General features: G+C 72.1%; 58 protein-coding genes (2 of these 58 running past the window's edge). 35 read left to right on the top strand and 23 right to left on the bottom strand.

Translation table 11 applies throughout. The annotated features are described in order from the left end of the window. Positions 1 to 313 carry the 5' portion of a pyridoxamine 5'-phosphate oxidase family protein gene (locus ABT147_RS10425; protein WP_351404033.1) on the bottom strand. It extends 155 nt beyond the left edge of the window, so the window shows 313 of its 468 coding nt (coding positions 1-313); it begins with the start codon at positions 311 to 313; its stop codon lies off the left edge, out of view. Positions 314 to 420: 107 nt separating this feature from the next. On the opposite strand from ABT147_RS10425, the gene ABT147_RS10420 reads away from it, so the two are divergent. Continuing rightward, entirely contained in the window at positions 421 to 1,083 is a 663-nt protein-coding gene (locus ABT147_RS10420; protein ID WP_351404031.1) for a cysteine hydrolase family protein, read from the top strand. Positions 1,084 to 1,089: 6 nt separating this feature from the next. Here the strand turns inward: ABT147_RS10420 and ABT147_RS10415 are convergent, their stop codons facing one another. Continuing rightward, positions 1,090 to 1,596, bottom strand: coding sequence for a Rieske (2Fe-2S) protein (locus tag ABT147_RS10415; protein WP_351404029.1), 507 nt, complete (start codon positions 1,594 to 1,596; stop codon positions 1,090 to 1,092). A gap of 531 nt (positions 1,597 to 2,127) precedes the next feature. On the opposite strand from ABT147_RS10415, the gene ABT147_RS10410 reads away from it, so the two are divergent. The 7 genes from ABT147_RS10410 to ABT147_RS10380 all read left to right on the top strand — a co-directional run bounded on the left by ABT147_RS10410 (position 2,128) and on the right by ABT147_RS10380 (position 8,317). Continuing rightward, entirely contained in the window at positions 2,128 to 2,901 is a 774-nt protein-coding gene (locus ABT147_RS10410; protein WP_351404027.1) for a HipA family kinase, read from the top strand. After that, a complete protein-coding gene (locus ABT147_RS10405; protein ID WP_351404025.1) occupies positions 2,898 to 3,308 on the top strand; it encodes a DUF3037 domain-containing protein in 411 nt (136 codons plus the stop codon). Before ABT147_RS10410 ends, ABT147_RS10405 begins: the two co-directional genes overlap by 4 nt. Before the next feature lie 179 nt (positions 3,309 to 3,487). Next, a complete protein-coding gene (gene fabG / locus ABT147_RS10400; protein ID WP_351404023.1) occupies positions 3,488 to 4,249 on the top strand; it encodes a 3-oxoacyl-ACP reductase FabG in 762 nt (253 codons plus the stop codon). 12 nt (positions 4,250 to 4,261) lie between these two features. After that, positions 4,262 to 5,029 (top strand): SDR family oxidoreductase, encoded by a 768-nt coding sequence (locus ABT147_RS10395; RefSeq protein ID WP_351404021.1) that lies wholly within the window; start codon positions 4,262 to 4,264, stop codon positions 5,027 to 5,029. A 188-nt stretch (positions 5,030 to 5,217) separates the two neighbouring features. Next, positions 5,218 to 6,798, top strand: coding sequence for an ABC transporter substrate-binding protein (locus ABT147_RS10390; RefSeq protein WP_351404019.1), 1,581 nt, complete (start codon positions 5,218 to 5,220; stop codon positions 6,796 to 6,798). 144 nt (positions 6,799 to 6,942) lie between these two features. Beyond that, entirely contained in the window at positions 6,943 to 7,626 is a 684-nt protein-coding gene (locus tag ABT147_RS10385; protein ID WP_351404017.1) for a uracil-DNA glycosylase, read from the top strand. 157 nt (positions 7,627 to 7,783) lie between these two features. Continuing rightward, entirely contained in the window at positions 7,784 to 8,317 is a 534-nt protein-coding gene (locus tag ABT147_RS10380; protein WP_351404015.1) for a hypothetical protein, read from the top strand. A gap of 25 nt (positions 8,318 to 8,342) precedes the next feature. On the opposite strand, the gene ABT147_RS10375 is transcribed toward ABT147_RS10380, so the two are convergent. Both ABT147_RS10375 and ABT147_RS10370 read right to left on the bottom strand, forming a co-directional pair. Continuing rightward, entirely contained in the window at positions 8,343 to 8,855 is a 513-nt protein-coding gene (locus tag ABT147_RS10375) for a hypothetical protein (RefSeq protein WP_351404013.1), read from the bottom strand. Between the two features lie 226 nt (positions 8,856 to 9,081). Further along, the gene (locus ABT147_RS10370) at positions 9,082 to 9,591 is read right to left on the bottom strand and encodes a DinB family protein (RefSeq protein ID WP_351404011.1); all 510 of its coding nucleotides are present in this window, start codon (positions 9,589 to 9,591) and stop codon (positions 9,082 to 9,084) included. Between the two features lie 73 nt (positions 9,592 to 9,664). Between ABT147_RS10370 and ABT147_RS10365 the strand changes: the two genes are divergently transcribed. Further along, on the top strand, positions 9,665 to 10,573 hold the full coding sequence (locus ABT147_RS10365) for a Gfo/Idh/MocA family protein (RefSeq protein ID WP_351404009.1): 909 nt from the start codon (positions 9,665 to 9,667) through the stop codon (positions 10,571 to 10,573). Here the strand turns inward: ABT147_RS10365 and lnt are convergent. Continuing rightward, positions 10,519 to 12,093, bottom strand: coding sequence for an apolipoprotein N-acyltransferase (gene lnt / locus ABT147_RS10360; protein WP_351404007.1), 1,575 nt, complete (start codon positions 12,091 to 12,093; stop codon positions 10,519 to 10,521). The genes ABT147_RS10365 and lnt overlap by 55 nt on opposite strands. 90 nt (positions 12,094 to 12,183) lie before the next feature. Then, positions 12,184 to 12,678, bottom strand: coding sequence for a nuclear transport factor 2 family protein (locus ABT147_RS10355; protein ID WP_351404005.1), 495 nt, complete (start codon positions 12,676 to 12,678; stop codon positions 12,184 to 12,186). A gap of 107 nt (positions 12,679 to 12,785) precedes the next feature. Here ABT147_RS10355 and ABT147_RS10350 point away from each other — a divergent pair, with 107 nt between their 5' ends. Beyond that, complete coding sequence (locus ABT147_RS10350; protein WP_351404003.1) at positions 12,786 to 13,403, top strand: DUF4291 domain-containing protein; 618 nt, start codon at positions 12,786 to 12,788, stop codon at positions 13,401 to 13,403. An 8-nt stretch (positions 13,404 to 13,411) separates the two neighbouring features. Here ABT147_RS10350 and ABT147_RS10345 read toward each other — a convergent pair whose 3' ends face one another. Both ABT147_RS10345 and ABT147_RS10340 read right to left on the bottom strand, forming a co-directional pair. Continuing rightward, positions 13,412 to 14,659 carry a serine hydrolase domain-containing protein gene (locus ABT147_RS10345; RefSeq protein WP_351404001.1) on the bottom strand — a complete coding sequence of 416 codons (1,248 nt, stop codon included), beginning with the start codon at positions 14,657 to 14,659 and terminating at the stop codon, positions 13,412 to 13,414. 135 nt (positions 14,660 to 14,794) lie between these two features. Next, positions 14,795 to 15,766: an expansin EXLX1 family cellulose-binding protein gene (locus ABT147_RS10340; RefSeq protein WP_351403999.1), complete on the bottom strand. Its 972-nt coding sequence runs from the start codon at positions 15,764 to 15,766 to the stop codon at positions 14,795 to 14,797. 215 nt (positions 15,767 to 15,981) lie between these two features. Between ABT147_RS10340 and ABT147_RS10335 the strand changes: the two genes are divergently transcribed. Further along, positions 15,982 to 16,722 (top strand): glucose 1-dehydrogenase, encoded by a 741-nt coding sequence (locus tag ABT147_RS10335; RefSeq protein WP_351403997.1) that lies wholly within the window; start codon positions 15,982 to 15,984, stop codon positions 16,720 to 16,722. Positions 16,723 to 16,902: 180 nt separating this feature from the next. On the opposite strand, the gene ABT147_RS10330 is transcribed toward ABT147_RS10335, so the two are convergent. Together ABT147_RS10330 and ABT147_RS10325 are read right to left on the bottom strand one after the other, a co-directional pair. After that, positions 16,903 to 17,082: a hypothetical protein gene (locus ABT147_RS10330; RefSeq protein WP_351403995.1), complete on the bottom strand. Its 180-nt coding sequence runs from the start codon at positions 17,080 to 17,082 to the stop codon at positions 16,903 to 16,905. A 116-nt stretch (positions 17,083 to 17,198) separates the two neighbouring features. Further along, entirely contained in the window at positions 17,199 to 18,074 is an 876-nt protein-coding gene (locus tag ABT147_RS10325; RefSeq protein WP_351403993.1) for an undecaprenyl-diphosphate phosphatase, read from the bottom strand. A 357-nt stretch (positions 18,075 to 18,431) separates the two neighbouring features. Here ABT147_RS10325 and ABT147_RS10320 point away from each other — a divergent pair, with 357 nt between their 5' ends. Genes ABT147_RS10320 through ABT147_RS10310 form a run of 3 tightly spaced genes read left to right on the top strand, consistent with a single transcriptional unit; the run spans position 18,432 to position 21,306 of the window. Then, positions 18,432 to 19,667: a Gfo/Idh/MocA family protein gene (locus tag ABT147_RS10320; RefSeq protein ID WP_351403991.1), complete on the top strand. Its 1,236-nt coding sequence runs from the start codon at positions 18,432 to 18,434 to the stop codon at positions 19,665 to 19,667. Then, positions 19,664 to 20,599 (top strand): DUF6807 domain-containing protein, encoded by a 936-nt coding sequence (locus tag ABT147_RS10315; RefSeq protein WP_351403989.1) that lies wholly within the window; start codon positions 19,664 to 19,666, stop codon positions 20,597 to 20,599. Before ABT147_RS10320 ends, ABT147_RS10315 begins: the two co-directional genes overlap by 4 nt. After that, on the top strand, positions 20,593 to 21,306 hold the full coding sequence (locus tag ABT147_RS10310; protein WP_351403987.1) for a cupin domain-containing protein: 714 nt from the start codon (positions 20,593 to 20,595) through the stop codon (positions 21,304 to 21,306). Before ABT147_RS10315 ends, ABT147_RS10310 begins: the two co-directional genes overlap by 7 nt. 122 nt (positions 21,307 to 21,428) lie before the next feature. Here ABT147_RS10310 and ABT147_RS10305 read toward each other — a convergent pair whose 3' ends face one another. Together ABT147_RS10305 and ABT147_RS10300 are read right to left on the bottom strand one after the other, a co-directional pair. After that, complete coding sequence (locus ABT147_RS10305; protein WP_351403985.1) at positions 21,429 to 21,899, bottom strand: winged helix-turn-helix transcriptional regulator; 471 nt, start codon at positions 21,897 to 21,899, stop codon at positions 21,429 to 21,431. A 63-nt stretch (positions 21,900 to 21,962) separates the two neighbouring features. Then, positions 21,963 to 22,775 carry a TVP38/TMEM64 family protein gene (locus tag ABT147_RS10300; protein ID WP_351403983.1) on the bottom strand — a complete coding sequence of 271 codons (813 nt, stop codon included), beginning with the start codon at positions 22,773 to 22,775 and terminating at the stop codon, positions 21,963 to 21,965. Between the two features lie 515 nt (positions 22,776 to 23,290). Between ABT147_RS10300 and tuf the strand changes: the two genes are divergently transcribed. Both tuf and ABT147_RS10290 read left to right on the top strand, forming a co-directional pair. Then, complete coding sequence (gene tuf, locus ABT147_RS10295; protein ID WP_351403981.1) at positions 23,291 to 24,460, top strand: elongation factor Tu; 1,170 nt, start codon at positions 23,291 to 23,293, stop codon at positions 24,458 to 24,460. Positions 24,461 to 24,584: 124 nt separating this feature from the next. Beyond that, entirely contained in the window at positions 24,585 to 25,430 is an 846-nt protein-coding gene (locus ABT147_RS10290) for a spermidine synthase (RefSeq protein WP_351403979.1), read from the top strand. Here ABT147_RS10290 and ABT147_RS10285 read toward each other — a convergent pair. Both ABT147_RS10285 and ABT147_RS10280 read right to left on the bottom strand, forming a co-directional pair. Continuing rightward, positions 25,392 to 26,681 carry an MFS transporter gene (locus ABT147_RS10285; RefSeq protein WP_351403977.1) on the bottom strand — a complete coding sequence of 430 codons (1,290 nt, stop codon included), beginning with the start codon at positions 26,679 to 26,681 and terminating at the stop codon, positions 25,392 to 25,394. The two genes, ABT147_RS10290 and ABT147_RS10285, sit on opposite strands and share 39 nt — an antisense overlap. Positions 26,682 to 26,971: 290 nt before the next feature. Next, complete coding sequence (locus ABT147_RS10280) at positions 26,972 to 28,030, bottom strand: DUF8017 domain-containing protein (protein ID WP_351403975.1); 1,059 nt, start codon at positions 28,028 to 28,030, stop codon at positions 26,972 to 26,974. A gap of 225 nt (positions 28,031 to 28,255) precedes the next feature. On the opposite strand from ABT147_RS10280, the gene ABT147_RS10275 reads away from it, so the two are divergent. From ABT147_RS10275 to ABT147_RS10265, 3 genes are all read left to right on the top strand, one after another. Further along, entirely contained in the window at positions 28,256 to 28,708 is a 453-nt protein-coding gene (locus tag ABT147_RS10275; RefSeq protein ID WP_351403973.1) for a DUF4442 domain-containing protein, read from the top strand. 183 nt (positions 28,709 to 28,891) lie between these two features. Next, positions 28,892 to 30,523 (top strand): carboxylesterase/lipase family protein, encoded by a 1,632-nt coding sequence (locus ABT147_RS10270; protein ID WP_351403971.1) that lies wholly within the window; start codon positions 28,892 to 28,894, stop codon positions 30,521 to 30,523. A 117-nt stretch (positions 30,524 to 30,640) separates the two neighbouring features. Next, on the top strand, positions 30,641 to 31,291 hold the full coding sequence (locus tag ABT147_RS10265; RefSeq protein ID WP_351403969.1) for a DedA family protein: 651 nt from the start codon (positions 30,641 to 30,643) through the stop codon (positions 31,289 to 31,291). Positions 31,292 to 31,351: 60 nt separating this feature from the next. Here ABT147_RS10265 and ABT147_RS10260 read toward each other — a convergent pair whose 3' ends face one another. Then, entirely contained in the window at positions 31,352 to 31,894 is a 543-nt protein-coding gene (locus ABT147_RS10260) for a gamma carbonic anhydrase family protein (RefSeq protein WP_351403967.1), read from the bottom strand. Positions 31,895 to 31,990: 96 nt separating this feature from the next. On the opposite strand from ABT147_RS10260, the gene ABT147_RS10255 reads away from it, so the two are divergent. The 3 genes from ABT147_RS10255 to ABT147_RS10245 all read left to right on the top strand — a co-directional run bounded on the left by ABT147_RS10255 (position 31,991) and on the right by ABT147_RS10245 (position 34,116). Then, entirely contained in the window at positions 31,991 to 32,770 is a 780-nt protein-coding gene (locus ABT147_RS10255; RefSeq protein WP_351403965.1) for an acyltransferase, read from the top strand. A 169-nt stretch (positions 32,771 to 32,939) separates the two neighbouring features. After that, on the top strand, positions 32,940 to 33,515 hold the full coding sequence (locus ABT147_RS10250) for a helix-turn-helix domain-containing protein (protein ID WP_351403963.1): 576 nt from the start codon (positions 32,940 to 32,942) through the stop codon (positions 33,513 to 33,515). Positions 33,516 to 33,558: 43 nt separating this feature from the next. Next, positions 33,559 to 34,116: a YbaK/EbsC family protein gene (locus ABT147_RS10245; RefSeq protein WP_351403961.1), complete on the top strand. Its 558-nt coding sequence runs from the start codon at positions 33,559 to 33,561 to the stop codon at positions 34,114 to 34,116. 141 nt (positions 34,117 to 34,257) lie between these two features. On the opposite strand, the gene ABT147_RS10240 is transcribed toward ABT147_RS10245, so the two are convergent. Then, positions 34,258 to 34,818, bottom strand: coding sequence for an NAD(P)H-dependent oxidoreductase (locus ABT147_RS10240; RefSeq protein WP_351403959.1), 561 nt, complete (start codon positions 34,816 to 34,818; stop codon positions 34,258 to 34,260). A gap of 149 nt (positions 34,819 to 34,967) precedes the next feature. On the opposite strand from ABT147_RS10240, the gene ABT147_RS10235 reads away from it, so the two are divergent. The 3 genes from ABT147_RS10235 to ABT147_RS10225 all read left to right on the top strand — a co-directional run bounded on the left by ABT147_RS10235 (position 34,968) and on the right by ABT147_RS10225 (position 38,234). Continuing rightward, the gene (locus ABT147_RS10235) at positions 34,968 to 35,624 is read left to right on the top strand and encodes a TetR/AcrR family transcriptional regulator (protein WP_351403957.1); all 657 of its coding nucleotides are present in this window, start codon (positions 34,968 to 34,970) and stop codon (positions 35,622 to 35,624) included. Positions 35,625 to 35,796: 172 nt separating this feature from the next. Then, complete coding sequence (locus ABT147_RS10230; RefSeq protein WP_351403955.1) at positions 35,797 to 36,699, top strand: AAA family ATPase; 903 nt, start codon at positions 35,797 to 35,799, stop codon at positions 36,697 to 36,699. Continuing rightward, a complete protein-coding gene (locus tag ABT147_RS10225; protein WP_351403953.1) occupies positions 36,696 to 38,234 on the top strand; it encodes a VWA domain-containing protein in 1,539 nt (512 codons plus the stop codon). The genes ABT147_RS10230 and ABT147_RS10225 overlap by 4 nt, the downstream gene beginning before the upstream one ends. A gap of 33 nt (positions 38,235 to 38,267) precedes the next feature. Here ABT147_RS10225 and ABT147_RS10220 read toward each other — a convergent pair whose 3' ends face one another. Beyond that, entirely contained in the window at positions 38,268 to 38,636 is a 369-nt protein-coding gene (locus ABT147_RS10220; RefSeq protein WP_351403951.1) for a VOC family protein, read from the bottom strand. 77 nt (positions 38,637 to 38,713) lie between these two features. On the opposite strand from ABT147_RS10220, the gene ABT147_RS10215 reads away from it, so the two are divergent. Continuing rightward, positions 38,714 to 39,724 carry a universal stress protein gene (locus tag ABT147_RS10215; protein WP_351403949.1) on the top strand — a complete coding sequence of 337 codons (1,011 nt, stop codon included), beginning with the start codon at positions 38,714 to 38,716 and terminating at the stop codon, positions 39,722 to 39,724. Positions 39,725 to 40,030: 306 nt separating this feature from the next. Here the strand turns inward: ABT147_RS10215 and ABT147_RS10210 are convergent, their stop codons facing one another. Beyond that, positions 40,031 to 40,447: a CoA-binding protein gene (locus ABT147_RS10210; RefSeq protein WP_351403947.1), complete on the bottom strand. Its 417-nt coding sequence runs from the start codon at positions 40,445 to 40,447 to the stop codon at positions 40,031 to 40,033. A 278-nt stretch (positions 40,448 to 40,725) separates the two neighbouring features. On the opposite strand from ABT147_RS10210, the gene ABT147_RS10205 reads away from it, so the two are divergent. The 5 genes from ABT147_RS10205 (at position 40,726) to ABT147_RS10185 (ending at position 45,166) form a co-directional block, all read left to right on the top strand. Next, positions 40,726 to 41,517: a hypothetical protein gene (locus tag ABT147_RS10205; RefSeq protein ID WP_351403945.1), complete on the top strand. Its 792-nt coding sequence runs from the start codon at positions 40,726 to 40,728 to the stop codon at positions 41,515 to 41,517. Continuing rightward, positions 41,514 to 42,059, top strand: a complete 546-nt coding sequence (locus tag ABT147_RS10200) for a SixA phosphatase family protein (RefSeq protein ID WP_351403943.1) — start codon at positions 41,514 to 41,516, stop codon at positions 42,057 to 42,059. The genes ABT147_RS10205 and ABT147_RS10200 overlap by 4 nt, the downstream gene beginning before the upstream one ends. A gap of 61 nt (positions 42,060 to 42,120) precedes the next feature. Further along, positions 42,121 to 42,747 (top strand): YigZ family protein, encoded by a 627-nt coding sequence (locus tag ABT147_RS10195; RefSeq protein ID WP_351403941.1) that lies wholly within the window; start codon positions 42,121 to 42,123, stop codon positions 42,745 to 42,747. Between the two features lie 71 nt (positions 42,748 to 42,818). Next, positions 42,819 to 43,931, top strand: coding sequence for a polyprenyl synthetase family protein (locus ABT147_RS10190; protein ID WP_351403939.1), 1,113 nt, complete (start codon positions 42,819 to 42,821; stop codon positions 43,929 to 43,931). A 164-nt stretch (positions 43,932 to 44,095) separates the two neighbouring features. Next, a complete protein-coding gene (locus ABT147_RS10185) occupies positions 44,096 to 45,166 on the top strand; it encodes a polyprenyl synthetase family protein (protein ID WP_351403937.1) in 1,071 nt (356 codons plus the stop codon). On the opposite strand, the gene ABT147_RS10180 is transcribed toward ABT147_RS10185, so the two are convergent. From ABT147_RS10180 to ABT147_RS10165, 4 genes are all read right to left on the bottom strand, one after another. Next, positions 45,117 to 46,499 (bottom strand): wax ester/triacylglycerol synthase domain-containing protein, encoded by a 1,383-nt coding sequence (locus tag ABT147_RS10180; protein WP_351403935.1) that lies wholly within the window; start codon positions 46,497 to 46,499, stop codon positions 45,117 to 45,119. The genes ABT147_RS10185 and ABT147_RS10180 overlap by 50 nt on opposite strands. After that, the gene (locus ABT147_RS10175) at positions 46,496 to 47,176 is read right to left on the bottom strand and encodes a phosphatase PAP2 family protein (protein WP_351403933.1); all 681 of its coding nucleotides are present in this window, start codon (positions 47,174 to 47,176) and stop codon (positions 46,496 to 46,498) included. The genes ABT147_RS10180 and ABT147_RS10175 overlap by 4 nt, the downstream gene beginning before the upstream one ends. Positions 47,177 to 47,253: 77 nt before the next feature. Continuing rightward, entirely contained in the window at positions 47,254 to 48,066 is an 813-nt protein-coding gene (locus ABT147_RS10170) for an ABC transporter permease (protein WP_351403931.1), read from the bottom strand. Further along, positions 48,063 to 48,722, bottom strand: a complete 660-nt coding sequence (locus ABT147_RS10165; protein ID WP_351403929.1) for an ABC transporter ATP-binding protein — start codon at positions 48,720 to 48,722, stop codon at positions 48,063 to 48,065. The genes ABT147_RS10170 and ABT147_RS10165 overlap by 4 nt, the downstream gene beginning before the upstream one ends. A 220-nt stretch (positions 48,723 to 48,942) precedes the next feature. Here ABT147_RS10165 and ABT147_RS10160 point away from each other — a divergent pair, with 220 nt between their 5' ends. Both ABT147_RS10160 and ABT147_RS10155 read left to right on the top strand, forming a co-directional pair. Then, entirely contained in the window at positions 48,943 to 50,106 is a 1,164-nt protein-coding gene (locus ABT147_RS10160) for an exonuclease SbcCD subunit D (RefSeq protein WP_351403927.1), read from the top strand. Beyond that, the gene (locus ABT147_RS10155) at positions 50,103 to 53,093 is read left to right on the top strand and encodes an AAA family ATPase (RefSeq protein WP_351403925.1); all 2,991 of its coding nucleotides are present in this window, start codon (positions 50,103 to 50,105) and stop codon (positions 53,091 to 53,093) included. The genes ABT147_RS10160 and ABT147_RS10155 overlap by 4 nt, the downstream gene beginning before the upstream one ends. A gap of 40 nt (positions 53,094 to 53,133) precedes the next feature. On the opposite strand, the gene ABT147_RS10150 is transcribed toward ABT147_RS10155, so the two are convergent. Beyond that, on the bottom strand, positions 53,134 to 53,589 hold the full coding sequence (locus ABT147_RS10150) for an Lrp/AsnC family transcriptional regulator (protein ID WP_351403923.1): 456 nt from the start codon (positions 53,587 to 53,589) through the stop codon (positions 53,134 to 53,136). A 131-nt stretch (positions 53,590 to 53,720) separates the two neighbouring features. Between ABT147_RS10150 and ABT147_RS10145 the strand changes: the two genes are divergently transcribed. Together ABT147_RS10145 and ABT147_RS10140 are read left to right on the top strand one after the other, a co-directional pair. Next, positions 53,721 to 54,206 carry a rhodanese-like domain-containing protein gene (locus tag ABT147_RS10145; protein WP_351403921.1) on the top strand — a complete coding sequence of 162 codons (486 nt, stop codon included), beginning with the start codon at positions 53,721 to 53,723 and terminating at the stop codon, positions 54,204 to 54,206. Positions 54,207 to 54,295: 89 nt separating this feature from the next. After that, on the top strand, positions 54,296 to 54,410 hold the start of the coding sequence (locus ABT147_RS10140; protein ID WP_351403919.1) for an immunity 21 family protein. Its footprint extends 413 nt past the window's final position; only the first 115 of its 528 coding nucleotides appear in the window; the start codon lies at positions 54,296 to 54,298; the stop codon falls past the right edge of the window.

Below are 54,410 nucleotides of genomic sequence, written 5' to 3'. Positions count from 1 at the left end.
CCGTGCGCGGTGTCTCGCCGACGAACTCGACGGCGCCGGACAGCTCGACACCGCGCAGCTCGCCGTACTCCTCGCCCGCGTCGACGACGACGGCGCAGCGCGGATCGCGGCGCAGCGCGGACCAGCGCCTGCTGCGGGTGATCGAGTAGAGCCAGAGCGAGGTGCCGTCCCAGACGAACCAGAGCGGGCTGATGTGCGGGGCCCCGTCGGGCGAGACCGTCGCGACCCGGCAGGTGCGCTGAGCGCTCAGGAACGCGTCGAGTTCGGCGGGCTCCATCATGATCTTCCGGCCCCGGCGCTGAGTGACGGTCATGGAATCCCCTCCGCTGACGTGGCGTCAGAAGAGCATCGGCCGTCTTCCGTCCATGTGCAAGGGGCGTTACGCTCGCCCGCCCGATCGCCGGCGACAAGGGGAACGTCATGCCGTCGTACGCGAGTGAGTCGAAGCGGCAGCGGGAGCTGAGCGGGCTCCTCGATCCCGCCACCACCGTCCTGCTCACCGTCGAGTGCCAGCGGGGTGTCGTCGGACCGGACGGCGCGCTGCCCGAACTCGCCCGCGAGGCCCGTGCCTCGGGAGCGCTCGCCAACGTGGCCCGGCTCGTCGCAGCGGCCCACGGAAGCGGGACGCAGGTCCTGCACGCCGTCGCCGAGCGACGGCCGGACGGGCGGGGCGCCAACCACAACGCCCGCCTCTTCCGCGCCGCCGAACGGTTGCCCGTACGGCAGTTGACGGGCACCGCCGCCGTACGCGTCGCACCGCCCATCGAGGTCGCCGAGGAGGACCTGATCGTACGGCGGCTGCACGGGCTGTCCCCGCTGGCGGGCACCGACGTGGACGCCCTGCTGCGCAATCTCGGGTGCCGCACCCTGGTCGTCACCGGTGTCTCGGCCAACGTCGCCGTGCCGAACGCGGTGTTCGACGCGGTGAACCTCGGCTACACCGTCGTCGTGCCCGGGGACGCCATCGCGGGGGTGCCTGCCGACTACACCCCCGCGATGATCCGCCACACGCTCGCGTTGGTCGCCACGGTCGCGACCACGGACGAGGTGGTGGCTTGTCTGGGGCGGGGTGGGGATACCTGACGAACGTCAGGCCAGCACGATCGACTCCCCGGACACCTTGACCTCCTTGGCCGGCAGCGGCTTCGTCGCCGGGCCGCTCTTCACACTGCCGTCGGCGATCGAGAAGTTGCTGTTGTGACAGGGGCAGTTGATCACGCCGTCGGCGATCGTCTTCACGGCGCACCCCGAGTGGGTGCACACGGAGGAGAACGCCTTGTAGGTGCCCGCCTGCGGCTGGGTGACGACGACGCCCTCACTGTCGAAGATCTTGCCGCCGCCCTCGGGGATGTCCGAGGTCTTGGCGAGCTCGGTGCCGCCCGCGCCGGCGTCGCCCCCCGTGCTGCCGCTGCTCGCCTCCGCGGTCGAGTCGCCGCTCGCGCCGCCGTCGGCGCCGGAACCGGGCGAGACCGACTCCGAGGAGTCGTCCCCCGACCCGCACGCGGTCAGCGCGACGGCGAGTCCCGCCACGCCGGCCGCCGTCATGACGGTGCGACGGCCGGGAATCGAGGAGGGCTTGATCGTTTCGCTGGTCATGCTGTCGGTTCCTTCCGAGGTGGCTCTGCACTTGCGCCCATGGATACGGCGAGCCCGTGCTTGAACGTTCAGACAGGGTGCACATCTTGGCCTGTCCGGGATCACGATGGCGTCAAAAGCAGCTGTCCGAAAGCTGTCAGTCTGCGGCGCGGGCGAGCCCTGCGGAAGGATCGGCATTCTCTGTGTGAGGTTTCCATGCAACGCAAAGGGGGATTCGGGCATGAAATGCTGAACACCCCCATGGGTGCGAAAAATGTCAGGTGTACTCCCAGACCCAGTAGCCTTTCGCGAGGCTGTCCGAGCCGTCGACGTAATTGCAGAAATGGAAGATGTTGGTTCTGTCCGCCCAGGCCCAGGCGCCGTCGGAGCACTCGGTTGCATGCTGAAAGGCCCTTCGCGATGGCCGCTCTTCTGCAGACGATCGCGATGCGTCCGTGATCACCCTTGGTTACTATGCTCACTTCATGCCGGAGGCCGGCAAGGGCGCACCGCCAAGGACGGCGAGGCTGAAGAGATGGATGGCCTGGGAGAGTGCTGAAAGAAGTTGCGGCGACCCGGTATATCGCGCCGCTGCGGGAGGGCGGCTCGTTGCCCGGTCTCGTCGAGGCCGACGACCGCGGGACGTACGTCCTGAAGTTCACCGGTGCCGGGCAGGGCCGCAAGACGCTCGTCGCGGAGGTCGTCTGCGGTGAGCTGGCCCGACGGCTCGGGCTGCGCGTGCCTCGTCTGGTGACCGTCGACCTCGATCCCGTGCTGGGGCTCGGCGAGCCCGACGAGCGGGTGCAGGAGCTGATCAAGTCCAGCGGCGGCACCAATCTGGGCATGGACTTCCTGACCCGCGCCCTCGGCTTCGACCCGCTCGCCTTCGAGGTGAGCCCCGAGGAGGCCGGCCGGATCGTCTGGTTCGACGCGCTGATCAACAACGTGGACCGCTCCTGGCGCAACCCGAACCTGCTGATGCGGCACGGCGAGCTGTGGCTCATCGACCACGGCGCCACCATGATCTGGCACCACCACTGGCCCGGCGCCCGCGCCTCCGCCGCCAAGCCGTACGCCGCCGCCGACCACGCCCTCGCGCGCTTCGGCCCCGATGTCGCCGCAGCCGCCGTGGACCTCGCGCCGCTGGTCACCGAGGACCTGCTCGCCGAGGTGACCGCCGAGATCCCGGACGTCTGGCTGGCGGACGAGCCCGGTTTCGAGACGCCGGACGCGCTCCGGCGGGCGTACGCGGAGCCGCTGCTCGCGCGCGCCGCCGACATTCACGAACGTATCGAGGGGATCGAGCACATCGAGGGGACCAAGTGAACGACCGCTTCCTGGGGACCGGGGCTTCCGGGCAGGACGTCTACGAGTACGCGCTGCTGCGGATCGTGCCCCGGATCGAGCGCGGCGAGTGCTTCAACGCGGGCGTCCTCGTGTACAGCCGGTCCCGGGCCCTCGTGGCGGCCCGTACGCATCTCAACGAGGCCAAGCTGCTGGCGCTGGACCCCGGGGCGGACGTGGCGGGCGTGCGCGCCGCGCTGCGCGCCGTGGAGGGTGTGTGCGCCGGGGGAGAGGCGGCCGGGCAGGCCGCCCTGGACGACGCCGGACGGCGGTTCCGGTGGCTCGTCGCGCCCCGTTCCACGGTCGTGCAGGCGGGGCCCGTGCACACTGGGCTCACCGCGGATCCGGCGGCGGAGGCCGAGCGGCTGCTCGCTCTGCTGGTGAAGTGAGAGATCGGCGGAAGGGCGTCGGCCGACGGCCCGAGGGCCGACGTAAGGGATCACACCTGGTGGAACGTTGACACCGGGTGCCAGGACTTCTAGCGTCACGTGTGCTGAAGGTACTAAGCGGTCGCTCACCACCTGGGGAGTGCCGTAGGAGCCGCATCCAAGGGCGAGGAGAACCAGCAATGTCCACCACTGAGCAGCGTGTCGCCGTGGTCACCGGTGGCGCGCGCGGCATCGGCGCCGCGACCGCCGTACGACTGGCCGCCGAGGGCCGTGCCGTCGCGGTGATCGACCTCGACGAGGCCGCGTGCAAGGACACCGTGGAGAAGATCACGGCGGCGGGCGGGAAGGCGCTCGCGGTCGGCTGCGACGTCTCAGACGAGACTCAGGTCGAGGCCGCCGTCACCCGGATCGCCGAGGAGCTGGGCGCCCCGACGATCCTCGTGAACAACGCGGGCGTGCTCCGCGACAACCTGCTGTTCAAGATGGGCGCGTCCGACTGGGACACGGTCATGAACGTGCATCTGCGCGGTGCCTTCCTGATGGCCAAGGCCGTCCAGAAGTACATGGTCGAGGCCAAGTTCGGCCGGATCGTGAACCTGTCCTCGTCCTCCGCGCTCGGCAACCGGGGCCAGGCCAACTACTCCGCCGCCAAGGCCGGACTGCAGGGCTTCACCAAGACCCTCGCCATCGAGCTCGGCAAGTTCGGCGTCACCGCGAACGCCGTCGCGCCCGGGTTCATCGTCACCGACATGACCGCGGCGACCGCCGCCCGCGTGGGCATGGGCTTCGAGGAGTTCCAGGCCGCGGCCGCCACCCAGATCCCGGTCCAGCGCGTGGGCCGGCCGGAGGACATCGCCGGCGCGATCGCCTACTTCACGGGCGAGGACGCCGGATTCGTCTCCGGCCAGGTGCTGTACGTCGCCGGCGGACCGCTCAACTAAGGGATCGGGAACATGACTTCGGTGGAACTCCCCGAGCTTTCGGGCAAGGTCGCCCTCATCACCGGCGCCAGTCGCGGCATCGGCTACGGCATCGCCGAGGCCCTCGTCGCGCGCGGCGACCGGGTGTGCGTCACGGGCCGTAACGAGGACGCCCTCAAGGAGGCTGTCGAGCAGCTCGGCGCCGACCGCGTCATCGGTGTCGCGGGCAAGGCCCACGACGAGGCCCACCAGGCCCACGCCGTCGAGCGCACGATGGAGGCCTTCGGACGCGTCGACTTCCTCGTCAACAACGCCGGGACGAACCCGGTGTTCGGCCCGATCGCCGACCTCGACCTGAACGTGGCCCGCAAGGTGTTCGAGACGAACGTCGTCTCGGCCCTCGGCTTCGCCCAGCGGACCTGGCACGCCTGGCAGAAGGACAACGGCGGCGCGATCGTCAACATCGCCTCCGTCGCCGGGGTCTCCGCGTCGCCGTTCATCGGCGCGTACGGCATCAGCAAGGCCGCCATGATCAATCTGACCGTGCAGCTGGCGCACGAGTACGCGCCGAAGGTGCGGGTCAACGCGATCGCGCCCGCCGTGGTGAAGACCAAGTTCGCCCAGGCCCTGTACGAGGGCCGGGAGGCCGAGGCCGCCGCGTCCTACCCGCTCGGCCGGCTCGGTGTGCCCTCCGACATCGGTGGCGCCGCCGCGTTCCTCACCTCCGGGCAGTCCGACTGGATCACCGGCCAGACCCTCGTCGTCGACGGCGGCATCTTCCTCAACGCCGGGGTGGGCTGACAGAGTACGGCGGGTGCCGGTACGAGCTTCACCGAAGATCTCCGGCGCCCGTCCGCACCCCTCACAGGGGCTCGACAACGCCGTCACAAGCGGACTGATCAAGGGCTCTTCCCACCGGGCGGGAGCGGCTCGGGGGGCCTGCGGTATCGTTCGCCCACTCTTGGTACGGCATTTCGAGGAGCATGCACGTGTTCAACCGGAACCGATACTTGCCGCCACTCGCGGTGATCGCGTCCATATCCATGGTGACCGGGTGTGGTGTGTTCTCCTCGGACGCCTCCGACGACGCGGACCCCATCGTGGTGGGCACCACCAGTACGCCGAGCACCCTGGACCCGGCCGCGGCCTGGGACAGCTCCTGGGAGCTGATGCGCAATGTCTTCCAGCCCCTGCTGGGTTACTCGCCCGGCGGATCCGATCCCGAGCCGGACGCGGCAGAGAGCTGCGAGTTCACGGACAGCTCCAGCAAGGTGTACAGCTGCACGCTGCGTGAGGGACTGAAGTTCTCGAACGGCCACGCGCTGGACGCGAAGGCCGTCAAGTACTCGTTCGACCGGATCAAGAAGATCAACGTCAACGGCGGTCCGGCGGGTCTGCTGACCACCCTCTCCCGGGTGCAGGTGAAGGGCGACCGCGAGGTCGTCTTCCACCTCAGCCAGCCCGACGCGACCTTCCCGCTGGTGCTCACCACGCCGGCCATGTCGATCGTGGACCCCGCGGACTATCCCGCCGACAAGCTCCGCGAGGGCACGGAGATCACCGGATCCGGGCCGTACGACCTCGCCTCCTACGACGAGGGCAAGACCGCCGAGCTGGTCGGGAACGAGAACTACAAGGGCCTCGCGGACCGCAAGAACTCCGCCATCACCATCGAGTACTTCCAGCAGTCCGACGAGATGGTCAACGCCCTCAAGAACAAGGACATCTCGGTCATCTACCGGGGCCTCGGCGCCTCGGACATCGTGGACATCCAGACCAACCACGATGAGAACGGCCTCCAGATCGTGGAGAACCCCACCACCGAGATCAGCTACCTGGTGTTCAACCCCAAGGACCCCTGGGCGAAGAACCCCGCGGTCCGCAAGGCGGTCGCCCAGGTCCTCGACCGCCCGGCGCTCGCCCACAACATCTACAAGGACACCGTCGAGCCGCTGTACTCCATGATCCCCAGCGGTCTGGTGGGCCACACGACGGGCTTCTTCGACGACTACGGCAACCCCAGCGCGACCAAGGCGAAGTCCATCCTCACCGAGGCGGGCATCAACGAAACGGTTCCTCTCACGCTCTGGTACACCACGGACCGTTACGGCTCCCAGACCAAGCCGGCCTTCGAGGAGCTGAAGCGGCAGCTGGAGGCGTCGGGGCTGTTCGAGGTCAAGCTGAAGAGCCGCCCGTGGAAGACCTACTCGGAGGGCTACCGGAAGGGCGAGTACCCCGTCTTCGGACGTGGCTGGAACCCCGACTTCAACGACGCCGACAACTTCATCGCCCCGTTCGTGGGCGAGCAGAACGCGCTCGGCACCCCGTACAAGTCCCCCGAGATCACGGACAAGCTCCTGCCGGAGTCGCGCGCCGAGAGCGACCGCGGCGCCGTGACCGAGGAGTTCGAGGAGGCCCAGCAGATCCTCGTGGACGACGCGCGGCTGATCCCGCTGTGGCAGGGCAAGTCCTACACGGCCGCGAACGAGGAGATCGCCGGCCTGGAGAACGTGATCGACCCGGCGACCATGATGATCATGTGGAACCTGTCCTGGAAGACCAGCTGGTAGTCACGCCGGCAGTTCCGGTCGCCCGCCCCGATTGTCAGTGGGCGCCTGTAGGTTCTGTGCTCTGACGACGGCCGCGCCTCGCGCGGCCGTCCATGGCCGCGTTGTCCGCGGCCGTGAAGTGAGCGCACACCGGAGGAAGTTGACGTGACCGACATCGCCATGCTGCCCGAGTCCTGGCGCGGGGTCCTGGGGGAAGAGCTTCAGCAGCCCTACTTCAAGGAACTCACCGAGTTCGTCGAGGAGGAGCGCGCGGCCGGTCCCGTCTACCCTCCCCGTGACCAGGTCTTCGCCGCGCTCGACGCCACACCGTACGAGAGCGTGAAGGTCCTGATCCTCGGGCAGGACCCGTACCACGGCGAGGGCCAGGGCCACGGTCTGTGCTTCTCCGTGCGGCCGGGCGTGAAGACCCCGCCCTCCCTGCGGAACATCTACAAGGAGATGCAGGCCGAGCTGGGCACCCCGATCCCGGACAACGGCTATCTGCTGCCCTGGGCCCAGCAGGGCGTGCTGCTGCTCAACGCGGTGCTCACGGTCCGCTCCGGCGAGGCCAACTCGCACAAGGGCAGAGGCTGGGAGAAGTTCACCGACGCCGTGATCCGCGCCGTCGTCGACCGGCCCGACCCGGCGGTCTTCGTGCTGTGGGGCAACTACGCGCAGAAGAAGCTCCCGCTGATCGACGAGGAGCGCCACGCGGTGGTGAAGGGCGCGCACCCCTCGCCGCTGTCGGCCAAGAAGTTCTTCGGCTCCCAGCCGTTCACACAGATCAACGAGGCCGTCGCCCGGCAGGGCCACGAGGCGATCGACTGGACGATCCCGAACCTCGGCTGATCCGCCGCCGCCCGTCCACCCTCACCCGCCTGTCCGCCCGTACGGCCGCCGGGGCACCCCCGCGGCCGTACGGAGCGGCCTGACCGGGATTGCCGGTGCCTGCCGTTAGCGTCGGGAGCGACAAGTGGGTCAGGGGGCGACGAGTGCGGAGGACACGGTGGTGGAGCGACAGGAGCAGGTGGCACCGGACGCCATGATGACCCGGATCGGGCAGGCGGTCATGCTGCACCACGGGGGTGACCGCGAGGAGGCCCGGGACCGTCTCCTGAAGCTCTGGGCGGAGATCGGCGAGGACGGCACCCCGCTCCACCGCTGCACCCTGGCGCACTACATGGCCGACACCCAGGACGACCCGGACAGCGAACTGGCCTGGGATCTCCGGGCGTTGTCGGCGGCCGACGAGCTGTCCGACGGCCGGCCGGCGGAGCACCCCAGGGAGCACCACGACGAGCTCGCGGTGCGCGCCTTCTACCCCTCGCTCCACCTCAACCTCGCCACCGACTACGCCAAGCTGGGCCGCCACGACGCGGCCCGCAGTCATCTGCGGCTGGCCCGGGGCGCGCTGGCCCTACTGGAGGACGACGGCCACGGCGCCGGCGTCCGCGCCGCCCTGGCCCGCCTGGAGGCCCGGCTCGACGAGACGGGTCCCGCCGGCGGGGAGACACCGGGACCGCCGCGACAGCGGCCCTAGGTCCCCCATCCCGGACGTCCGGTCCTCAACGGCCGTAGACGTCCTTGCAGATGGCCGCCTGCGGGGTGTCCTTGCCCCAGCCGCCGTATCTGTGGCCGAGGGCGCACACGTCGGAGTTCTTCGGCGGCTGCGTCGGGACGGTTCCGGGGAGGGGCGGGATCTCGACGTGGGGCCGGGACTCGGGGGGTGGGCCGTGCCGTTCGGGGCGCGCCCGGTGCTCGTTCCGGGGCGGCGGCGCCGACGGTGGTGGGGGCGCGGCGGGCGTGGGGGTGGCGGCGGCGGGGGTCGGTGCGGTGGGCTTCGGCTTCGTGGGCGCACGCGGGGTGGGTTCCCGAGGCGGGCCGATCAGCTCCAGGGCCTCCCGCGCGGGGGCCTGCACGATCTGGGTGGCGGTGGTGCCGTCGGGGCGGGGCTCGGACGGCCGGGACGGTACGGATGATGCCTCGGGCGGGGGCGGGTGGTGCGCGGTCACGCAGCCGGTGAGGGCCGAGACGGCCACGGTGACCAGGAGCGTTGCGGTGGTGGTCGGTCGATGCACGCGCGCAACTCTGCTGTGTCCGGGCGGCTTTGGGGAGGGGGGAGGCGGATGATGCCCCCACATGGGTGACGCCCGGGACCGCCGACGACGCCGCTCGCCCCTCACCCCCTCGCCGTCCAGAGCCCTCGGCTCACCCCTCGCCGTCCACGGCCCCCGGCTCGCTCCCGCCGTCCACCGGCCTCGGCTCGCTCCCGCCGTACGCGCTATCGCGGGATCCCGGCTCCGCTCAGCACCCGGTGGCCCCGTCGATCCGCTCCCGGATCAGGTCCGCGTGCCCGTTGTGCCGGGCGTACTCCTCGATCATGTGGGTGTAGATCCACCGCAGGCTCGGCTGCTCGCCCCGCCCGTGTGCGGCCCTGCCGATGTCGTCCAGGGCGAAGCCCTCCGCGTGGCGCCGGGCGATCGTGATCTCCTCCTGCCAGGTGCCGTACGCCTCCTCCCAGGTGTCCGCCTCCGTCAGATGGAACTCCCCGTCCGGGTCCTCCTCGCTGAAGTAGATCGGCCCCTGGTCGTCGTCCACCAGCACCTTGCGGAACCAGATGCGTTCGACCTCCGCCATGTGCCGTACGAGCCCCAGCAGGGACAGCTCCGAGGGCGGTACGGAGGCGGTCCTCAGCCGGGCGTCGTCCAGGCCCTCGCACTTGATCGCGAGGGTCGCACGGTGGTGGTCGAGCCAGCCTTCGAGCATGGTCCGTTCGTCGGCGGTGACGGAGGGTTCGGTGCGTGGGATGGTCATGCCGGTCATCCTGGCAGCCCCCGTATGCTGCCGACGAGGCATTTCGACGGCACACCGTGGACGGGAGACCCCTGTGAAGGTCGGCTGCATCGGGCTCGGCGACATCGCGCAGAAGGCGTATCTGCCGGTGCTCGGCACCAGGCCGGGCCTCGAACTCCATCTGCAGACGCGGACGCCCGACACCCTCACCCGTGTCGCCGACAGCCTGCACCTCCCGCCCGGGCAGCGGCACACCGATCTGGACGCGCTGCTCGCCGAGGGCCTCGACGCGGCCTTCGTGCACGCGCCCACCGGGGCCCACCCCGAGATCGTGGAGCGGCTGCTGAGGGCCGGCGTGCCGACATACGTCGACAAGCCGCTCGCGTACGAACTCGCCGACTCGGAACGGCTCGTACGGCTCGCGGAGGAGCGCAACGTCGGGCTCGCCGTGGGCTTCAACCGCCGGTACGCGCCCGGGTACGCGCAGTGCGCCGACCATCCGCGCGAGCTGATCCTCATGCAGAAGAACCGCATCGGTCTGCCCGAACTGCCGCGCACGATGATCCTGGACGACTTCATCCATGTCGTCGACACCCTGCGGTTCCTGGTGCCGGGGGAGATCGAGGACGTCACCGTGCGCGCCCGGACCGAGGGCGGGCTGCTGCACCATGTCGTGCTGCAGCTCTCCGGGGCCGGGTTCACCGCGCTCGGCGTCATGAACCGGCTCAGCGGCTCGGCCGAGGAGATCCTCGAGGTCTCGGGGCAGGACACCAAGCGGCAGGTCGTGAACCTCGCCGAGGTCGTCGACCACAAGGGGCAGCCGTCCATAAGGAGGCGCGGCGACTGGGTGCCGGTGGCCCGGCAGCGCGGCATCGAACAGGCCGTCCTCGCCTTCCTCGACGCCGTGCGCGCGGGCAAGGTGCTCGACGCCCGGGACGCGCTGGCGACTCACGAGCTGTGCGAGCGGGTGGTGCGGGAGGTGGAGGGCCGGTCCGCCGGCTGAGCCCCGGGCGGCGGAGGACCCGTCCGCCGCCTGAGCCGTACGGCCCGTACGCCCTCGTAGGCGCCCCACCCGAGAAGCACCAGCAGCGCCGTGTGCACCGGCCAGTCGCCGAAGCGGACGTACCACGTCGTACCGCCCGCCAGCGGCACGTCGTACACCGCCGACGTGCTCTCGTCCGTGCCCAGCCGGGAACCGACGCGCTCGCCGTCCGGGCCGTACACCGCCGAGACGCCGGTGAGCGTCGCGTGGGCCATCGGACGGCCGGTCTCGGCGGCCCGCAGCGCGGCCAGCGAGGCGTGCTGCTCCGGGGCCCAGCTCTGCTGGAACGTCGAGGTCGCCGACTGCGCGAGCAGCAACTCGGCGCCGTCCCGCACGAGATGACGGCTCATGTCCGGGAACGCGGACTCGAAGCAGACCATGGGACCGATCCGCAGCCCCTTCCCCGAGTCGAACACCACCTGGGCGGTGCCCTGCCTGCGGTCCTCGCCGGCCGCCTCGCCGACCGAGGTGGCCCAGCCGAGCAGTGAGCGCATCGGGATGTACTCGCCGAAGGGGACGAGCCGCATCTTGTCGTAGCGGTCACCGGTCGGACCGTCGGGGCCGACGAGCACCGAGCTCTTGTAGATGCCGGGGCGGTCGGAGCGGCGGGCGTCGACGTTCACCAGGATGTTCGTGTCGGTCTCACGGGCCAGCGCGGCGATCCGGTCGGAGAGATCGGGGCGCTCGGCGAGGTCGTGACCGACGCTGCTCTCTCCCCACACGATCAGGTCGAGATCCTGCCCTGCGAGCCGTCGGGTGAGCGCCTCCTCCCGGGCGAACCGGTTGTCGGGGCCGTCGGTGACACCGGGCTGTACGACGGCGATCCGCACCTCCGCCCGGACGTCGGGTCGCGGCGACCACAGCCACACCGCCGAGGTGGCGAGGGCCGCCGCGACGAGACCGGCGAGCGCCGGCGCCCGGGACCGGCGTACCGAGACCAGCACGGTGACCGCGACATTGACGGCCACCACCAGGAAGCTGAGCAGCCAGACCCCGCCGACCGAGGCCAGCCGCAGCGCCGGTTCCACCTGCCACTGGCTGGACCCCAGCAGACCCCACGGCCCGCCGAGGCCCTGCCAGGAGCGGACCAGCTCGATCGTCAGCCAGCCCGACGGCACGACCAGCAGCGCGGCGGCGACCCGCCCCGATGAGGGCGTGCCGGCCAGGAACCGGCGCACCAGCCAGGCCCAGGGCGCCCACAGCGCGCCCAGCAGACCGGCGATGACGAAGGTGAACACATGGAGGTTCGGCAGCAGCCAGTGGTGCATGGCCAGCATGAACGCGAATCCGCCGAGCCAGCCGTCGTACACCGCCCGGCGGCCGGTCGGGGCCGCGCGGATCAGCAGCATCCAGGGCACCAGCGCCGCGTACGCGAACCACCACAGGCCCGGCTCCGGGAACGCGAGCACGGGCAGGGCACCGGCCACGACGACGGCCGCCCGCCGCCGCCATGGGGAGGCGGCCAGGTCCGGGGTCCTCATACGGCGCCTCCCTCCCCGGCGATGCGTCTCTCCAGTGTGCGCGCCGGGGACGATCTCCGACAGGGGGCGTGGGCGGGGCGGGTGGTGCGCTCAGGCGGGTGAAGGGCGCTGGGCGGGGGTGAGACCTTCCGGGGCGCGGCGCCATTTCTCCTGGACGACCACCTCGCTCAGGCGCCAGCCGTCGGGGGTCCGGGTCAGGGCGAAGGCGTAACGGCCGCCGCAGACGAAGTCGGGGGCGGTGGATCCGCCGTCGGGTCCGGCGAAGCGCATCGGGTTGATGTAGTCGGCCTGGACCTGGGCGGTGTCGCCGGTGTCCTGCTCCAGGTACCCGAAGCGCACCCGCCGGTTGACGATCAGGTGCTGGCGCATCGGGAAGAGCTCCATGCTCCGGGCCAGCCACCCGGCGACCTGCGTGGCGTCCCCCTCGATACCGCCGGCCGAGCGGTAGTCCGCGCGGCCCGCGGGTGCGAACAGATTCCGGTACGCCGTCCAGTCGCCGTCGTCCACCGCCACCGCGTACTCGGTGATCAGGCCGTCGACGGCGAGTCGGTCCATCACGGTCGCGAGCTCCACGCGCTGCGTCATCGGCTCAGTCTTGGGGCAGGGGACACGCCACGCCAAGGGGCGTGCAGGCAGACGGGGACATTACTTATTCGGTGGCGCCGGGGGCGGCCGTGATCGAACCTGGCCCGGTGAGTGAGAGTGAACGCAGACCGGCGACCGAGCCCAAGTTCCGTATCCGTGCCCGCCACACCGCCGACACGGTCACCGTCTACCAGGCGTACCGCCCGGAGACAGGCGGCCCGGCCGCCCGGCACGGCCGCTTTCCGGCCGCGTGGAAGCGGGACCGGATGACCTGGATCAAGCCGTCCTTCCTGTGGATGATGTACCGCTGCGGCTGGGCTCTGAAGGAGGGCCAGGAGACGGTCCTGGCCGTCGAGATCGGCCGCGACGGCTTCGAGTGGGCGCTGCGCAACTCCTGCCTCTCGCACTACGTCCCCGAGCTGTACGAGGACCAGGCCGCGTGGAAGCGGGAGTTGCGCAGGTCGCCCGCGCGGGTGCAGTGGGACCCGGAGCGCGACCTGCGGTTCACCCCGCTGCCGTACCGCTCGCTCCAGTTGGGCCTGTCGGGCGAGGCGGCGGCCCGGTACGCGGACGAGTGGATCGTCGGCATCGAGGACGTGACCCCGCTGGCCAGGGAGGTCCATGGCCTCGTACGGGCGGGCGACCGGGAGGCGGCCACCGCGCTGCTGCCCGAGGAACGGCCGTACCCCGTCGCGGACGACATGCCGACGCATGTGCGCGGCTGAGCTCCCGGTCAGCCCGGGTGCCGGCCGAGCAGGACGCAGACCGCGTTCTCCTCGATCGTGCGGAGCTTCTCCAGGAGGTCGGGGTCGAGCGTCCGGTTCACCTGGGTGGTGAGGGAGAAGGTGAGGGACTTCCGGCCGTCGGGGGTCGCGGCGATCAGCTGGGTGTAGCCGGGGAAGTTCCCGGTGTGCCCCAGCACCACCCCGCAGCGGGTGTCGTAGCGGAAGATGGCGAGTCCCGCCGTGTTGCGTCCGGGTCCCGCCGGTTCGGACGCGCCCTCGATCCAGCGGCGCTGCTCCCGCAGAACGGCTCGGGACGTCAGCTCTCCGGCGGCGTAGCCACGGATGAACCGCGTCATGTCACGCGGGGTGGAGACGATCCCGCCCGAGGCCCACACACCGGACGCGCTGAGCGCCTCGCTGACGTCCTCCGGCGGCGCGGGCGGCTCGACGGCGTACCCGTGCATGTACGGCTCCGGCATCTCGTAGCCCAGCGGGAGGCTGGTGTCGCGTAGCCCGAGCGGCCGGTAGACGATCCGGTCCAGCAGTTCCTCGTACGGCCGGCGGGTCACCGCCTCCGCCATCAGGGCGACGGCGATGTTGTCGGAGTTGGAGTACAGGTACCGCGAGCCGGGGCGGAAGCGCAGTGGTTCGTCCGCGACGAAGTCCAGCAGCCGGCGGGGGTCGAAGGTGCGGCGCGGGTCCGCCAGGAGCAGTTCCAGGAACTCCGGGTCCTCGCTGTAGTCGGGCAGTCCGCTGGTGTGGTTCAGCAGCTGCCGGAGGGTGACCGACCGCCAGGCGCGGGGCAGCCGGGGCAGGGTGCGGCCGATGGTGCTGTCGAGGCTGAGGGCGCCCTGCTGCACCAGACGCAGGGCCACGGCGCCGCTGAACGCCTTCGCCGTACTGGCGATCCGCATGTGGTCGGTGGCCTCGATCGGGCGGCCCGTCTCCAGATCGGCGACACCGGCCCGCAGGACGCGTGGTGCGCCGTTCCGTTGCAGGACGACGATCACTCCCGGCGGTCCTCCGGGAGTGGCGACCAGGTCTTCGAGCTGCCGCTGCAGGGCACGCTCGCTGCCGCTGTCGGACCCGGTGCCGGATCCGGTGTCGGCGCCCGCCGCCGGGGCGAGGAGCAGGCCGCCGAGGCAGGAGGCGCCGAGCAGGGCTACGAGGGACAGACGGAGGCGGCGGGGACGAGGGCCGGTACGGGTACGGGTACGCGTACCGGTGTGCGGGCGGGATGCGGGCGTGAGTGACATGAGGGTCCCGGGAGGATCGGCGGGCAGGGGCACCCTCAGCTTTGGCCGGACCACGGGCACGCGCGCGCGAGCTTGCGCTATCCGGCGGATCGGCGGCCCGGGCCGCTCTCGGGCCGTTCTCGGCGGGTGGCGCGCTCAGTGTGCCGTGAACTGCGCCCCGGTCGGCTGTACGACGTCCGGCCGGACCGCGATCCCCTCGACGGTCAGCCGCTCCCCGTAGATGTCGGTGATCCTTAGCGCGCCACCGCACCCGGCGCCCTGCTCGGAGAGGAAGTAGTTGTACTCGGTACGCGGCAGCGGGGTCCAGCCGCCGCCGGCGCGGACCTCCAGCCGGGCCACCGGGTTGCGGTGGCCGATCACCTGGATGCCGCACCAGTACTGGCTGGACCCGGTCTTGTAGCGGATCGAGAGCGGGTCGGACGTGGCGGGGCTCAGCAGGCTCCAGGTGATCGGGATCTGGCCGCGTGAGGGGGCGGCGAGCTTGGCGAAGGCCTGGGCGCTGAGGTCGAGTTGGCCGGGCTTGCAGGGCGAGGGGCACTCGTTGGTGATCCGGACCGTGACGGCGGCGCCGCCCGCCGCGCGGACGCGCACGAAGGCGCCGCAGGCCTTGGAGACCTCGTAGTCGGTGGTGTTCATCGCCGCGGTCATGACGTCGTCGCTCGGGCCGAACGAGCAGGCGCCGCCCCCACCCGTCCCGGCGTCGTAGAAGGTGGCGACCCCGTCGTAGTCGACCCCGGGCCGGATCCGCCCCGCCAGCTGTGCCGAGGCGGAGCCGGCCTGACGGGTGGCGGCGGGCTTCGGCCGGGCCGGCTCGGTGGTCGGGGTCGCCGACGGGGAGGTCTTCGAGGCCGAGGGCGACGGGGACTTCGAGGGCTTCGCGGAGGCCTTCTTCCGCTCCGGTGCCTCGGACGACGGACCGGTGGCCTCGGGGCTGGTCGCGACGGGCGCGGCCCCGACCTTCCCGGTGGCTTCGGTGTCGGTCCCCCGGTCGGGGCCGAAGGCGATGACGAGCGACGCGGTGAGCCCGGCGGCCGCCACGGCGGCGGCGGATATGAGGGCGGTGCGCCGCCTGGGCGGGCGAGGGGAGCGGTGGGAACGGGCTGCCACGGTCAAGTCCTTCGGTTCCAGGCGCGGTTCGGGAGAAAGCGTGATTCGTGTGGGGCTCGTGTGAAAGGAGCTTCCCACTCAACAGTTGCCGCCGGGGCCGGAATGGTTGCCCTCGCCGTGACATGGCGGCCCGGACGCGATCGTAGGATGATCGATCGCCGAGTTGGCGGTGGCCGCACACCGTCCGCGTCACGTTCGCTGTCAGGGAGGTCGGTATGTCACGTCCGGTCACGGTGGTCACGGGTGGGAGCCGGGGGATCGGTGCCGCCACGTGTCTGCGGCTCGCGGCGGACGGGCACGACGTGGTCGTCGGCTACGTGAACGACGGGGCGGCGGCCGAATGGATCGCGACGGGGGCGCGGGCGAACGGGGCGCGCTGTGTCACCGTCAGGGCGGACACCTCGGTGGAGGCCGATGTGGACCGGCTGTTCGAGACGGCGGCGGACCGGCTCGGGCCGGTGACGGGGCTGGTCAACAACGCCGGGGTGACGGGCCCGTTCGGGAGGCTGGCGGACACCGACACGGAGGTGCTGCGCCGGGTGGTGGAGGTCAACCTCCTGGGGGTGCTGCTGTGTTCGCGCCGGGCGGCCAGGGCGATGGCGGCCTCGGGGAGCGGTGCCATCGTGAACGTGTCGTCGGCGGCGGCCACGTTGGGCAGCCCCGGTGAGTACGTCCACTACGCGGCGACCAAGGCCGCGGTCGACACGCTGACGACGGGGCTCGCGAAGGAAATCGGGCCGGACGGCATCCGGGTCAACGCCGTCGCGCCCGGGGTGATCGACACCGAGATCCACGCGCGGATGGGGGACCCGGAACGGGCCGAGCGCATCGCCGCGTCCGTGCCGCTGCGGCGCCCCGGCCGTGCGGACGAGATCGCCTCGGCCATCGCGTGGCTCATGTCACCGGAGGCTTCGTACACGACGGGGGCGGTGTTGAGGGTGTCGGGCGGTCGCTGAATGGCCGGGGGTGTTGGGCTGTTGGCGAGCTGCCGGTGAAACGCCGTGGGGGATTGGGCCGTTGGCGGGCTGACGGCCGTGCGGGCCGCTCGCGCCCACGCGGCGGAGCCGCGAATCGACACAGCCCCGCGCCCCTTCAGGGCGCGGCTTCCGGGCGCGGCTTCGGTAGGCCCGGGGCGATCACGCCGCTTCGATGATGTTTCCGCGTATCGCCGCGGCCCACTCCACCACCAGCAGCTCGTACTCCGCGCGCTCCTGCTCCGACAGCGATCCGCCCGCATGCCGCCACAGCGCTCGGATCTGGTCGTTCAAGTCGGCGGCGGACCGCACGGAACCACGGACAGGGGAATCGGGGGACATGCCGACAAGAGTAGGCGCCGGGACTGACAGCGCGCTACTGGTCGGCTACGGATGCCGTATGTGGTTGGTCACTGAAGGGAGTTGAGGGGGGATCAGGCCGCTGGGGAGGGGCCCGCTCAGCCCGCCGACTCGCCCGCGTGCGGGCTCAGCACACCCATGGACACCAGGATCACGATGACGATGCCGAGCGCGATGCGGTACCAGACGAACGGCATGAAGCTCTTGGTGGAAATGAATTTCATAAACCATGCGATGACTGCATAGCCCACGAAGAAGGCGATGATCGTCGCGAAGATCGTCGGGCCCCAGGAGACGTGTCCGCCCTCCATCGCGTCCTTGAGCTCGTACCCGCCCGAGGCGATCACGGCCGGGATGGCGAGGAGGAAGGAGTAGCGGGCCGCGGCCTCGCGCTTGTAGCCCATGAGGAGGCCGCCGCTGATGGTGGCGCCGGAGCGGGAGACGCCGGGGATGAGGGCCATGGCCTGGCAGAGGCCGAAGATCAGGCCGTCCTTGACGCTGAGCTGTTCCAGGCTCTTGCGCTCCTTGGCGGCGCGGTGCTTGCCGCCGGTCTCGTCGCGGGCGGCGAGACGGTCCGCCACGCCCAGGACGATGCCCATGACGATCAGCATGGTCGCCGTGAGGCGCAGATCACGGAAGGGGCCCTCGATCTGGTCCTTGAGGGTCACACCGAGGACACCGATCGGGATGGAGCCGACGATCACCAGCCAGCCCATCTGGGCGTCGTGGTCGGCGCGCATCTCCTTGTTGAACAGGGAGCGGGACCACGCCGAGATGATGTTGGCGATGTCCTTGCGGAAGTAGATCAGCACGGCGGCCTCGGTGCCGATCTGGGTGATCGCGGTGAAGGCCGCTCCCGGGTCCTCCCAGCCGGAGAAGGCCGCGGTCAGGCGCAGGTGCGCGCTGGAGGAGACGGGGAGGAATTCGGTCAGCCCCTGGACGAGTCCGAGGATGAGGGATTCAAACCAAGACATGAAGTTACGTGGTCCAAGCGCTGATCGTGGAGGGCCGACGGAAGACGTGCCGCGCCGCGGGGCGGGTGATCACAGTGCTGGGGGCAGCCTAGCGCCCCTTGCGGACAGGGCTGTCACGGGGGTTTCGCGGGGCCGGGCGGGGGCCGGGCCGGAGGTGTGCGGGGGACGGGTGGAGCGCGGGCGTTCCGAGGCGTGGAACGGCCGGATCCGTGGTGTTGACCCGTCACTATGTCCGCACATACGTTGCTGACGAGGGAAAGCGCTTGCAGTGGTGAGGGTCGCCGATCCGCCGGAACCCCCGCCACCAGGCGTTGGCCAACGTCCGACGTCACGTTCGATGGAGTGCTGATCACGTCCATGCCCACACCCAGCAACGACCCGAGCCCGACTCCGGACCACCCCCCGGCCCCCCTGACCGGCCGCCGTGTCCGCGCCGCGATCATCGGCATCGGCGCGATCGGCGGCGGCTCGCATCTGCCCGCGCTCGCGCGGCTCGCCGAGGAGGGCGAGACCGAGGTCGTCGCCGCCGTCGACATCGATGCCGACGCGGTGGCGAAGTTCTGCGCCGAGCACGGCATCCCGCACGGCTACACCGATCTGGACCGCATGCTGGCGGAGCAGCGGCCCGATCTGGTCAGCGTCTGCACCCCGCCCACCCTGCACCGCGACCAGACGATCGCCGCGCTGCGCGCCGGCGCCTGGGTGTGGTGCGAGAAGCCGCCCGTGCCGACGCTCGCCGACTTCGACGCCGTCGAGGCGGAGGAGGGCGCGGAGACCGGGGGCCCCTACGCCTCGATCGTCTTCCAGCACCGCTTCGGCTCGGGGGCGCGCCACATCAGGAAGCTGCTCGCCGACCGGAGCCTCGGCCGCCCGCTCGTCGCGCACTGCCAGACCACCTGGTACCGGGACACCGCCTACTACGCCGTGCCCTGGCGCGGACGCTGGGCCACCGAGGGCGGCGGGCCCGCCATGGGCCACGGCATCCACCAGATGGACCTGCTGCTCGATCTGCTCGGCCCGTGGAGCGAGGTCCGGGCGATGGCCGGACGGCTGGTCCACGACGTGGAGACCGAGGACGTCTCGACGGCCCTCGTCCGCTTCGAGAGCGGCGCCCTGGCCACCGTCGTCAACAGCGTCCTCAGCCCCGACGAGGTCAGCCGCATCCGCATCGACTGCGAGCGTGCCACCGTCGAACTGACCCATCTGTACGGCCACTCCAACGCCAACTGGTCCCTCACCCCCGCCCCGGGCACCTCCGACGCGGACGCGGCGGCCTGGAAGGACTTCGGCGAGGACGTGCCCAGCTCGCACCTGGCCCAGCTGCGGGAACTCGTGGCCAGCATGCGCGCCGGTGAACGGCCGCGCAGCAGCGGCGCCGACGGGCGTACGAGCCTGGAGCTGATCGCCGCCCTGTACAAGTCCGCGTTCACCGACGCGACCGTACGGCGCGGGGAGATCGGGCCCGGGGACCCGTACTACACGGCCATGCACGGAGGCGCCCCCGGCTGGGCGCCCGGAACCGCCCAGGTGTCCGCCGGCGCGAGCTCCGGCGGCGCGAGCTCCCCCGGCACGAGTGAGGAGATCACCGCATGACCTTCCACGACGGGCTGCGCGTCGTCCACGCCCACGGCGACCGGATCACGGTCACCGAACCCGCCACGGGCGTCGAGCTGTTGAGCTACGTCTACCGGCCGGAGGCGGCCTGGGAGGCGCCCAAGCCGTATCTGCACCCCGTCCGGACGCTGGCCGGGGACGTCGTCACCGACTTCCGGCCCAACGACCACCGCTGGCACAAGGGACTGCAGCTGACGGCCTCGCACCTGTCGGGCCAGAACCTGTGGGGCGGCAACTCGTATGTGCACGGCGAGGGTTATCTGCCGATCCCGGAGCGGGTCGGCTCGATGGCGCACGCCGGCTTCGACGTCGTCGAGTCGGACGGCGAGCGGGTCGTGATCGCCGAGCGGCTGACCTGGCACCCGTACACCGGGGAGCTGTGGGCCGACGAGGAGCGCCGCATCGAGATCCACGACGTCGACACCGAGTCGGGCTCGTGGGCGCTGACCTGGACGAGCGCGATCACCAACCGCCGGGACGAGCCGCTGCTGTTCGGCAGCCCGACCACCGCCGGACGCGAGATGGCGGGCTACACCGGCCTGTTCTGGCGCGGGCCGCGTGCCTTCCGGGACGGGCGGATCATCGGGCCCGACGCCGAGGGGCCCGCGCTGATGGGCGAGCAGGCGCCCTGGCTGGCCTACTCGGGCGAGCACGACGGCACCGACGGCCACGCCACGCTCGTCTTCGCGCACGCGCCCGAGAACGACCACACGGGCGACCGTGGCGCTCATCCCGCCCACTGGTTCGTCCGCAACGAGCCCTTCGCCGCCGTCGCCCCCTCCTGGGCCTTCTACGAGGAACTGGAACTGGCTCCCGGCGACACGCTCACCCGCCGCTACCGGGTCGTCGTCGCGGACGGTGCCTGGGAGCGGGAGGAGATCGCCAAGTACCTGGAGGCGCACCCGTGGTGAGCGGCTACGAAGGGCTGCCCGGCGGGGTCGCCGTCTCACACCTGTCCGTCTACGACTGGCCCGCCGCGGACGGGGTCTGCGGCGGAACTCCCCATATGCATCTGACCTGTTCGGAGGCGTACGTCGTCACCGGCGGACGCGGGGCCGTGCAGACGCTGACGGCCTCCGGGTACGAGGTCACGCCGCTGGCGCCCGGGACGGTCGCCTGGTTCACGCCCGGCACCATCCACCGGCTGGTCAACGAGGACGAGCTGCGCATCACCGTCCTCATGCAGAACAGCGGGCTCCCGGAAGCGGGCGACGCGGTCCTCACCCTGCCCCCGGAGTACCTGACCGACCCGGAGACGTACGCCGCCGCCACCCGTATCCCGGTGGACGCGCCGGAGGAGGAGCGGGAGCGGGCCGCCCGGGCCCGGCGGGACCTCGCCCTGGAGGGCTACCGGGCCCTGCGGGAGGCCTCCGGCCCCGAGCCGCTCGCCGCGTTCCACCGGGCCGCCGCGGCGCTCGTGCGGCCCCGGCTGGCGGAGTGGCGGGGGCGGTGGGAGCGGGGCGCGTGGGCCGCTGCCGCGGGGACCGGGGAGCAGTTGGAGCGGCTGGAGCGGGGGGACTTGTCGCACTTGGCTGATGCGGTGGTGAGGGCTGAAGGGCCCTCTGCGTACGGGAAGTTCGGGATGTGTGGGCGGTTGGACGTCTACAAGGGGGACTGAGTGGGGGGCGCCGGGCGCCTTTGAGCTCGGGGTGTGCTGTGGTGGCGGCGGGTGCGGGTCGTATGTGGCTTGTCGCGCAGTTCCCCGCGCCCCTGAACGGGGCGCTGCTGTGAGCCCGGGTTTCAGGTTGCCGTCGGGCCTGTCACCGACCAGCCCGGGGTCTGCGGGTGTGGTGTCAGGTCCTCGTGGTGGAGTTCGGTGCCGCAGGTCGCGCAGGTGATCTTCGGGACCAGTTCGTTGCCGCAGATGTGCTCGATCACCATGGGGCGGTCGTCGTCTTCTCGGAGGTGGCGGTCGCCCCAGGCCATGAGGGTCATCAGGATCGGCTCCAGTTCGAGGCCCGCCGGTGTCGGACGGTACTCGAAGCGCTGGGGGCGTTCGCTGTAGGCGTGCTTGTCCAGGACGCCGGCGCCCACCAGGCGCTTGAGGCGGGTGGCGAGGACGTCGCGCGGGGCGCCGATGTTGCGGACCAGCCGGTCGAAGCGGCCGTTGCCGAGGCAGACCTCGCGCAGGATCAGCAGGGAGTACTTCTCGCCGACGATGGCCAGGGTGTCGGCGATGGAACAGGGGCGTGGATCTCCGGAGGCGGGCATGGGCCCAGCCTAGGGGAGGGTTGGGTTTTCCAACTCACTCGTGCGGTGGTGAGTTCGGATTTCCTACTCACCGCAGGCCGGCTCGCCGTCCTTCGGCCGGTCGCGCAGGTGGTGGCGTTTGCGCCAGGCCACCGCCGCGCCGATCAACGCCGGGATCGCGATGCAGGCCATGGCGATCAGGAAGGCCGGGGAGGTCGGGGAGGAGGCCCGGGCGCCGGCGACCGCGTACGCGGCGGTGTTCGGGATGGAGCCGAGGGCGGTGGCGAGGAGGAAGGGGAGATACCCCATGCGGGAGACGGACGCGCAGTAGTTGGCCGCCCAGAAGGGCACTCCCGGGAACAGCCGGGCCGCCAGCATCGAGCGGAACCCGTGGCGGCTGAGCTGGCCGTCCGCCGACTTCAGCCAACGGTGCCGGAGGAGGGGGCGCAGGGCGTCCTGGCCGAGCATACGGCCCAGGCCGAAGGCGATACCGGCCCCGAGGACCGTGCCGGCCAGCGCCGAGACCAGACCCAGCTGGGAGCCGAACAGGGCGCCCGCCGCGATGTTGAGGATCGGCCGGGGCACGAAGGCGACCGTGCACAGCCCGTACGCCACCGCGAACATCACGATCGCCGCGGCACCGCTCAGCTGGGGCGGCCAGCCGTCGGCCAGCAGCCGCTGCGGCTCGAACAGCAGCACGGTCGACACGGCGCCCAGGAGCAGCGTCACGAGCAGCGAGAACCGCGCCCACGGCGAGAGCAGCACTCTGCCCCAGCGGGCGGTGCGTCCCAGCGGTACGACCGGAAGGGCGACGGGTGTGGCGACGGCGAGCTCCGTGGCGGCAGTCCGGGGAAGGACCGTGGCGGTGCCCCCAGAGCGGGTGGTGGCATCGAGCATTCGTCGACGGTAACCGACCCATGTATGTGTCTGCCGTACGGAACGTCTCACGGGGGTCACAGCGAGCGGAACAACAGGCTCGCCGGACACGGTGTGCACGGCGCCCCGACGGGCACCGCGCACCACGCTGCCTGCGCCTTCCGGAACACGCTCCCGGCCTGGGCACCGTTCACCCCGGGCACCCTCTTGTGAAGCATCTCTCTTCGGCCCTCCCTCGGAACCCGCGCGTACCGAAAACCATTCGACGCGGGCCGACTTGTCGACGATGATCGGCGTCATGTTCCGGCACGCCTTCGCTCTCGCCGCATCCGCCACAGGCGCGGATGCCCCGAAGGCTGCCCTTCTGATCGTCGTGGCCGCCGCAGACGGCGCCCGAAGCTGACCCTTCCCGGACATTCCGGCGGACCCCGCAGGGGGAGGGTCGGCAAGACCTCGGGGTCCCCGTCCCGGCAGCGCCCGTAGTCGCGCGCCGGGGCCCTCACTCAGTACCGCTGAAGAGACTTCGAGGTACCGCCATGTCCAAGACGGCCTACGTCCGCACGAAACCGCATCTCAACATCGGCACCATGGGTCATGTCGACCACGGCAAGACCACCCTGACCGCCGCCATCACCAAGGTCCTCGCCGAGCGCGGGGCCGGCACCTTCGTGCCGTTCGACCGCATCGACCGTGCCCCGGAGGAGGCGGCGCGCGGTATCACCATCAACATCGCGCACGTCGAGTACGAGACCGACACCCGGCACTACGCGCACGTCGACATGCCCGGCCACGCCGACTACGTCAAGAACATGGTCACCGGGGCCGCGCAGCTCGACGGGGCGATCCTCGTCGTCTCCGCGCTCGACGGGATCATGCCGCAGACCGCCGAGCACGTGCTGCTGGCCCGGCAGGTGGGCGTCAACCACGTGGTGGTCGCGCTGAACAAGGCCGACGCGGGCGACGAGGAGTTGATCGACCTCGTCGAGCTGGAGGTCCGCGAACTGCTCACCGCGCACGGGTACGGCGGCGACTCCGTACCCGTCGTACGGGTCTCCGGGCTCAAGGCGCTCGAAGGGGACCCACGGTGGACGGCGTCGATCGACGCGCTGCTGGACGCGGTGGACACGTACGTCCCGATGCCGGAGAGGTACCTGGACGCGCCGTTCCTGCTGTCCGTGGAGAACGTCCTGACCATCACCGGGCGGGGAACCGTCGTCACCGGGGCCGTCGAGCGGGGCACGATCCACGTGGGCGACCGGGTCGAGGTGCTCGGCGCCGAGGTGGAGACCGTGGTCACCGGGCTGGAGACCTTCGGCAAGCCGATGTCGGAGGCGCAGGCCGGGGACAACGTCGCGCTGCTGCTGCGCGGGGTGGGACGGGACGCCGTCCGCCGCGGGCATGTGGTGGCCGCGCCCGGCAGTGTCGTGCCCCGGCGGCACTTCACCGCGCAGGTGTACGTGCTGTCGGCGCGCGAGGGCGGGCGTACGACGCCGGTGTCCACCGGGTACCGGCCGCAGTTCTACATCCGCACGGCGGATGTCGTCGGGGACGTCGACCTCGGGGAGATCGCCGTCGCGCGGCCCGGGGACCGGGTCACGATGAGTGTGGAGCTGGGCCGGGAGGTTCCGTTGGAGCCGGGGCTCGGGTTCGCGATCCGTGAGGGCGGTCGGACCGTGGGGGCGGGGACCGTGACGGCCGTTCAGTAGGGGGTGGTTGTACGTACGTGGGGGACTGCGGGCCGGTTCGTGGCTGGTCGCGCAGTTCCCCGCGCCCCTTTCAGGGGCGCCGCGGTGGCCGTCCGGCCGAGGGCGGGCCCGGCACAATGGGGCCGTGAACGAAGCCATAGCCGTCTTCCGTGCCGTCGATCGAGGCACCGCCAAGCTCATGCCCGACGTCGACCGGGAGCGGGCGTGGCTGCTGACCGTCGACGGGGCGCCCCAGTCGTACGTCGATCTGGACGAGCCCACGCATCTGGAGTTCGAGTACGCGCGGCGGCTCGGGCATGTGGTGGACACGGTGGCGCAGGCCGGGCGGGCGCTCGACGTGGTGCATCTCGGGGGAGGCGCGCTCACACTGCCCAGGTATGTGGCCGCCACCCGGCCGGGGTCACGGCAGGACGTCGTCGAGTACGACCGGGGGCTGATCGACCTCGTCGTCGAGCATCTGCCGCTGCCCCGCGACGCGGGGGTCGCGCTGCACGGGGCGGACGCCCGGGAATGGCTCGAAGCGGCCCCCGCGGACTCCGCCGACGTACTCGTCGGGGATGTGTTCGGCGGCTCGCGGGTCCCCGCGCATCTGACGACCGTGGCGTACGCGCGGGCCGCCGAGCGGGTGCTGCGCGCGGACGGGGTGTATCTGGCGAACCTGGCCGACGCCGCGCCGTTCGCGTTCCTACGGTCCCAACTGGCCACGCTCGCCACGGTGTTCGAGGAGCTGGCGCTGATCGCCGAGCCGGGGGTGTTGCGCGGCCGGCGGTTCGGGAACGCCGTGCTGGTCGCCGCCCATCAGCCGCTCGACATCGCCGCCCTGGCCCGGCGGACCGCCGCCGACGCCTTCCCCGCGCGGGTCGAACACGGTCCGGCGCTGCGCGACTTCATCGGCGGCGCCGCCCCTGTGCGCGAGGAGGACGCCGTGCCGTCACCCGAGCCGCCCGACGGGGCCTTCGGCATCGGTTGAGGCGGGCTTGGCCAGGGCCACCGGCAGGCTGCGCCGGGTCAGGTTCCGTACGTCCTTGACGCACAGCACCGCCGCCGTGGCCGTCACGCACAGCGCGGCGCAGCCCCACAGGGCCGCCGTACGCCCGAAGGCGCTCTCGGCGGGGCCGGCCAGCGCGGCGGCGAGCGGCACCATCGCCACCGAGCCGAACCAGTCGTAGGCCGAGACGCGGGACAGCTTGTCCTCGGGTATCTCCTGGTGCAGCGCGGTCATCCAGGAGACGCCGAACACCTCGATCGACAGTCCGCTGACGAACATGGCGAGGCACAGCACGGCGATCGGCGTCGGCACGGCGAGCGCGGCGGCGGGCAGGGCGAACGGGAAGACGCAGAGGACGCCCACGAGAAGGAGGCGGCGTGGTTTCCAGCGGGTCATGAGCAGCGCCCCGACGGCGTTGCCGGCCCCGAACAGAGCCAGGGCCAGGCCCCAGGGGCCGGGTCCGCCGAGGCTCTCTTCGGCGACCTGGGGGCCGTAGACCGCGTCGGCCGCGACCATGACCGCGTTCACCAGGGAGAACTGGACCACGATCGCCCACAGCCAGGTGCGGCCGGTGAACTCCCGCCAGCCGTCCCGGAGATCGGCGAGCATGCCGTGGCCCGGGTCGCGCGCCGGTATGTGGCTCACGTCGAGGAAGGCGCGCAGCGCGCCGGCGCACGCGAACGCCGCGGCGTCCACCGCGAGCACCCAGCCGGGGCCGATCACCGCGACCATGGCTCCGCCGATGGCCGCGCCCGTCATGGTCGCGCCCTGCGAGGCGAAGCGGAACAGCGCGAAGGCCCGGCCCGCCTGCTCGGCGGTGACCGAGGAGAGCAGCATGCCCTCGGCCGCCGGGTTGAAGAAGGCCTGGCCGGTGCCGCCCAGCGCGGAGAGCAGCATCATCTGCCAGAGGTGTGCCTCGCCGGTGAGCACGAGCACGGCGAAGACGGCCTGGGAGAGACAGTTGAGGGTGTTCGCCGCCACCATCACCCGGTGCCGGGGCAGCCGGTCCGCGACCGCGCCGCCGATCAGCAGGAACAGCACCAGCGGCAGGGTCCGGGCCGCCGCGACCAGACCGACGTCGCCGCCGTCGCCGCCCGCCTCCAGCACCGCGAACGCGGCCGCGATCAGGGCGCCGTTGCTGCCCAGGTTGGTGACGACCGCGGCCGTCGTCAGCAGGGTGTAGTTACGACCTGCCCAGGCGGGCCGGCGGCGGAAGGCGGCGGGAGTCGTCACCCGCCGACTATCGCCGCCCCGGACCCGCCTGCCAAACCGTTTCCGCACGGGATACGGCCAGATCAGGCCAGGGGACAAGGTGCGGTCTCAGGCCAGGGGACAAGGTGCGGTCTCAGGCCAGGGGACAAGGTGCGGTCTCAGGCCAGGGGACAAGGTGCGGTCTCAGGCCAGGGGACAAGGTGCGGTCTCAGGGCGAGGGGGAAGGCGAAGTCTGGTCGAGGGAGAAGGCGGGGGAGCGGGCGGAGACGGCCCCGTCGGAACCGGCCCCCGCCGCCCCTCCCGGTGGCGGCTCAGCCGCCGGTCGGTTCGCCGTACAGCCGTACCGTGCTGAGGATCTTCTGCACCGTCGCGTCCGGGACCTCGTCGCCGACGCCCTTGTGGCCGTGGAAGGTCCAGGCGACGTAGTCACCGGCCGAGTTCTTGAAGGCGAACGTGGTCGCCTTGCCGTCGGAGTCGCACTTGCTCTTCTTGGCGACACCCTTCGAGTACGTGGTCGCGACACTGCCCTCGACGCCCGACGCCGTGGTGTACGCCTCGGGCTTGCCGATGGTCATCTTCTTCTTGGAGGCGGCCTTCTGGTCGGTGTAACCGCCGAAGACCCACCACGCCGAGTCGTTGCGGGCGATGTCCTCGGTGCCCTTGGCGCCCTGCTGGCCCTTGGTGCCGACGGCGGCGAGGGAGCTCGACTCCTCGTTGCCGTCCTTGTCGTCGTCGGAGGTGCACCACTTCTCCTTGAGGATGGCGGGTGCCGACATGCCGATGAGGACCGACCCGTCGCCCTTCTCGTCGTCCTCGAAGCCGATGAAGGTGTCGGGCGACTGGACGTCCCACTCGGGGGGCACGTCGAAGGCCGTACCCCACTTGGGGTTGACGACGACCTTCCAGCCCGCGATGGTCGGCTTCGCCCCGGCGTCCTCGCCGCGCGGATTGTCCTCGGTGCTCTCGGACGCGGTCGGGGAAGAGGAGGCCGTGGGCGCGGACTGGGTCTTCGACTTGTCCTTGTCGCCGTCGCCGCCGAGGACCAGGAAGCCCGTCACACCGGCCGCCACGACGACGGCCGTGGCCGCGACGATCGCGACCAGCTTCGTCCGGTTGCCGCCGCCTCCGCCCGGCGGAACCGGCGGGCCCGCGTGCCCCTGCGCACCCCACTGCGGTTGCTGCCCGTACTGGGCCTGCTGGCCCGTCGACTGGTATCCGGGCTGCTGGTAGGGGTTGGGTTGCTGGTACCCCGGCTGTTGGTATCCCGACTGCCCCGGCTGTCCCGACTGGTCGTACCCCGGCTGCTGGTACGGATTCGGCTGCTGCGGTTGGTGCTCGCCCCCGGGCGGCTGCTGCTGTCCTGGCCACATGGCTCGTAACCATAGATGCGCCGGGGGGCGGGGTGCCACGGGAGTCCAGGAAGCGCCTTTGCACTCGGGACGAACGGCTCCAAAACACCCGCGGCCGACGACTTTTGACCCCGTGCTTCGTGGGCCGTCACGAACTCCCCTTCGGCGTTCTTGAACGCGAACGTCATCGACCTGCCGTCCGGCCTGCCCTTCCCGGGGATCGCTACTGATGGGTAACATTCCGGTATGAGCGCAGACCAGATGTCGATCGGCGAGATGCTCGCCGCCACGGTGCCGATGGCCAGGACCATGAACCTGGAGTTCCTGGAGACCACGCCGGAGAAGGCCGTGGTGGCGTTGCCGGACCAGGGTGAGTTCCACAACCACGTCGGTGGGCCGCACGCCGGTGCGATGTTCACGCTGGGTGAGACGGCGAGCGGGACGATCGTGCTCGCCGCGTTCGGGGACCAGTTCTCCCGTGCCGTGCCGCTCGCGGTCAGCGCGCAGATCGCGTACAAGAAGCTCGCGACGGGACGCGTCACGGCCACCGCCACCCTCGGCCGCTCCGTCGCCGAGGTCGTAGCCGAACTCGACGCCGGGCAGCGCCCCGAGTTCCCCGTCGCCATCGCCATCCGGCGCGCCGACGGCGCCGTGACCGGCGAGATGACCGTCGTCTGGACACTGCGCCCCAACTCCTGACCCGGAGCGCCCCAGCCTCCTCGCCGCCCTCCCGTTCCCCAAGGGGGCGGCGAGGACGGCTTGTTCACGTCATTGACACGAGTCACCTCCGGCTCTAGTTTCCCGGCCGACACACGCACGACGTCCATCAAGACGTCCATCGCGACGTCCACCACGTCGGCCTGCACGAAGGAGTGACGGCTCATGTCAGAAACCGTGTCAGGGCGTTCGGGCGCCCTCCGTCCCCGGTGGCTGCGCCGGGCGGCGACCGCCCTCGCCGCCGCCCTGTTCACCCCCGCGCTGACCCCTTTATCCGCTTCACCCGCGCACGCGGCGACCCCGCAACCGGCCCTCGTCCGGACCGACGCCGGCTGGGTCCGGGGCGAGACCACGGCCGAGGGGCGGCAGTTCCTCGGCATCCCCTACGCCCAGCCGCCCGTCGGAGACCTCCGCTGGACCGCGCCCCGGCCCGTCCGGCCCTGGCCGGGCGTGCGTGAGGCGGACGGGTTCGGCGACAGATGTGTGCAGAGCGCGAGTTGGGACCCGGGTTACGAGCAGCCGAGCCACACCGAGGACTGCCTCGACCTCAATGTGTACGCCCCGCAAGGCAGTGCGCGCCGACCGGTGATGGTCTGGCTGCACGGCGGCGGGCTCACCGCGGGCGCCGGTGAGGACATCGTCCCGGACGCCTTCGCCCGCCGTACCGGCACCGTCGTCGTGACCGTCAACTACCGCCTCGGCGCGATGGGTTTCCTCGCCACCTCCGACCTCGACGCCGAGTCGGGCGACGGTGTCTCCGGCAACTACGGGATGCTCGACCAGCAGGCCGCCCTGCGCTGGGTGCGGGCCAACATCGGCCGCTTCGGCGGCGATCCGGGCCGGGTCACCATCGCGGGCGAGTCCGCGGGCGGCCGCTCGGTCTGCACCCAGCTGGCCTCACCGACCGGGAAGGGTCTCTTCCGCGCGGGGATCGTGCAGAGCGGCGCGTACGGCGACTGCGCGGCCCGTCCCCACGAGGCGGCGGTGGCCCAGGGCAGGACCTTCCTCGCCAGGCTGGACTGCGCGGACGTGGCCTGTCTGCGCGACAGGTCGGCCGAGGAGATCCTCGCCGCCCAGGCCGGGCTGACCTGGGGCCCTGTCGTCGGCGGCGCCTTCCTGCCCGTACAGCCGGCGCGGGCGTACGCCGACGGGGCGGCGGCCGGGGTGCCCGTCCTCAACGGTGCCAACCAGGACGAGGGCCGCCTCTTCTCCTTCGCCCGCTTCGACGGAGCCGGCGCCCCGCTCACCGCCGAGCGGTACCCGGCCGTCATGCGCGCCGAATTCGGCGACCGCGCCCTGGCCCGTTACCCGCTGTCCGCGTATCCCTCGCCGACCCTCGCCCACGCCACCGCCCAGGGAGACCAGGGCTTCGCCTGCCCCGCGCTGCGGCTGAACCAGGCCCTCGCCGGACGCGGCCCGGTGTACGCGTACGAGTTCGCCGACCGCACCTCGCCGCCCTTCGCCTCGCTCCGCGCTCTGGACACGGACTTCGACTTCGGCGCGACCCATGTCAACGAGGTGCAGTACCTCTTCCGCCACTTCGGCCTGGAGAGCCCGCTGAACGCCGAGCAGCGCCGGCTGGCCCGCCAGATGACCGACTACTGGGGTTCCTTCATCCGCGACGGGGTGCCCCGGGCCGCCGGGCAGCCCGCGATCCCGGCGGGGGGAACCAGGGTCCTCACCTTCCGGACCGCCGCCCAGGGCGGCAACACGCTGAGCACGGCTGTGCACGGTGAGCATCAGTGCGGCCTGTGGGACAACCTGGCGGACTCCGTCGCCGTCGGAGTAAACGGGTAGGCTGCCCCGGCGCGCGCTCCGTCGCGAGCGTGCGCCGGACACCGCGGGCAGCGCGCGGGACATTCACCCTTGATCCACCACACGATCGCACGATCCGCTACACGGGAGGAACCGGCTTTGCACGTCCAGGAGTGGCTCGAAACAGTGCCCCCGCTCAGCATCTACCTGCTGGTGGGGCTGGTCATCGGCCTGGAGAGCCTGGGCATCCCGCTGCCGGGCGAGATCATCCTGGTCTCCTCCGCGCTGCTCGCCTCCCAGCACGGCGAGATCGACCCGTTCGTCCTCGGCGCCTGTGCCACCGCCGGCGCGATCATCGGTGACTCCATCGGCTACGCCATCGGCCGCAGGGGAGGACGCCCGCTGCTGGAGAAGCTCAACCGAAGGTTCCCCAAACACTTCAGCGAGAGCAACATCGCCGTCGCCGAGCGCTCCTTCGACCGGTGGGGCATGTGGGCCGTCTTCTTCGGCCGCTTCATCGCCCTCCTGCGCATCTTCGCCGGCCCTCTCGCCGGCGTCCTCCAGATGCCCTACTGGCGCTTCCTCGTCGCCAACGTCCTCGGCGGCATCCTCTGGGCCGGCGGCACCACCGCCGTCATCTACTACGTGGGCGTCGTCGCCGAGGCCTGGCTCAAGCGCTTCTCCTGGCTGGGCCTGGTCCTCGCCGTCCTCATCGGCGTCACCTCGATGCTGGTGATCAAGCGCAAGGCGAAGAAGGCGGCGGAGCGGGCGGAGACGGCGGAGGGGGACCTGGTCACCGCCGGGGACTAGCCGCGCCCCCCGAAGGGGCGCGGGGAACGGCGCGACCAGCCACACACGACCCGCGGACCGCTACGCGCCGTACTCCTCCTGCGCTTCCCGGTGCGCCTTCGCCAACTCCGTGTAATGCGTCCCGTTCAAGGTCACCAACTCACGCTCCTCGTCCGTGAGCGGCCGCTTCACCTTCGCCGGCACCCCCGCCACCAGCGACCCCGGCGGCACCCGCATCCCCTGCGGCACCAACGCCTGCGCGGCCACCAGCGACCCCGCCCCGATCACCGCGCCGTTCAGCACGGTCGCCCCCATCCCGATCAGACAGTCGTCCTCGATCGTCGCGCCGTGCACCACCGCGTTGTGCCCGATCGAGACCCGCTCGCCGATCGAGATCGGGAACCCGAGGTCGACGTGGAGCGTGCAGTTGTCCTGGATGTTGGCGTCCGCGCCGATGACGATGGGCTCGAACTCGGCCCGCAGCACCGCCCCGTACCAGACGCTCGACCCGGGCTTCAGGGTCACGTCGCCGATCACGACCGACGTGGGGGAGACGAACGCGGCCTCCTCCACATCCGGCTTCCTGCCGCGGAATGTCGTGATCAGGGCCCGCTGCCGGTTCATCGTCGCCTCCTGGCGAGGGAAAGGATCAGTCGTCACCCGCACCGTAAGCCATACGGAGGGCCTCGCGTGGGGTGAAGATCACAGCCGTACGGCGTCATGCGGGCGCCGCCCGGTGAGTACGGTGAGCGGGTGCCGAAGAGCAAGAACACGTTCTCGTCCTGGCGGGGCCGCCTCGTGCAGTGCGCCGTCCACGCGGGCTGGGCGTGGTTGCAGCGCACGGGGTCGGTGACGGCCGAGCGGCCCGGCCGCTTCCGCTTCGGCGCGATGGGAACGGGTACCAGACTGGCCTTCCCGCTCGGCACGGTCTTCGGTGAGCCGTGGATCCATCTGGGCTCCCACTGCATCATCGGCGAGCAGGTCACCCTGACCGCCGGACTGATGCCCGACCTGGACCTAGGCGCCGAACCGATCCTGCGCATCGGCGACGGTGTCGTCCTGGGGCGGGGCAGCCATGTCATCGCCGACACCACCGTCACCATCGGCAGCGACTGCTACTTCGGGCCCTATGTGTACGTGACGTCCACGAACCACTCCTACGACGACCCGCACGAGCCCATCGGCAAGCAGTGGCCCCGGATGGACCCGGTGTCGATCGGGCCGGGGTGCTGGATCGGTACGGGCGCGGTGATCCTGCCGGGGGCGCGGGTCGGGCGGAACGTGGTGGTCGCCGCGGGGGCGGTGGTGCGGGGGGTGGTTCCGGATCACTCGGTGGTCGCCGGGGCGCCCGCGCGGGTCGTACGGCGCTGGGATCCCGTCGAGGGATGGCAGCCGCCGATCCGGACGCCCGCGCCCGTGCCGATCCCCGACGGGGTCACGCCGGAGCAGTTGCTGGCGCTGGCCGAGTGGGATGCGGAGGGGGCGGGGGAGTCCGCGTGACGGCTCGGCGGCTGCGGTGCGTCGGCGGGTGCGGGCTGTGGGTGGCTGGTCGCGCAGTTCCTCGCGCCCCTGATGGGGCGCTGCCTCGCAGTACAGTTCGGTGAACGCCGGGTGCACCACACCTTGGTTCATCGCACTGGACTCTGTCATTGAGAATATTGGACGGAATGTGTCGGATCTCGACCTGCTGACCCAGTCCCTGGGGCGGAACGTGAAGCGCTGGCGCACCGAGCGGGGGTTCACCCTGGACGCCCTCGCGGCCCGTGCCGGAGTCAGCCGCGGGATGCTCATCCAGATCGAGCAGGCCCGCACCAACCCCAGCCTCGGCACTGTGGTCAAGATCGGCGACGCCCTCGGCGTCAGCATCACCACGCTGCTCGACTACGAGCAGGGCCCCAAGGTGCGGATCGTCCCGGCCGAGCAGGTGGTCCGGCTCTGGCACACCGAGGCGGGCAGCTACAGCAAGCTGCTGGCCGGTACGGAGGCACCCGGTCCGCTGGAGATGTGGAACTGGCGGCTGATGCCGGGGGAGGGCAGCCGGTCGGACCCGCACCCCGTGGGCACGGTCGAGATCGCGCATGTCACGGCGGGCGAGCTGACCCTCACCGTCGAGGGCGCGGAGTACCGGATCCCGGCCGGCGCGAGCGTCACCTTCGAGGCCAACGCGGCCCACGAGTACGCGAACCGGGGGGAGGTGCCGACGGAGCTGGTGCTGACGGTGTCGGTGCCGGCCGTACAGCACTGAGAGCCGAACCGGCTGTCCGCGGGCCTTTGTTACCGTGCGATCCATGCGCGCACCCATCGGAGAGTTCGACCACGCCACCCCCGCCCCCGATTGCCTCGACGACCTCGTCGGCCCGGTCGCCGACGCCGTACGCGGCTGGCCCGGCAGTGTGCCCGCCGACCAGATCCTGTACGTCGAGACGGACCCGGAGTGGGCCGACACCGCGGTCTTCGTCCAGCACTACGGGCAGGAGTTGCTCGAACAGTCCGCGAACTGCGTGGTCGTCGCGGGCAAGCGGGGCGGCGAGTCGACTCTGGCCGCGTGTGTCGTGCTCTCCACCACCCGCGTCGACGTCAACGGCGTGGTCCGCCGCCAACTCGGCGCCCGCAAGGCCTCGTTCGCGTCCATGGACACCGCCACCGGCGAGACCGGGATGGAGTACGGCGGCATCACCCCCGTCGGGCTGCCCGCGTCGTGGCCGGTCCTGGTGGACTCGGCCGTGGTCGACCTGCCGTACGTCCTGGTCGGCAGCGGACGGCGGCGCGGCAAGCTGCTGGTGCCGGGGAAGGCGTTCGCGGAGCTGCCGAACGCGGTGGTGCTGGAGGGGCTAGGGGTCGCCTGACCCGGCCGGCGGCCGGGTGCCGGGGGCAGGGTGCCGGCCGGCGACCGGGTACTGACCGCTTACCGGCCCCGGCGCGGAAACGGCGACGCCGGGCCCCGGGCGCATGGCCCGGAACCCGGCGGCGTACGGCCGAGGGCCGGATCAGGCGGCGGCGGTGCCCGCCTGGGCGGTGAGCTGGTTCAGGACCTCGGTGAGGCCGGTGACGACCTCGGCGTCGTCGGCCGGGTGCGTCTCGGCGAAGCGGACGACGGAGCCGGGGATGGAGAGCTTGGCGTCCTCCAGGACCGTGGCACCGGCGATGCCGACGGCCTTGCGGGTCTCGTCCTGCGCCCACACGCCGCCGAACTGGCCGAACGCGGTGCCGACCACGGCGACCGGCTTGCCGGTGAAGGAGCCGGCGCCGTACGGGCGGGACAGCCAGTCGATGGCGTTCTTCAGGACGGCCGGGATGGTGCCGTTGTACTCGGGGGAGAACAGCAGGAAGCCGTCGGCCTGGCCGGCGGCCTCGCGCAGCCGCGCGGCGGTGGCCGGGAGGGCGGCCTCGGTGTCGAGGTCCTCGTTGTAGAACGGAACCTCGGCCAGCCCCTCGTACAGCTCGATCTCGACGCCCTCGGGGGCGTGCTTCACGGCGGCCTCGGCGAGCTGGCGGTTGTGCGAACCGGCGCGAAGGCTGCCGACGAGCGCGAGGATGCGTACGGACATGAGCTGACTCCTAGCGAGGATGTGCACCTGGGGACAAGCTGATCGGGCCCGGGACCAGGGGGAAAATAAGCGGACCGGGGTCCGTTGAAATTTGTAGCACCTATCCGGACCGGGGTCCACTTCTCTGTGGTGAGCGTTACGCTCAGTTCATGAAAGAGTCGCTGCCGCCCTTCCCCGCGCCTCAGGAACCCGACCCCCTCGACGGACTGCTGAACCTCACTCCGACCCCCTCCGACCAGCCTCGACTGCGCGCGGACGCGGCCCGCAACCGCACCCGTCTGCTGGAGGTCGCCGCCCGGCTCGCGGCGGACTGCGGCGCCGCCAACCTGACCATGGAGGCCGTGGCGACCGCCGCCGAGGTGGGCAAGGGCACCGTCTTCCGGCGGTTCGGCGACCGGTTCGGGCTCATGGTCGCGCTGCTCGACCACCATGAGCGGGAGCTCCAGGCCGCGTTCCTGGCCGGGCCGCCGCCCCTCGGCCCCGACGCACCGCCCGTCGAGCGGCTGCGGGCCTTCGGCGCCGCCGTCGTCCGGCACGAGTACGCCCACCGCGATCTCTATCTCGCCGCCCGCGCGGACGTCTCCCGCCGCCACACCAGCCCGGCCGCCCAGCTCCGCCTCGGCCACCTGTGCCTGCTGCTGCGCCTCGCCGGGGCGACCGGCGACATCGAACTGCTGGCGCAGACCCTGCTGGGCTATCTGGACATCAACCTCGTCGACCATCTCGTGGAGCAGCGGGGGATGTCGCTGGACCGGCTGGAGCTGGGGTGGAGGGAACTGGTGGAGCGGTTGGTCGTGGCGGCGTGACCTCCGGAGACCGGCCCGGCGTTCGGAGACCGGCGGGACACGTGAAGGCCGGCATGGCGTGTGGAGATCGATCTGACACGCGGAGTCCGGCGACAGGGAAAGCGACCGCTTGGTAACTTGGAGGTGGGTGTCGGGGAGTGGCCTCGCACGCCTTGTGAGGGGGAGGGGTCACATGACCGACGAGAACGGCCGGACAGGGCGCCCGGAGACCGACGGCACCTGCTTCTTCGCCTCCGTGGACGATGTCTCCGCACGCCTCGCCGAGGCCGGGTACCTGGCGTCGACTGCCGTCGCCACCACCGTCTTCCTGGCCGACCGGCTCGGCAAGCCCCTGCTGGTGGAAGGCCCGGCGGGCGTCGGCAAGACCGAGCTGGCCAAGGCCGTCGCCCGGGTCGGCGCCGCCCGCCTGGTCCGGCTCCAGTGCTACGAGGGCATCGACGAGTCCCGCGCCCTGTACGAGTGGAACCACGCCAAGCAGCTGCTGCGCATCACCGCCGGGCGCGACGAGGCCTGGGACGAGACCCGCACCGACATCTTCAGCGACGAGTTCCTGCTCACCCGCCCCCTGCTGACCGCGATCCGGGGCGACGAGCCGACCGTGCTCCTCATCGACGAGACCGACAAGGCGGACGTGGAGGTCGAGGGTCTGCTGCTGGAGGTGCTCAGCGACTTCCAGGTCACCGTCCCGGAGCTGGGCACGATCACGGCGACTCAGCGCCCCTTCACGGTCCTCACCTCCAACGCCACCCGCGAACTCTCCGAGGCCCTGCGCCGTCGCTGTCTCTTCCTCCATCTCGACTTCCCCGACGCCGAGTTGGAGCGGCGGATCGTCCGGCTCAGGGTCCCCGGCCTGGACGACACCCTCGCCGACTCCCTGGTCCGGGTGGTCGGCGCACTGCGCGAGATGGAGCTGCGCAAGGCCCCCTCCGTGGCCGAGACCATCGACTGGGCACGCACCCTGCTGGCCCTCGGCGCCGACACCCTCGACGAGACCGTCGTACGGGACAGCCTGGGCGTGATCCTCAAGCACCAGGACGACATCGAGAAGGCCGCGCGGAAGCTGACGCTGGTATGAGCGCCGGGGCCCGTGGCGAGAGCGGCACGGCTCCGGGCTCGCCGCCGCCGGCCGACCGGCTCACCGAGCGACTGACCGCGTTCGTACGGGCCTTGCGCGGCCACGGGATACGGATCGGGCCCGGCGAGACCGTGGACGCGGCGGCCGTCCTGGAGGTGCTGGGCCTCGCCGACCGGGAGCGGATCCGGGAAGGGCTGGCGGCGGCGCTGCTGCGCGCCGACCGGCAGCGTGCCGTGTTCGACGCGGCCTTCGAGCTGTACTTCCCGCTCGGCGTGGGGGAGTTGACGGGGGCGCGGGGCGCGTCGGCCGGGGACCGGGACGAGCTGCGCGAACGGCTCGCCGAGGCGCTGGCCGCGAACGACGCGGCCGCGCTCGGCCGGCTCGCGGGCGAGGCCGTGGACCTGCTCGGCCGCTACGGCTCCCCCGGCTCGGACGGCTGGTCGGCCCACCAGACGCTGGACCGGCTGCGACCGCAGACACTGCTGGCACGGATTCTGGCGGCTTCGCGGGGGGCCGGTGGGGAGGCGGGTGCCGGGTTCGCGGGTGCGGGGGGTGGGGCCGGGGCCGGGGGTGGCTTCCGTATGGGGTTCGGTGGAGGGCTGGTGCTCGGCGCGGGCTCCGAATCCGGTGGGGGGTCCGGTCTCGGTTCGGGCGGCTTCACCGATCGGCTGGACGCCGACGAGGTCCGGCGCCGTATCGAGGAGTTCCGGAACCGGGTGCGTACCGAGGCACGGCGGCGGGTGGCCGAGCGCCGGGGAGCGGAGATGATCGCCACACGGGGTATCGCGCCCAGCGCCGACCAGGTCGACTTCCTCATCGCGAGCCGCGAGCAGCTCGTCGAACTGCGCCGTACCGTCCAGCCGTTGGCCCGCAAACTCGCGACCAGGCTCGCCGCCCGGCGGCGCAGGGCCGCGCGCGGTCAGATCGACATCCGGCGCACGCTCCGGCGCTCGCTGTCCACGGGGGGTGTGCCGCTGCGCCCCGCCTACCGGCGGCACCGGCCCGCCCGTCCGGAGATCGTGCTGCTCTGCGATGTGTCCGGGTCGGTCGCCGGGTTCGCGAACTTCACGATGCTCCTGGTGCAGGCGATGCGGGACCAGTTCAGCAAGGTGCGGGTGTACGCGTTCGTCAACCGCGTCGACGAGGTCACCCGCCTCGTCACCAACGGCGAGGCCGATCCCGCCGAACTCGGCCGCCGGATCGCCACCGAGGCCGCGGTCTCCGGCTGGCACGGCAGCAGCGACTACGGGGCCGCGCTCGGCGAGTTCGCCGAGCGCCACCTCGACGCGGTGGGGCCCCGTACGTCGGTCATCGTGCTCGGTGACGCCCGCACCAACGGGTTCGACCCCAACGCGGAGGCCCTGCGGCGTGTCGTGGCCCGCGCCCGCCGCGTCCACTGGCTGAACCCCGAGTCGCCCGAGCAGTGGGGGACGGGCGACTCCGCCGCCCGTGTCTATGCCGAGATCGTCGACATGCACGCCTGCCGGAACGCGCGGCGGCTGGGGGAGCTGGTGACGCGGTTGCTGCCGGTGTGAGGTTCGAGATGTGAAGTGTAGAGGTGGGCGGCCTCAGGCCCGGCCGGTGTCGATCACGCAGAAGCGGTTGCCCTCCGTGTCGGCGAGTACGACGAAGTCGGCGTCCTCCGGGTAACTGTCCCAGTCCACGCGGTGGGCTCCCAGGGCCAGCAGCCGTTCGACCTCCGCCGCCTGGTCCTCCGCGTCCCCGGCGTAGAGGTCCAGATGCACCCGGGGGCGCTCCCGCACCGGGGTCTCGCTGAGGCCGAGGGAGATCTGGGCGCCGGTTCCCCGTGGGTGCACCAGCACGACCCAGTCGTCCTCCGGCTCCTCGCGCGGGACGTACCCGAGGGCCGCCGTCCAGAACGCGGTGGCCCGCCGTACGTCGGACGCGCCCATCACCACGGATCCGATTCTCAGCATGGTCCGATTCTCGCCCCTGCGGATCCGTCGCCCTGCGGCGATGCTGGAAACAGACCTCGACCTCAGGAGGTGCGCCCATGTTCCGCACCGTCACCGTGGGCATCGACGGTTCGCGCGAGAGCCTGGCCGCCGCCGAGTGGGCGGCCCGCGAGGCACGGCTCCGCGCGCTGCCGCTGCGGCTGGTCAACGTCTGGGAACCGGTTCCCGAGCCGATGGGGCGGGAACCGGTGCTGGGGCCGAGTCCGAGCCCAGGTCAGGGGTCGGGGCCGGGGCCGGAGACGAGGCCCGAGGGGCGGGAAGGGCAGGAGGTGCAGGAGGGGCAGAGGCGGAGCGCGTGGGGTGACACGGGTGTCGGGAAGGTGCTGAGCGAGGCCGCCGAGGGGATTCGGCTACGGCATTCCGGGGTCGACATGAGCGTCGAGCAGCTGGCGGGCCGGGCGAGCGAGGAACTGGTGCGGGCGGCGCACGCCGGGGAACTGCTGGTCCTGGGGTCCCGTGGGCTGAGCGGGCTCGCCGGGTTTCTGCTCGGGTCCGTCGGGCTGCATGTCGTCGCGCACACCGAGCGGCCGGTCGTGCTCGTGCGGGCGGGGGAGGAGGCCGCGGACGAGCATGTGCCGGGGGCAGCCGGTGGCTCGGGTGACGCCACGGCTACGCCGTTTCGGCCCGTCGTGCTCGGTCTGGACACCATGCAGCCGGATCACACGTTGATCCGGTTCGCGTTCGAAGCGGCGGCGGTGCGAGGGGCCTCGTTGCGGGTGCTGCACGACTGGCGTCCGCCGGCCCACTCCGGCCTGCGGGAGCGGCCCGGTCTGGAGGCCGATCTCGATGCCGATGTGGGGGAGGTGGAGGCCGGGACGTTGAGTGCGGTGCTGCTGCCGTGGCGGCGGGAGTTTCCGCAGGTCGAGGTGGTGGAGGAGTCACGGCGGGGAAAGGCGGCGGAGCACCTGCTGGACGCGTCCCTGGACGCGTCCTTGCTGGTGGTCGGGCGCCGGATCAGGCATGCGACGGTGGGGGCGCATATCGGGCCGGTCGTGCATGCGGTGCTTCATCATGCGGGGGTGCCGGTGGTGGTGGTCGCGCATGAGTGAGGGCAACGGCCTCTGCGGACCGTTGAAGAAGCACGGGGCACAGCCCCTGCTTCTTCAGGAGCGCGGGGAACTGCGCGACCAGCCCCCACCGGACCCGCACTCGCCGATGGGGGTGGGGGCCCGGTACGGTTTCTCGCCCCCGCCGCCCCTACCCGTTCCCATCCCCAGGGGCTGCCGCCCCTATTACCCCGCCTTTGGGTTGGTTGTTTGGGTGCCGGTGGGTGGGGGCTTGTCGCGCAGTTCCCCGCGCCCCTGAAGGGCGCGCCCGCAGCCCGGGGTTCCCAGTGCGCGGGGTTGACCCTGGCCCTACTTGGTGGGTGTCAGGCGGGGGATTTCGATGGCGGGGCAGCGGTCCATGATCATGTCCAGGCCGGCTTCGCGGGTGCGGTGGTAGGCGGGCTCGTCGATGACGCCCAGTTGGAACCAGACGGCCTTGGCACCGATGCGGGTGGCCTCGTCGGCTATGGGGCCCGCCAGGTCGCTGTTGACGAAGACGTCGACGACGTCCACGGGGAAGGGGATGTCGGAGAGGGAGGCGTAACCCTGCTCGCCGTGGACCGTCTCGGCCTTCGGGTGCACCGGGACGACGCGCTTGCCGAAGCGCTGGAGGACCTCCGCGACGCCGTACGCGGCGCGGTCGCGGTTGTTCGACAGGCCGACGACGGCCCAGGTGTCGCCGAGTTCCGTCAGAACCCTGCGGATGGTGGTGGGATCGCCGTACATGCCGTCTCCTCTGTCCGTAGGCCGTAGGCCGTAGGCCGTAGGCCGTAGGCCGTAAGCCGTAAGCCGTAAGCCGTAAGCCGTGGCCCGTGGCCCGTCGCCGGTGGTCCGTCGCCCGTGGTCCGTTGTCTGTGGGGGTCCGTGGGGCGCGCTCGGTTGTGGGGCCGTGCTGTCTGCGGCAACAGCGGGCGGTGGTCGGCGATTCCCCGACAACCCGTCTCTGTGTCCGGAATGCCGTCCTCCGCACTGCGTTCGGCCGTTTCCGCGCCTACGCTCACCCCGTGCTGCGTATCACCGACGCCCGGACCGGCGAGCCCGCCGAGATCCACAGGGCGCTCACACGGGTCCATGCCCAGGTGCCGGGGGACGACGCCTCGGCCCTGCGTGTCCTGCTGGTCGCCGATGTCCTCGCCCGTGCCCTGGAGCTGGGCGGGAGCCCTGTCCTCCTCGTCGCCGACCCGCCCGCCGGGCTGCGGGTGCGTGCCGACGACCTTGGCATCCGGCCGAGCGAGGCCACCGGGACGAGAGGCGGGAAACGGGTGCTGCACGTGATCGGCTCGGGGGAGCCGGCGGGCGGCGATCACGGCCACGGTGACGGTGACGGTGACGGTAGCGAGCTCGTCCCCTCCGACACCGACACCGACACCGACACCGACACCGACACCGACACCGACATCGGCTCCGGCGTCACGGTCGAGGTCGCCCCCGTGACGGAAACCGGGGAAACGGCCGCGACGGGCGCCGCCCTCCGGCTCGCTCTCCTCAGCCACTCCCGTCGGACCCCCGTGACCCTCGACGCCGCCGCCCTGGCCGAGGCCGCCCGCGCGCTCGATCACTGGCGCAAGGCGGTGGCCGCCTGGGCGACGCGGCCGTCGAAGCCGATTCCCGAGTCCGCGCGGCAGGCTTTGCGCGATGCCTGGGAGGACGACCTCGACGTACGGGCGGTGCTCGACGTGCTGCGGGACGTGGAGGGGGCGCGGGACATGCCTGACGGCGCGCGGTTCGAGACGTACGCCTACGCGGACCGGCTCCTCGGTCTGGAGCTCACCCGTGAGATCGGAGCATCGGCGTGAGCGCGCGCGCCGGAGCGGGCCCGTTGCGCAGACTCGTCGTCCTGCGGCACGCCAAGTCCGCCTGGCCCATGGGGGTTCCCGACCACGAACGGCCCCTGGCGCCGCGCGGCCACCGCGACGCACCCGCCGCCGGACGGGCCCTCGCCGAGGCGGACTGTCTGCCCGACCTCGCCGTGTGCTCCACAGCCGTACGGGCGCGCCAGACCTGGGAGCTGGCCGCCGCGCAGTGGGGGACACCGCCGCCCGTACGGCACGACGGGCGGGTGTACGCCGCCGACGTGCCGGAACTGCTCGACGTGGTGCGCGAGACCCCGGACCATGTGCGCACGCTGCTGCTCGTGGGCCACAACCCGGGGCTGGAGGAACTGGTGCTGGACCTGGCGGGCGACGCCCTCGACGACACGCTGGACGACGTACGGACCAAGTTCCCCACCTCGGCGATGGCCTTCCTCTCCTGGCACGGCGAGACATGGGCCGCGCTCGCCCCGGGCACGGCACTGCTGACGGATCTGATCGTGGCCAGGGGGAGGAAGCAGGTCTGACCGGACCTCGTCCGACGATGCCCCGGGCGGGCGTGCGCCGGCGTACGCATAGGCTGGCCGGATGCAGGACGAGTACCGCACCGTCGCCCGCGCCGGCGTGCACGAGACCGAGGTCAACCGCTCCCGGTTCCTGTGCGCGCTCGCCCCGGCGGCCACCGAGCAGGAGGCCCAGGCCTTCGTCGCGGCCGTCCGCAAGGAGCACCCCGACGCCACCCACAACTGCTTCGCGTACGTCATCGGCGCCGACGCGGCCGTACAGCGGGCGAGCGACGACGGAGAGCCCGGCGGCACCGCCGGTGTCCCCATGCTGCAGATGCTGCTGCGACGGGACATGCGGTACGTCGTCGCCGTCGTCACCCGGTACTACGGCGGGGTCAAACTGGGCGCGGGCGGCCTCATCAGGGCGTACGGCGGTGCCGTGGGCGAGGCGCTGGACGCGCTCGGCGCCATCACGCGCCGGCGCTTCCGGCTGGCCACGGTGACCGTCGACCACCAGCGCGCCGGCAAGGTGCAGAACGACCTGCGGTCCACCGGGCGCGAGGTCCGTGACGTGCGCTACGCCGAGGCCGTCACCATCGAGATCGGCCTGCCCGACGCCGACGTGGACGCCTTCCGCGCCTGGCTCGCCGACGCGACGGCGGGTACGGCCGGATTCGAACTCGGGGGCGAGGCGTACGGGGACGCGTGACCGGGGTCCCGCCGGGGCGCGCGGGACGGTGCGGTGCGTGTTCCTTAGCGGTGCGGATCGTTGGACGGACCATGCAGACCGAACGGGTGGCGCGGCGGGCCGACGGAGTGCGTACGGGTGTGGTCGATGCGCGGGCGATCGATCTGTGCGCGGTGCGGCGCCGGGTCGATGGAGTGCTTGAGGACTTCCTCGCCGAGAAGACGAGTGCGGCGGCGGGTCGGGGGCATCCGCCGGAGGTGGTGGACACCGTACGGGACTTCCTGGCGGCCGGCGGGAAGCGGATCCGGGCGCTGCTGTGTGTGGTGGGCTGGCACGCGGCGGGCGGAGACGGGGAGGCGAGGGCGGTGCTGCGGGTGGCGGCGTCGTTGGAGCTGTTCGTGGCCTTCGCCCTCATCCACGACGACATCATGGACGACTCGGATCGCCGCAGGGGCCGCCCCGCGGTCCACCGTCTGATGCGAGCCCGGCTGGGGGACGACGAGCGGGCCGAGCGGCTGGGGGCGGGCGGCGCGCTGCTGGTGGGCAACCTCGCGTTGATGTGGGCACAGGAGCTGCTGCACACCGCCGAGTTGGAGCCCGCGCGGCAGCGGCGGGTGCATCGGCTGTTCGACGCGATGCTGGAAGAGGTGATGTACGGCCAGTACCTGGATGTGATGGGTACCGGCCGTGGCGCTGACGATGTCGAGGCGGCCCTGCGGATCATCCGCTACAAGACCGCCACCGCGACCGTCGAGCGGCCCCTGCAACTGGGGGCCGCCCTGGCGGGGGCCGGTGAGGCCACGATGGATGTGTTCGCACGGCTGGGGCTGCCGCTGGGGGAGGCGTTCCAGCTGCGGGACGACCTGCTGGACGTCTTCGGCAGCCCGGACGGCGCGTGCGCGCCGGGTCTGAGCGATCTGCGGGAGGGCAAGCGGACCGTACTGCTGGCGCTGGGCCTGCGGGGCGCCGACCCGGGCCGGCGCGCACGGCTCGGCCAGCTGGTGGGCAGGGCCGACCTGGGGGAGCGCGAGGCGATTGAGGCCCGGACCATCCTGCACGCCACCGGGGCACGGGAGCAGACCGAGCGGATGATCGCCTCCCGCTACGAGCAAGTGCTGCGGGTCCTGGACGGGGCCGGCTTCCCGCAGGCCGCGGACCGTGCTCTGCGCGGCCTGGCGGTCACCGCGACCCGGTACACCTCCTGACCTCGCCGTGCCCACGCGATCCGGTACACCTCCTGACCTCGCCGTGCCCGCCCGCCCCGGCACACCTCCTGACCCCGCCGCTGCCGCGCGCCCCGGGGCACTGGCCGCCACCGCCGCGCGTCTTAACAGGCGTGCCGCCCCACCCCGAGCAGAAGGAAGCCGTGATGACCGAGCAGGTCCTCGACCGTGTCGCCGGATACGAGCGCAGGTTCAACGCGCTCTTCGAGGAGTACTTCGACACGTTGGGCGCCGGTGTCGACGCGCCGTCGTTCAGCCGTTTCACTCCCGACTGCCTGCGCTTGCTGCGGGATCTGTCCTTGCGGGGCGGGAAACGGATGCGCGTCGTCCTGCTGCACGAGGCGGCTCGTCTGGTGACCGCCGAGCCCGTCGAAGGGCTGGACGCCGCGGCGCTCAGCATCGAACTGCTGCAGACGCACGGCCTGGTGCACGACGATCTCATCGACGACAGCCCCACCCGCCGGGGCGGCCCCTCCACCTACTACGCCTACCGTGAACGGTTCCCCGACCACCCGCGGGCGGCCCTCGGTCTCACCGTGCTCGCGGGCGACCTCGCACTCGGTCTGTCCCTGCGGGTGCTCCTGGACGCGAAGCTGCCCGTGGCGGTGCGGCAGGCCATGATCGACGTGCAGACACGGGCGGCGTCCGACACGTTCGTGGGCCAGATCATCGACCTGGAACGCGATTTCACCGCCCCCGCGGACGGGGAGGCCCTGCACCGCGTGGCCGACTACAAGTCCGCCCGCTACTCGATCCTCGCGCCCATGTGGCTCGGACTGCTGGCCGCGGGCGAGCAGCCGGAGCAGTTCGAACAGGAACTGCGCGACTACGCCCGGCTGGCGGGGATCTGCGGGCAGATGCGCGACGACTACCTGGACCTGTTCGGGGACGCGGCCACCATGGGCAAGCCGACCGGCACCGACATCCGCGACGGGAAACACAGTTACACCGTCAGCGCCCTGCTGTCCGCCGTCGACGGACCCGAGCGCGCGGTGGTGCTGGCCGCGCTCAAGGACCCGTCCTGCACGCCGGAAACCGTCGCCGCCGTACGGGAGATCGGTGAGAGGCGTGGAGTGACGGTCAGGATGCGGGCGGACATGCGGCGCCATGCCGAGCAGGCGGCCGCGGTGGCCGCCGGCTGGCGGTCACGGTGGCGTGAGGAAGCGGTCACCTTCTTCGAGCACGCCCCGCTGTGGAGCGTTGAGCGAGCCAAGTGACCAGCGCGCGCACGACGGTCGCGGCGCGCCCGGCCGGTGTGCGCCCCGGGGGAGGAGGAGCGGAACCCGTGCACGGTGAGGCCGCGGCCGCCAGGTCCGCGAGGGCCCGGCTCCAGCGCGCGGGAAGGGTGTCGCCGTCCGGCAGGGCACGGTCGATACGGAAACACACGCTGGTGGTGTCCCCGTAGGAGAGCGCCACGACGGCCAGGGGGACCCCCGGCGGGCAGCAGATGACGGGGTCGATGCCGTGCACCGCCGCCTCGCCGTAGTGCAGCCGTCGGCGCATCACGAGAGAGGAGGCGCAGACGGTGAGCCTGCCCGGGACGGTGCTCGCCGCCACGAGTCGCCGGAACAGCCCCCGGGGCAGGCGGATGAGGGCCGCGCGGAGCACCGTCCTGTGCTCGGCGGACTTCAGCGCGGAGGTGAGGGGCCGCGTGCGGGCCAGCCGCCGCCCCACGGGCATGGTGCCGCCGGGCAGGTCGATCCGGGTCAGGAACAGCCGGTTGCCCGGGGCCGCCGCCTCGTCGGGTGTGCGCAGGTTGACGGGCACCATCACGGGGATCGCGGCACCGGTGGCGCCGGGCCAGGACTCCTCGGCCCATTGGGCGATCGCGTGGGCCAGGGCGGTGAGGTAGACGTCGTTGGTGCTCGCTCCGGCGGCGCGGGCCACGGTGCGCAGGCCGCCGGAGGGCGCCTGGACCCACAGGGTGTGCCGGCGGCCGGACAGCGGATGCGAGGCGGATCGCCACAGGCGGTGCTTGCGCGCGTGCCGCAGCAGGACCACGCCGCTGCGCACGGCCTGCCGCGGACGCGGCCGGGGGACCGGGGAGACGTCCCGGGCGAGCACGGAGAACTGTTCGGGCCGCAGTGGTGGCCCGAACAGGGTCTCCATGACCGTGACGACGCTCGCGCCGTCCTGGACGGCGTGGTGGGTGAGATACAGCAGAGCGAACCCGTCGGCCACATGACCGTGCAGGAGGACCATGCGCCAGGCCGGGACCCCCTCGGTCCATGGCTCCCGCAGGTGGAGCCGCACGGCTGCCTCAAGGGCCCCCGGCTCACCGGCCACCCGCTGGGCGCGCACATGCCAGGTCAGGTCCGGGACGGCGGGCGTCCACCGTGCCGTCGGCCCGTCGCCGGTCAGGACATGCGTCAGACAGGGAAGACCGGCAAGGCGCGCGGTGACGTGCTCGCGCAGACCGGCCGGATCGGGTACGGCACCGGTCAGATGCAGCACCGCCCCGACCGTCGCGTTGGCGTCCGGATGGTCCGCGAGCCGTTCGGCCTCACACATGACCAGGTCGGCGGGGCTGGGAGGCGGGAACCGGCTCATGCCCATGGCCCCAGGAGGCCGAAGACCGGCCCACCGACCGCCGCGCCGACCAGCGCCCCGGCGGTGACCTGGCCGACGGTGTGGCAGCGCAGCCGGACGCGGGACCAGCCGATCAACGCGACCAGAGGGGCCAGCGCGAGCATCCGGAGGCCGAAGACCGAGGGGAGGACGGCGACGGCGCCGGCGGCGACCGCGCAGTGCACCGAGACCTTCCAGAAGAAGGTGAGCACCAGCAGGGCGAGAAGGACGGCCAGCATCGCCGTCACCAGGGCGGTCACCACGGCGGTGGCTTCGAGCCCGTACAGCAGCGCGGTGCCGGTGACGACCGAGGCCATCACCCCGGGGGCGGCCACGATACGGTCCTGCCGCCGCCGTACATGCCGGTCGTCCCAGTACCGGCGGCGCTCACCGAAGCGCAGGATCAGCGTGGGCAGCACCGCGGTGAACACGGCCGCGAAAGCCCCCCAGCCGAGGCCGGCCCAGCCCTCGTCGTGCCAGCCCAGCGACGGGGCCAGGACCAGCATCCAGTTCCTCGGTTCGCCGCCGTCACTGAGCAGCCACGCCCAGCGGGCCTCGCCGCGCGGCACCACCCCGCCCTCGGCCGGGTGGGAAGGGCCGGGCGGTGGGGCCGCCGCGGCCGGTGACGCGGAGGAAGCCGCGACGTCGTGTGGTGACACCCCTGAAAGCACCGCCCCTTGTGTGGTGTTGCCGCCGTGCGGCGTCCACCCTCGCAACGACACCCTCACGGAGCCGGTCACGGGACGGGCGCGGCCTGCTCGATCCCGGTCGGCGTCGCCCGGGCCGTACGCGGGCGGTGGGTGCGGGTGCGGGCCATGAAGGCGGTCATGCCCAGGGCCGCCATGGCCACCGCCCAGCCCGTGCCCAGCAGCAGACAGCCGGCCGGCACGACCTCCAGGCCGCCGGCGGCAACCGAGGTCTGCACCGCCCCGTACGCCGGCAGGAAGCGCACCACGGGACTGTCCGCGTCGGGGTTGATCAGGGGATTCTGCAGCACCAGATCGATGGAGCTGATCATGATGGTGAGGAACATCCCGGCCAGCTCGCTGCGCAGCACGGCCGCCAGCACGATGCCGATGCCGCCGTAGACCAGCGCGCCGGTGAACATTCCCGCGGCGAGCACCAAGGGCTGCTCGGGGCGCCAGAACCAGTGCATCCACGCGGTGGTGTAGGCGGCGACCAGAGCCGCGACCAGAACGAGCGTGGCGCATTTCGCGACCGCGAGGCACGAGCGGGGAAGGCCCGCCCGCACCAGACGCTGGTCGAACAGCGCGGAGCGGGCCGTGGCGACGAACATCATGAACGCGATGACCAGGGACAGGGCCTGCAGCGCGCCGTTGATCTGGACCAGGATGTTGCCGTCCATGACCACCGTGCGGCCGACCGCCCGGATCCGGAACCGCAAGGGGGTACGGGCCACCACCGTGAAGGCCAGCGTGGTCCACAGCGGGACGAACAGGACGACCATGAGCAGCGCCAGCCCGTTGCGGGCCTGCTCGATCAGGGTGAATCGCAGGGCCGTCCCGAAGCGGGACCACCACCGTCTCATCCCGGCACCACCTCCGATCCGGTCTGCTCCGTCCTCCGCAGCACGCCTTCCCGGAGGCGGTACAGGCTGTCCAGGCGGGAGGCGTCATGGGCGAGGTGCGAGACCACCAGCACCGCGCACCCCCGGTCACGCAGGGCCGCCGCCAGGTCCCAGAACCGCAGATAGGTCTCCCAGTCGAAACCCTGATACGGCTCGTCCAGGAGCAGCACCTTCGGATCGTGCATCAGCGCGAGGACCAGGTTGAGTTTCTGGCGCGTGCCGCCGCTGAGCGCGGCCACCCGCTCGTGCAGGTAGCCGCCGAAACGCAACTGCTCCAGCAGCTCGAAAGCCCTGTCCAGGTTGTCCAGACCGTAGGCGGCCTGGAAGAACCTCAGATGCTGGTCGATGGAGAAGGCCTGGTGGAGCACCGTGTCCTGCGGGCAGCTCCCCAGCACTCCCACCCGCTCCACCACGCCGCTGTCCGCCGCCAGATCCCCGACCAGAATGCGCAGCAGAGTGCTCTTGCCGGCACCGTTCTCGCCGACGATGCCCAGCAATTGACCCGCGTGAAGATCCAGGGACACCCCTCGTAGAACCGGGCGCCGGCGATAGCTCTTGCGTACATCCCGGATCCGCAACACCGGCTCACCGGCCAGCACCACCGCATCCCCCTCCATGCCACGACGTTCCGGACAACCTCACGCGAGCACCAACGACATGGGACGGCAGCGGTGACGGGCCGGTGCGGGTGTCGAGGTTCGTGAGGGGGCAGGTGCTCCCAGGCGTTAGCGTGGTGGGTGCTGACGGCGAGCCCGTGCTGGTTCGTCCTGGTTCATTCCGGTTGTAGAGGCCCAGTGAGGCCCATGTAGGGGGAAATGTGCGGGGCGGGGCCGTTTCATGAGATTGCTGCACACGTCCGACTGGCATCTCGGTCGGGCGTTCCACCGGGTGAACATGCTCGGCGCGCAGGCCGAGTTCATCGGGCACCTGGTCGACACGGTGCGGGAGCGCGACGTGGACGCGGTCGTCGTGGCGGGGGACGTGTACGACCGGGCGGTGCCCGCGCTGGCCGCGGTCGAGCTCTTCGACGATGCCCTGCACCGCCTGGCCGACCTGGACGTGCCCACGGTGATGATCTCCGGGAACCACGACTCGGCGCGACGGCTCGGCGTCGGCGCGGGACTCATCGGCCGGGCGGGCATCCACCTGCGGACGGCGGCCTCGGCGGCCGGCACCCCGGTGATCCTGCCGGACACCCACGGCGACGTCGCCTTCTACGGGCTGCCGTATCTCGAACCCGCCCTGGTGAAGGACGAGTTCGGGGTGGACAGGGCGAGCCACGAAGCCGTGCTCGCCGCCGCCATGGACCGGGTCCGCGCCGACCTGGCCACCCGCCCGGCAGGCACCCGTTCCGTCGTCCTGGCCCATGCCTTCGTCACCGGCGGCGCGCCCAGCGACAGCGAGCGGGACATCTCCGTCGGCGGGGTCTCCTCCGTGCCCGCCGGTGTCTTCGACGGCGTCGACTACGTGGCGCTGGGCCACCTCCACGGCAGCCAGACCCTCACCGACCGCGTCCGCTACTCCGGCTCCCCGCTGCCGTACTCCTTCTCCGAGGCCGACCACCGAAAGAGCATGTGGCTGGTGGACCTCGGCGCCGACGGTTCGGTCGACGCCGAGCGGATCGACTGCCCCGTGCCGCGCCCGCTCGCCCGGATCCGGGGGCGGCTGGACGAACTGCTCGCCGACCCGGGGCTCGCCCGGCACGAGGAGGCGTGGGTCGAGGCCACCCTCACCGATCCGGTCCGGCCCGCCGAGCCCATGGCCCGGCTGTGCGAACGCTTCCCGCACACGCTCAGCCTCGGCTTCGACCCCGAACGCGCCCCCGGCGACCCGGTCGTCTCCTACGCCCGGCGCCTCGCCGGCCGCGACGACCAGCAGATCGCCGAGGACTTCGTGGCCCACGTCCGCGGCACCGGCCCCGACGCCCACGAACAGGCCGTCCTCAGGGACGCGTTCGACGCCGTACGGGCCGACGAGACGATCAGGGAGGTCGCCCGATGAGGCTGCACCGCCTCGACATCACGGCCTTCGGCCCCTTCGGTGGCGCCCAGTCCGTCGACTTCGACGCTCTCTCGGCCGCCGGGCTCTTCCTGCTGCACGGTCCGACCGGCGCGGGCAAGACCTCCGTCCTGGACGCCGTCTGCTACGCGCTGTACGGGTCGGTGCCGGGCGCCCGGCAGAGCGGCCAGGGCATGACCCTGCGCAGCGACCACGCGGCGCCCACGACCCGTACCGAGGTCCGCCTCGAACTCACCGTCGCCGGACGCCGGTTGGAGATCACCCGGCAACCGCCCTGGGAACGGCCCAAGAAGCGCGGCGCGGGCACCACGGTCGAGAAGGCGCAGAGCTGGTTGCGCGAGTACGACGCGGTCGCCTCCTCCTGGAAGGACCTCAGCCGCTCCCACCAGGAGATCGGCGAGGAGATCACCCAGCTCCTGGGAATGAGCCGGGAGCAGTTCTGCCAGGTCGTGCTGTTGCCGCAGGGCGACTTCGCGCGGTTCCTGCGCGCCGACGCCGAGGCGCGGGGCAAGTTGCTCGGCCGCCTCTTCGACACCCACCACTTCGCCGCCGTCGAGAAGCGGCTCGCCGACCGGCGCCGGGCGACCGAGGCGCGGGTGCGCGAGGGCGACGCGGAACTGCTCGCCGACGCCCACCGGATGCAGCAGGCGGCGGGGGAGGGGCAGGAGCTGCCCGAGCTGGCGCCGGGCGACCCGGGGCTCGCCGACGCCGTGCTGGGCTGGGCCGCCGTCGCCCGCAGCACCGCCCGCGAACGGCTGACCATCGCCCATTGCGCCCGCGCGGCGGCCGAGTCGGCACGGGCCGCCGCCGACCGCACCCTCGACGACGTACGCGAAGTGGCGGGGCTGCAAAGGCGGTTCGCGGAGGCGCGGGAGCGGGCGACGCGGCTGGAGGAGCGGGCCGAGGAGCATCGGGCGGACCGGGCGCGGATGGAGCGGGCCCGCAAGGCGGAGGCCGTGGTTCCGGCGCTGGAGCTGCGGGACGAGGCCGAGACCGAGCACCGGGCCGCGAGCGCGGCCGAGGCACGCGCGCGTGCCGGACTGCCGCAGACGCACACCGACGCCGGAGCCGCCGGGCTCGCCGCCGCCGCCCGCAAGGCCTCGGAGGAGCTGGGCGGACTGGAGTCGGCCCGCCGCGCCGAGCGGCGCCTCGCCGTCCTCCTCACCGAGCGGGCGGAGCTGGACGGCGAGGAGCGGGCCGACGAGGACGTCCTCCAGGACGCCGAGGGCTGGCTGGCCGCATGGGAGACGACCCGGTCGGACCTGCGGACCCGGATCGAGTCCGCCCAGGAGGCCGCCACCCGCGCCGAACAGCTCGCCGTGCAGCGGGAACCGGCCGAGCAGCGGCTCGGGGCCGCCCGGCAGCGCGACCAGCTCGGACGGGACACCGACGACGCCCAGGCACGGGTGCTCCGGCTGGCCGAGCGCGCGGTCGAGGCGCGCGCCCACTGGCTGGACCTCAAGGAACAGCGGCTCTCGGGCATCGCCGCGGAACTCGCCGCCGAACTCGTCGAGGGGCGGCCGTGCGCCGTCTGCGGCGGTACGGAACATCCCGAACCGGCCCGGAAGGTCGCCGGACACGTGGACCGCGAGATGGAGGAGCGGGCACTCGCCGCGTACCAGCGGGCCGACGAGGAGCGCGCCGAGGCCGAACGGCGCCTGGGAGTCGTACGGCAGGCGTACGCCGCCGCGAGCGCCGAGGCCGGTGACACGCCGACCGATCAACTCGCCTCGATGGTCGAGGAGTTGGAGGAGCGGTACGCGCGGGCGCGGGCGGATGCCTCCGCGCTGCATCCTGCCCGGGAGGCCCTGCTGCACGCCGAGCGGGAGCGGGACCGGCGGATCGCCGCCCAGCAGGAGGCGGCGGTACGGGCCGCGTCCCGCAACACCCGGCGGGACACGCTGGAGCAGGAACGGCTAGCTCTGGAAGGGGAGTTGACACAGGCACGGGGTGACGCCGAGAGCGTCGCCGCGCGGGCCGCGCAGCTGGAGCGGCTGGGCGGGCTCCTCACCGCCGCCGCCGAGGCCGTACGGACGGCCCACGACACCGCGCAGCGGCTCAAGGACGCCGACGCGCGCCTCGCCGACGCGGCCTTCCGCGCCGGGTTCGACACCCCCGAGGCCGCTGCCGCCGCCGTGCTCGACGACGCCGCCCACCGGGACCTCCAACACCGCCTCGACGCCCGGCAGTCGGAGGAGGCCGCCGTACGGGCCGTGCTCGCCGAGGCGGAGACGGCGGCCGCCGCCGAGCGGGCGCCCGCCGACCTCGCGACCGCCGAGCGGGACGCCACGGCCGCCGCGCGACGGCTCCAGGACACCGTCTCCGCGTGGGACGCCGCCCAGCGGCGCCGCGCCGAACTGGACCGGCTGTCCGCGCGCGCAACCTCCTCCGTACGGCGGCTGGCGCCGCTGCGGGAGGAGTACGACCGTGTCGCCCGGATGGCGGGGCTCGCGGCCGGCACCTCCGCCGACAACGAGCGGAAGATGCGCCTGGAGGCGTACGTCCTCGCCGCCCGCCTGGAACAGGTGGCCGCCGCCGCGACCGCACGGCTGCAGCGCATGTCCTCCGGCCGCTACACCCTCGTCCACTCCGACGACCGCGCCGGGCGAGGTCGCAGCGGGCTCGGACTGCACGTCGTCGACGCCTGGACCGGTCGCGAGCGGGACACGGCCACGCTCTCCGGCGGCGAGACGTTCTTCGCCTCCCTCGCCCTCGCCCTGGGCCTCGCCGACGTCGTCACCGACGAGGCGGGCGGCGTACGGCTCGACACCCTCTTCATCGACGAGGGCTTCGGCAGCCTCGACGAGCAGACCCTCGACGAGGTCCTGGACGTCCTGGACGCGCTGCGCGAACGCGACCGCAGTGTCGGCATCGTCAGCCATGTCGCCGACCTGCGGCGGCGCGTCCACGCGCAGTTGGAGGTCGTGAAGGAGCGGACGGGGTCGGTCGTGCGGCAGCGAGGCCTGTGAGCGGCAGCGGCTGTCGGTGCCTGTCGGCGGCCCGCGGCTGTCAGTGACCCAGGGGGCGCCGGGGGAGCGGGGAGGAGTAGACGACGCTCGTCGTGACCGACCCCAGCGTGCCGATCTTGCCCGAGACCTCTTCCAGGTGGCGCATCGAACGGGCGGCGACCTTGATCACGAAGCAGTCGTCGCCCGTGACGTGATGCGCCTCCAGGATCTCGGGCGTGACGGCCACCAGGTCGTGGAACGGCTTGTAGTTCCCGTTGGGGTAGCGCAGGCGGACGAACGCCAGGATGGGCAGCCCCAGCCGCTCCGGGTCCACGACGGCGGCGTACCCCTGGATCACACCAGCCTCCTCCAGCCGCCGCACCCGCTCGGTCACCGCGCTCGCCGACATCGACACGGCACGGGCCAGCTCGGCGAAGCTGGCCCGGCCCTCGCGCTGGAGGACCTCCAGGATGCGCCAGTCGGTGGCATCGGGAAGGTACGGGGGATTCGCGGTCATGTCCGATGGATAGCAGGGGAATCCCCGGCCGATCAAGGCCCGGGCCGTGGAACGCCCCTTCAGGAAGGGGATCACCGACCGTAGATTTCTGGTCAGGGAAACAAGGACTTCCGCGAGGGAAAGGCCAGCTCATGACCGTCACCACCCCGTCCGCCGTCAACTCCGTGCTGCGTGTCGCACCCGCCGCCCCGGCCGAGGCGGCCGCGTACTTCCGGGCCAGTCTGGTCTTCCACACGGACGTGTCCGACGTGGCCTCCGCCCTCGCCGCCGGCGGCGACCCCGGCTTCGTCGTCCTCGACTCCCGCTCCACCGACTCCTGGGACCAGGGCCACGTCCCGGGCGCGATCCACCTGCCCACCGCGCTGATTCCCGAGCAGGCCGAGAAGCTGCTCGACAAGTCCGTGCCCGTCGTCACCTACTGCTGGAGCCCCGCCTGCAACGGCGCGACCCGCGCCGCCCTCGCCCTCGCCGAACTCGGCTTCCAGGTCAAGGAGATGCTCGGCGGCTTCGAGTACTGGGCGCGCGAGGGCCTCGCCTACGAGACCTGGGAGGGCGGGGCAAAGGGTGCCGCCGACCCGCTGACCACCCCGGTGGGCGCCGAGAACTGCGGCTGCTGACAGCCTGTCAGGGCCGTTGCTGACAACTTGTCAAGAAGCGGGCAGGGGTGCCGAGTTGGGTCGCGGCGGGCGCCGTGTAGCTTCTGGGCATGGCTGGATACGCGGATGCTGTGGTGGTTCCCGATGTGGTGCGGTGGGTGGAGTCGAGCGGCGGACCGCTCATAGCGCTGCCGGAAGCGGTGCTGCCGTTCTGGGCGGGCGCCG

The organism is Streptomyces sp. NPDC001868, from assembly GCF_040297125.1.
Lineage (GTDB): Bacteria > Actinomycetota > Actinomycetes > Streptomycetales > Streptomycetaceae > Streptomyces.
Note: the sequence above shows the minus strand (reverse complement) of the source record. Positions and strands in the feature narration are given on the sequence as shown.

Bases quoted from the DNA above. Each gene is read 5' to 3' on its own strand.
- ABT147_RS10420 (WP_351404031.1), top strand. From the start codon at position 421: ATGCCGTCGTACGCGAGTGAGTCGAAGCGGCAGCGGGAGCTGAGCGGG.
- ABT147_RS10415 (WP_351404029.1), bottom strand. From the start codon at position 1,596: ATGACCAGCGAAACGATCAAGCCCTCCTCGATTCCCGGCCGTCGCACC.
- fabG (WP_351404023.1), top strand. From the start codon at position 3,488: ATGTCCACCACTGAGCAGCGTGTCGCCGTGGTCACCGGTGGCGCGCGC.
- ABT147_RS10395 (WP_351404021.1), top strand. From the start codon at position 4,262: ATGACTTCGGTGGAACTCCCCGAGCTTTCGGGCAAGGTCGCCCTCATC.
- ABT147_RS10370 (WP_351404011.1), bottom strand. From the start codon at position 9,591: ATGACCATCCCACGCACCGAACCCTCCGTCACCGCCGACGAACGGACC.
- lnt (WP_351404007.1), bottom strand. From the start codon at position 12,093: ATGAGGACCCCGGACCTGGCCGCCTCCCCATGGCGGCGGCGGGCGGCC.
- ABT147_RS10355 (WP_351404005.1), bottom strand. From the start codon at position 12,678: ATGACGCAGCGCGTGGAGCTCGCGACCGTGATGGACCGACTCGCCGTC.
- ABT147_RS10345 (WP_351404001.1), bottom strand. From the start codon at position 14,659: ATGTCACTCACGCCCGCATCCCGCCCGCACACCGGTACGCGTACCCGT.
- ABT147_RS10335 (WP_351403997.1), top strand. From the start codon at position 15,982: ATGTCACGTCCGGTCACGGTGGTCACGGGTGGGAGCCGGGGGATCGGT.
- ABT147_RS10330 (WP_351403995.1), bottom strand. From the start codon at position 17,082: ATGTCCCCCGATTCCCCTGTCCGTGGTTCCGTGCGGTCCGCCGCCGAC.
- ABT147_RS10325 (WP_351403993.1), bottom strand. From the start codon at position 18,074: ATGTCTTGGTTTGAATCCCTCATCCTCGGACTCGTCCAGGGGCTGACC.
- ABT147_RS10320 (WP_351403991.1), top strand. From the start codon at position 18,432: ATGCCCACACCCAGCAACGACCCGAGCCCGACTCCGGACCACCCCCCG.
- ABT147_RS10315 (WP_351403989.1), top strand. From the start codon at position 19,664: ATGACCTTCCACGACGGGCTGCGCGTCGTCCACGCCCACGGCGACCGG.
- ABT147_RS10305 (WP_351403985.1), bottom strand. From the start codon at position 21,899: ATGCCCGCCTCCGGAGATCCACGCCCCTGTTCCATCGCCGACACCCTG.
- ABT147_RS10300 (WP_351403983.1), bottom strand. From the start codon at position 22,775: ATGCTCGATGCCACCACCCGCTCTGGGGGCACCGCCACGGTCCTTCCC.
- tuf (WP_351403981.1), top strand. From the start codon at position 23,291: ATGTCCAAGACGGCCTACGTCCGCACGAAACCGCATCTCAACATCGGC.
- ABT147_RS10280 (WP_351403975.1), bottom strand. From the start codon at position 28,030: ATGTGGCCAGGACAGCAGCAGCCGCCCGGGGGCGAGCACCAACCGCAG.
- ABT147_RS10275 (WP_351403973.1), top strand. From the start codon at position 28,256: ATGAGCGCAGACCAGATGTCGATCGGCGAGATGCTCGCCGCCACGGTG.
- ABT147_RS10270 (WP_351403971.1), top strand. From the start codon at position 28,892: ATGTCAGAAACCGTGTCAGGGCGTTCGGGCGCCCTCCGTCCCCGGTGG.
- ABT147_RS10260 (WP_351403967.1), bottom strand. From the start codon at position 31,894: ATGAACCGGCAGCGGGCCCTGATCACGACATTCCGCGGCAGGAAGCCG.
- ABT147_RS10255 (WP_351403965.1), top strand. From the start codon at position 31,991: ATGCGGGCGCCGCCCGGTGAGTACGGTGAGCGGGTGCCGAAGAGCAAG.
- ABT147_RS10245 (WP_351403961.1), top strand. From the start codon at position 33,559: ATGCGCGCACCCATCGGAGAGTTCGACCACGCCACCCCCGCCCCCGAT.
- ABT147_RS10240 (WP_351403959.1), bottom strand. From the start codon at position 34,818: ATGTCCGTACGCATCCTCGCGCTCGTCGGCAGCCTTCGCGCCGGTTCG.
- ABT147_RS10235 (WP_351403957.1), top strand. From the start codon at position 34,968: ATGAAAGAGTCGCTGCCGCCCTTCCCCGCGCCTCAGGAACCCGACCCC.
- ABT147_RS10230 (WP_351403955.1), top strand. From the start codon at position 35,797: ATGACCGACGAGAACGGCCGGACAGGGCGCCCGGAGACCGACGGCACC.
- ABT147_RS10225 (WP_351403953.1), top strand. From the start codon at position 36,696: ATGAGCGCCGGGGCCCGTGGCGAGAGCGGCACGGCTCCGGGCTCGCCG.
- ABT147_RS10220 (WP_351403951.1), bottom strand. From the start codon at position 38,636: ATGCTGAGAATCGGATCCGTGGTGATGGGCGCGTCCGACGTACGGCGG.
- ABT147_RS10215 (WP_351403949.1), top strand. From the start codon at position 38,714: ATGTTCCGCACCGTCACCGTGGGCATCGACGGTTCGCGCGAGAGCCTG.
- ABT147_RS10210 (WP_351403947.1), bottom strand. From the start codon at position 40,447: ATGTACGGCGATCCCACCACCATCCGCAGGGTTCTGACGGAACTCGGC.
- ABT147_RS10195 (WP_351403941.1), top strand. From the start codon at position 42,121: ATGCAGGACGAGTACCGCACCGTCGCCCGCGCCGGCGTGCACGAGACC.
- ABT147_RS10190 (WP_351403939.1), top strand. From the start codon at position 42,819: ATGCAGACCGAACGGGTGGCGCGGCGGGCCGACGGAGTGCGTACGGGT.
- ABT147_RS10185 (WP_351403937.1), top strand. From the start codon at position 44,096: ATGACCGAGCAGGTCCTCGACCGTGTCGCCGGATACGAGCGCAGGTTC.
- ABT147_RS10180 (WP_351403935.1), bottom strand. From the start codon at position 46,499: ATGAGCCGGTTCCCGCCTCCCAGCCCCGCCGACCTGGTCATGTGTGAG.
- ABT147_RS10170 (WP_351403931.1), bottom strand. From the start codon at position 48,066: ATGAGACGGTGGTGGTCCCGCTTCGGGACGGCCCTGCGATTCACCCTG.
- ABT147_RS10165 (WP_351403929.1), bottom strand. From the start codon at position 48,722: ATGGAGGGGGATGCGGTGGTGCTGGCCGGTGAGCCGGTGTTGCGGATC.
- ABT147_RS10160 (WP_351403927.1), top strand. From the start codon at position 48,943: ATGAGATTGCTGCACACGTCCGACTGGCATCTCGGTCGGGCGTTCCAC.
- ABT147_RS10155 (WP_351403925.1), top strand. From the start codon at position 50,103: ATGAGGCTGCACCGCCTCGACATCACGGCCTTCGGCCCCTTCGGTGGC.
- ABT147_RS10150 (WP_351403923.1), bottom strand. From the start codon at position 53,589: ATGACCGCGAATCCCCCGTACCTTCCCGATGCCACCGACTGGCGCATC.
- ABT147_RS10145 (WP_351403921.1), top strand. From the start codon at position 53,721: ATGACCGTCACCACCCCGTCCGCCGTCAACTCCGTGCTGCGTGTCGCA.